Below are 57,671 nucleotides of genomic sequence, written 5' to 3'. Positions count from 1 at the left end.
CCATGTTCGGACCCGAAACCAGCCACAGCCGGTCACGTTCGTTCAAGCTCGCGTCGTTGGCGACGAAGGCCTGACCCTGCTTGCGCAGCGCCGCCTCGACCACCGGATGCCGCCCGGATTCGATCGCGATTTCGGACGCCTCGGTGAGCTCGGGGCAGCAGAAATCGCCCTCCGCCGCCATCTGCGCATGACCGCAGGCGACATCGATCCGCGCGATCGCGGCGGCGGTGCGCGCGATGCCCTCGCGCGCGGCGATGACCTCTTCGCACAACCCCTCGAAATGCGCCTCTTCCGCCGCCTGGGCGTGCGTTCCCGCCTGTGCGATGCGCATTGCCTCTTCGTGCAGCGCGGGCGAATTGAAGCGCACCGCGCCCGCCATGGTCTGGCGATGGGCAAAGCCGCTGTCCGCTTTCATCAGCGCATCGGCGCGGGCGGCGGGTACCTCGATGAAATAGCCGAGCACCGCATTGTGCCGGATCTTCAGCGCCTGCACGCCAGTCTGCGCCTTGTAGGTAGCCTCCAGCGCGGCGATCGCGCGGCGGGCATTGCCCGAGGTATCGCGCAGCGCATCGAGCGCGGCATCATAGCCGCGCGCGATATAGCCGCCCTGCTGGCGCTCAGTGGGAGGGCTTTCGACCAGCGCGCGTGCCAGATGCTCGACCAGTGCGCCATGGCCCTGCATGTCGGGCAGCAGTTGCTTGAGCAGATCGGGAAGGTCCGACGCCTTGCCGAGGCGTTCGCGCAAGGTCCGCGCAGCGCTGAGGCCATCGCGCAGTTGCCCGAGATCGCGGGGGCTGCCCCGTCCGGCGACGACGCGGCCCAGCGCACGGGCAAGATCGGGAATTGCCTTCAGCGCCTCGCGCACGCTGTCGCGCAGCAGCGGATCGGCATGGAACCATTGCACCAGCGCCAGCCGGTCGCGGATCGCAGCCAGATCGGTCAGCGGCGCGCCGAGATCGCTGGCGAGCAGCCGCGCGCCTGCGCCAGTCACCGTGCGGTCGATCGCATGGATGAGCGATCCGACCCGCCCGCCCTGCTGCGAACTCAGGATTTCCAGGCTCTCGCGCGTTGCGGCATCGACCGCCATGTGCTGCGCCACCTCGTGCCTGCGGGGCGGGGCGAGGAATGGCATCGTTCCCCGAGAGACATGCTCCAGATAAGCAAGAAGCCCGCCCGCTGCCGCAAGCTCTGCGCGGCTGAAGCTGCCGAAGCCATCGAGTGTGGCCACCCCGAAATGCGCCTTCAGCCGCCGCTCGCCCTCGATGCTGCTGAAATCATGGCCCGGCCGGAGGATCGCATCCTCGCCAAACGGGTCGGCGCGGTCGGACTGGACAAGTTCGCTGGGGGCAAGCCGCGCGATCTCGGCCGAAAGCTCGGCAGCGCTCGCCTGCATCAGCTCGAACCGACCGGTAGAGATGTCGCACATCGCCAAGCCAAAGCCGCCCTCGGCACTGGCAATTGCGACCAGCCGGTTTTCCGAGCGCGAATCGAGCAGCGCCTCTTCGGTCAGCGTGCCGGCGGTGACGAAGCGGACGATCGCGCGCTGCACCAGCGCTTTCGAGCCCGCGCGCGCCTTGGCCTCGGCGGGCGTCTCGGTCTGCTCGGCAATGGCGACGCGGTGGCCCGCCTTGATCAGCCGCGCGAGATAGCCTTCGGCGCTGTGCACCGGCACCCCGCACATCGGCACCGGATCGCCACCATGCGCCCCGCGCGAGGTCAGCGCGATATCGAGCACCGCCGCCGCCGCCTTGGCATCGTCGAAGAACAGTTCGAAAAAGTCGCCCATCCGATAGAAGAGCAGGCAATCGGGCGCCTCGGCCTTGAGCGCATGATATTGCGCCATCATCGGTGTCGGGGCGTTGTCGGACGAGGCGCTCATCGCTGTTCCGTTACCTGAGCCGGAAGCAGCACGGAAGCGCGAGTTTTCCCCAGGGCGGTGTTCAACGTCCCTCGACTTCGCTCGGGACACACGGAGGTGGATTGGACGACACCAAAATCCTCCCCCATCTCGCTGGGGGAGGGGGACCGCCCGCAAAGCGGGTGGTGGAGGGGCAGCGGGTACGTGCTCCGGATGAAGCAAAGTGCCATCCCGCTTCCCCTCCACCCCCGATCTTCGATCGGCGGTCCCCCTCCCCGAGACAAGCTCGAGGAGGATTTCGGGATACCGCGTCCTCTCTGTCCGTTTGTCCCGAGCGAAGTCGAGGGACGTAATCGCTTACGCCGCCACCAGCAGCTTCGCCTTCACATCCTCAGCGACAAACGCCGCGCAGCGTTCGCCGATCATGATGCTGGGCGCGTTGGTGTTCCCACTGACGATCTTGGGCATGACGCTGGCATCGGCGACATAAAGCCCCTCGACCCCGCGCAGGCGCAGGCGCGGATCGACCACGCTAGCCTCGTCCGACCCCATGCGGCAGGTGCCGACCGGGTGATAGACGGTATCCGCGCGGTTGCGGATCAGCTCGTCGAGCGCAGCGTCATTGTACAGATCGATCGGATGCCGATCGACCGGATCGTAATCCGACATCGGCTGGGTCTCGAAGATGCGGTGCATGAAGCGCACCCCGGCCCGCAGCACCGCCATGTCGCGTTCGTCGGCCAGGAAATTGGGGTCGATGCGCGGCGGGGCGGCGGGATCGGCGCTGTTGAGCGTCACCGTGCCCTTGCTTTCCGGGCGCAGGACGCAAGCGTGGCACGAAAAGCCATGGCCCTTGACCTTCTCGCGCCCGTGATCCTCCAGCACAGCAGGCACGAAATGGAATTGCACATCGGGCGCAGGTGCATCGGGCATCATTTTCCAGAAGCCGCCCGCTTCCGCCCAGCAGGTGGTCAGGATTCCGGTGCGCTTGCGGCGGTGCTCGATCACCGCGCGTGCCATGCGCGACGCGCCCGCGAGCGAACTGCCGAAGCTGTCGGTCGATTTGGTGGCGAAGCCCGAGACGTAATCGATATGGTCCTGCAGGTTCGCGCCGACTTCGCCGCGATCCACCAGCACCGGAATGCCATGCTCCTGCAGCATGCCGCCGGGGCCGATCCCCGAAAGCTGCAGGATCTGCGGCGAGCCGAAGGCACCAGCAGAAAGCACCACCGCAGCGCGCGCGAACACCTGCACCACCTTGCCTGCGCGTTCAAACTCCACGCCGCGCGCCCGGCCATTCTCGATGATGATCCGCCGGACAAGCGCATGGGTGCGCACGTCCAGATTGGCGCGGTCCGCTGCCGGCTCGACATAGGCGCGTGCCGCGCTCCAGCGTTCGCCGTTCTTTTGCGTGGTCTGGTAGATGCCGAAGCCTTCCTGCTTCGCGCCGTTGAAATCGTCGTTCAGCGGCAATTGCAGCCGCCGCGCCGCCTCGACAAAGGCATGGCTGCCGGGATTGGCCCATTTCTGGTCGACCACCGATAGCGGGCCATCGCCGCCGTGATGCGCGTCGAAATCGTGCGACGAGCCATAGCGCGCATTGCCTTCGGAGCGGCGGAACCAGGGCAGCACGTCCTTGTGGCTCCAGCCGGTGGCTCCAAGCGCCTCCCAGTTGTCGTAATCCCAATGGTTGCCGCGAATATAGACCATCGCGTTGATCGCCGAGGAGCCGCCCAGCCCCTTGCCCCGCGGCTGATAGCCGGTACGCCCGTTCAGGCCCGGCTGCGGCACGGTTTCGAACTGCCAGTTGGTGTTCTTCGGGAGGAAAGGCATGAAGCCCGGGGTCTTGACCCGCACGCCATTGTTGCGCCCCCCCGCCTCGATCAGGCAGACCGACAGCGAGGGGTCTTCGCTGAGCCGCCCGGCAACCGCACAGCCTGCGGACCCGCCGCCGATCACGATGATGTCATACTCGCTCATGCTCTCTCCCATTTTGGTTCTTGGTGCCGATCACGGCAGGCTATTCAATCGCCTCCGCTGAATGACCATCAGATGCCCGGCCTCGTCGCTCTCGACCCCGGCAATGTGAAACCCTGCCTTCAGGTTGACGATGATCATGCGGTTGTTGCTGGCGCGGGTGCGCGTTTCGACCCAGTGATAGCCTTGCGCTGCCGCCCAATCATGCTGCGCGTGCATCAGCCGCGTGGCGATGCCCTGGCTACGCGCTTCGGGAACGATGCCGCCGAGCCAGGAATAGAGCAGGCTGGGTCCGCGCCGGTATCCGAGCTTGAAGCCCAAGTCGGCTCCGGTATCGCTGCGCGCAAGATGCAGCACCGGATCGACCAGCACCGGCAGGCGACGCGCGAGATAATCGGGGTCGAAAGTCTCGAATATCCGGCCGCACAGGTCGGCGAGCACGGCCTCCTCGCGCTTAATCTGTGCGCCTTCGAAAAGGGCAATATCCGGCTGGTCGCCCCCGCGCGCCATATGCCTATTCCGCTGGCTCTAGAGTGACGCCGCTGGCTGCGCGCGATGGTGATTGCCGCCCCTGCCGCGCGGCCCAGGCGGCCTTGATGCTGTCGCTGGTCTCTCGGCTGTTGTCATGGCTCCACCCTGGCGGGCGCAGCAGATAGGCCAGCTTATTGCCCAGCCCGGGCGCGGACCACAGGTCGCGCGCGATGCCCACCCATTCGTGAAACGCCGCCCATAGGAGGTTGAAGCTGCCCAGCTGCTTGACGATGCCATAGCGGATCGGTTCGTCGTCGCGCTCGGGCACGAAGGTGCCGAACATCTTGTCCCAGACGATGAACACCCCGGCATAGTTCGAATCGAGATAGCGCGGGTTGATCGCGTGATGGACGCGGTGGTGCGAGGGCGTGTTCATCACCGCCTCGAACCAGCGCGGCAGGCGCTTGACCGCCTCGGTATGGATCCAGAACTGGTAGATCAGGTTGATGCCGCCGCAAAAGGCGATCATGAGCGGGTGAAAGCCCAGCCAGAACAGCGGCAGGCTGACCAGCAGGCCGGGGGTGAAGAAGCCGGTCCAGGTCTGCCTGAGCGCGGTCGAGAGGTTATAATGCTGGCTGGAATGGTGGATGACATGCGCTGCCCACATCCAGCGGACGCGGTGACCCAGCCGGTGCACCCAGTAATAGGCGAAATCATCAAAGACGAAGGCAACCGGCCAGGCCCACCAGGCAAAGCCAATGTCGAAGATCCGATATTGATAGACCCAGAAGGCGATGGCGAGCGCGAGCCCCCCGGTCAGCGCACCGGCGACGGTCGAGCCAAGGCCCAGTGCCAGCGATGTCAGCGTATCGCGCGGTTCATAGGCCTTGCGGTCGCGGCGGCGCACCCACCAGATCTCGGCCAGCATCAACAGCACGAAAGCCGGGATGGCGAGCTCGGTCGGGTTGGGCAGGTCGGGAATCATTATGCAAGCTTGCTTACATCATTGTCAGCAGCCTGTCAGCATCCTGTTTTGACAGAGCGAGTGCAACATGCCCGAAACGCGGATCACCGGTCTCGACCTTCCAGCCTTCGCTGCATCGGTGGGCGCGCAACGGCCTTGGCAGCACGCGGCCAGCGCATTGCGCACCGTGGCGCTTGAGCACGACGACCCGGCCATCCCGCCCCTCGACCAGAGCCGCTTCGCCATCGTTAGACATCAATACCGGCCCGGATTCGAAGCCTGCAATCTGCTCTTCGGCAATGCGCGCGGCATCGGCGGCATCGCCGATCCGGTTCTCGCCCAGTTGCAGCAGCCAGACCAGGCCTGCGACCGCAAGGATCGCGGCGAGCGAAGCGAAAAGCAGCATCAGGTTCATCGGCCATCGTCCCCATTGCAGCCGGGTCTGCGCCCGGTCTGACGGAGAGAATAGCACCCCGGGCGCCCGCATGAAAAGGCCATGAAAATGCGGCAGGGCTTGATTTGTGCAGCCGGGCATGACAGCGGCTCGCGGACATTTTTGCCATTTGTGAAAGAGCAGATCGTGGCCGACGTTGAAACATTGCAGCAGGATTACCTGGCGCAGATCGCCAATGCCGATCTTGCCGCGCTGGAAGAGATCCGCATCGCAGCCCTGGGCAAGCAGGGCGCGATCACCGGGCTGCTCAAGACGCTGGGAAGCATGAGCCCCGAAGAGCGCCAGGAACAAGGTCCGCGCATCAACGGCGCGCGCGAGGCGGTCACGTCGGCGATCGCCGCGCGCAAGGACGCGCTGGAAAGCGCTGCACTCAACGAGCGGCTCGCCGCCGAGGCGATCGATCTCACCCTGCCGGTCGCGCCCAGCCCGCAAGGCTCGGTGCATCCGGTGGCGCAGGTGATGGACGAGCTGGCCGAGATTTTCGCGGACCTGGGATTTGCCGTCGCCACCGGACCCGAGATCGAATCGGGCTGGTACAATTTCACCGCGCTGAACATGCCCGAGACGCACCCTGCGCGCGCGATGCACGACACCTTCTATTTCCCCGATCGCAATGCGGACGGAGAGGAAATGCTGTTGCGCACGCACACCTCGCCGGTGCAGATCCGCACGATGATGGGACAAAAGCCGCCGATCCGCATCATTGCGCCCGGCCGCACCTATCGCAGCGATTCGGATGCGACGCACACGCCGATGTTCCACCAGGTCGAAGGCCTTGTCATCGACAGGGGCATCACCATGGCGCACCTCAAATGGACGCTCGAGACCTTCGTTCGCGCGTTCTTCGAGCGCGACGATATCGTGCTGCGCCTTCGCCCGAGCTATTTTCCGTTCACCGAGCCCTCGGCCGAGGTCGATGTCGGCTTCACGGTGGAAAAGGGCAAGCGCGTCGTCGGTGGCGATCCCACCGGCCCCAATGGCGGCTGGATGGAAATTCTGGGCAGCGGCATGGTCAACCCCAAGGTGATTGAGCATTGCGGTCTGGACCCCGACGAATGGCAGGGCTTTGCCTTCGGCTGCGGCATCGACCGGCTGGCGATGCTCAAATACGGCATGGACGACCTGCGCGCGTTCTTCGACGGCGATTTGCGCTGGCTGAAGCATTACGGCTTCTCGTCGCTCGACGTCCCCACGCTGAGCGGAGGAGTAGGCGCATGAAGTTCACCCTCTCCTGGCTGAAAGAGCATCTCGATACCGATGCTTCGCTGACCGAAATCACCGACCGGCTGACCGCGATCGGGCTGGAGCTCGAAGGGGTGGAAAACCCCGCCGATGCGCTGCGCCCGTTCCGCGTCGCCAAGGTGCTCGAGGCCGGCCCGCATCCCAATGCCGACAAGCTGCGGCTGCTCAAGGTCGACGACGGCTCGGGCACCCCCTGGCAGGTCGTGTGCGGCGCGCCCAATGCAAGGACCGGGCTGGTCGGCGTGTTCGGCCCGCCGGGAACCTATGTCCCCGGCCCCGCCTTCACGCTCAAGCCTGCGAAGATCCGCGATGTCGAGAGCTTCGGCATGATGTGCTCGTATCGCGAGCTCGAGCTCGGCGAGGACCATGACGGCATTATCGAGCTGCCCGAGGACGCGCCGGTCGGCACCAGCTTTGCCGATTATGCCGGGCTCGACGACCCGGTGATCGAGGTCTCCGTCACGCCCAACAAGCAGGACTGCATGGGCGTGCGCGGCATCGCGCGCGATCTCGCCGCATCGGGCATCGGCACGCTGAAGCCCTTGTCCGAAGTCTATCGCTCGGGCGTCGATCCGGTCGAGGGCAGCGGCGACGCGCCGGATGTGCGCACCGACGATAGTGCCGGTTGCCCGGCCTTTTTCGCGCAGAACGTCTCGGGCCTGAAGAACGGCCCCGCGCCCAAATGGATGGCGGACCGGCTGAAGGCAATCGGGCAGAAGCCGATTTCGGTGCTGGTCGATATCACCAATTTCGTGTCGATCGACCTTGGCCGCCCGCTGCACGTTTATGACCGCGCCAGGCTGTCTGGCGGGCTGGTCGCGCGCAAGGCGGCAGATGGCGAAGAGGTGCTTGCGCTCAACGGCAAGACCTATGCGCTTGATGCCAGCATGACGGTGATCGCTGACAGTGCCCAGGTGCACGATATCGGCGGCATCATGGGCGGCGAGGATTCGGGCGTGTCCGACGACACCACCGACGTGCTGATCGAGTGCGCCTATTTCGACCCCGAACATATCGCGCGCACCGGCCAGAAGCTGATACTGACGAGCGACGCGCGCCAGCGCTTCGAGCGCGGCGTCGACCCGGCGTTCCTCGAAACCGGTCTCGCCATCGCGACGCGGCTGGTGCTGGAGCATTGCGGCGGCACGGCGAGCCCGGTCACACGCTCGGGCAAAGCCCCGGTCGAACCGCGCACCGTGGCTTACGACCCCGCCTATTGCACCGCCTTGGGCGGCATCGATGTCGCGGCAGGCGAGCAGCAGGCGATTCTTGAGCGGCTGGGCTTCGGCGTCGACAGCAGCGCCACCCCCTGGACGATCACCGTCCCGACATGGCGGCGCGATGTCGCAGGGAAAGCGGATATCGTCGAGGAAGTGGTGCGCATCACCGGCATCGATGCGATCCCCTCGACCCCGTTGCCGCGCCTGCCCGGTGTCGCCAAGCCGACCGCGAGCCCCGCGCAGCTGCAGGAGCGCCGCGTGCGCCGTCTCGCCGCCGCGCGCGGTCTCAACGAGGCAGTCAACTGGTCGTTCATTTCGGACAGGGAAGCAGCCCCATTTGGCGGCGGCGACTGGGTGCTGGCCAATCCGATCAGCGAGGACCTCAAGGTCATGCGGCCTTCGCTGCTGCCCGGCCTGCTCTCTGCTGCCAAGCGCAATCTCGATCGCGGCGCGGGCTCGGTGCGGCTGTTCGAGGTCGGTCGGCGCTATTTCAAGGCCGAGGACGGCACCAGCCTGGAACGCACCACGCTGGGCATCGTGCTGGCGGGCGACAAGACCCCGCGCGACTGGCGCAGCGGCAAGGCGCAGGGCTTTACCGCGCATGACGTGAAGGCCGAGGTGCTGGCACTGCTCGATGCCGCCGGTGCCCCTGCCGCCAAGCTGATGGACTTCGCCCCCGATGCGGCAGGTCCCGGCGATCACTATCACCCGGGCCAGGCGGCAACGCTGCGGCTGGGTCCGAAGAACGTGCTCGCCGCGTACGGGACGCTGCACCCTTCGACCGCGCGCGCCTTCGGCTTCAAGCCGGTGCACGGGCCTGTGATGGTGGCAGAGCTGTTCCTCGACGCCATCCCACTGAAAGCGCGCGGATCGGCGATGCGCGAAGCCTATGCGCCTCCGGCCCTGCAGGCCGTGACGCGCGACTTCGCCTTCCTGGTCGATGCCAAGCTGCCCGCCGGTGACCTGATGCGCGCGGTAAAAGGCGCCGACAAGAAGCACATCACCGATGCGCGCGTGTTCGACAGCTTTGCAGGCCAGGGCGTACCCGAGGGCAAGCTTTCGCTCGCGATCGAGGTGACGCTGCAGCCCGTGGACAAGAGCTTTGGCGACGATGAGCTCAAGGCCATTGCCGATGCGGTGGTCAAGGCGGCGGCCAAGCTCGGGGCGGAGCTGCGTGGCTGATCTGGTCACGCTGCGCTCCGATGCGCTGACGGCGACCATCCACCCGCTAGGGGCGGAGCTATGGTCGCTCAGGGACGCTGGTGGCCGCGAGCTGATGACCGATGCCGACCCGGCCTTCTGGACTGGTCATGCGCCTTTGCTGTTCCCGATCGTCGGGGCGCTGGCGGATGACCAGTATCGGCTCGGCGATCGGCGCTTTGCAATGGCGAAGCACGGCTTTGCCCGGCGCTCGGAATTCGCGCTGGTCGAGGCGGACTCTGGCCGCGCGCTGTTCCGGCTCAAGGCGAGCGAGGCCAGCCGCGCGGTCTATCCGTTCGAATTCCGGCTCGACATGGGTTTCGCGCTGACGGGCGCGACGCTCGCCATGACCGCAACCATCTGCAACATGGGCGATACGCCGATCCCGTTCAACTTCGGCTATCACCCGGCCTTCGCCTGGCCGCTTCCCTATGGCGGCGCATCAGAGGATCACCGGATCGTGTTCGAACGCGACGAACCCGCCCCGATCCGGCGGCTCGACCCCGCCACCGGCCTCGTCGCGCCCGATCCGCAGCCCAGCCCGGTTGAGGGCAAGGTTTACGCGCCTGCTTATGCCGATTTCGAGGCCGACGCGCTCATCTGGGATGAACTGCAAAGCCGCTCACTCACCTATGGCGTGCCCGGCCAGCCGCGCCTTCGCATCGACTTTCCCGATACGCCGATGCTCGGCATCTGGCAGAAGCCCGGCGCGCGTTTCCTGTGCATCGAGCCTTGGGCCGGGATCGCCGATCCGCTCGGCTTCACCGGCGATTTCACCGAAAAGCCCGGCGTGATGACGCTGGCACCGAACGCACAGCAGCGTTTGCGGATGGATGTGACGCTGCTAGAGAGCTAGCCCATCCGATATCGGTCCCCTGCGAAGGCAGGGGCCCATCATCTACCCGATCCACCAGACGCTAACCTCTGGAGATGGCCCCCTGCCTTCGCAGGGGATCATCGAGCAAGCAAAGCCCCGATATGACCGCCCTCAACCGCCGCACCTTCGCCATCATCTCGCACCCTGACGCAGGGAAGACCACGCTCACCGAAAAGCTGCTGCTCACCGGCGGCGCGATTCATCTGGCGGGCGAGGTCAAGGCGCGCGGTGCGGCGCGGCGGGCGCGGTCGGACTGGATGAAGATCGAGCAGCAGCGCGGCATCTCGGTCACCTCCTCGGTGATGACCTTCGAGCGGCAGGGGATTACCTTCAACCTGCTCGACACGCCGGGGCACGAGGATTTCTCCGAAGACACCTATCGCACGCTGACCGCGGTCGATTCGGCGATCATGGTGATCGATGCGGCCAAGGGGATCGAGCCGCAGACGCGCAAGCTGTTCGAGGTGTGCCGCTTGCGCTCGGTGCCGATCATCACCTTCGTCAACAAGGTCGACCGCGAAGGCCGCGATCCGTTCGAACTGCTCGACGAGGTCGCCGATGCGCTGGCGCTCGACGTGTGCCCGATGAGCTGGCCGGTCGGCATGGGTGGCCAGTTCGAGGGCATTTACGACTTCGCTCGCAACACGCTGATGCAGCCCGAAGGTCCCTCGCGCGAGTTCGAAGGGGCGTTCACGCAGGTCGCCGGCCTCGATGATCCTGTCCTCGCCGAGAAACTGTCGGCCCAGGGGCTGGAACGGCTGACCGAAGAGGCCGAGCTGGCGCAGGGCGGCTATGCCAGCTTCGACCTTGAGGCCTATCGCCATGGCGACCTTACTCCGGTGTTCTTCGGCTCGGCGCTCAAGCAATTCGGTATCGAGGAACTGATCAACGCGATTGCCGACCATGCCCCGCCGCCACGCAGCCAGCCCGCCGAGCCCGAATCGGTCGATCCGACGCGCAAGGACGTGACCGGGTTCATCTTCAAGGTGCAGGCGAACATGGACCCGCAGCACCGCGACCGTATCGCGTTCATGCGGCTGGTCTCGGGCACGTTCAAGCGCGGCATGAAGCTGGTACCGTCGGGTCATGGCAAGCCGATTGCGGTGCATTCGCCGATCCTGTTCTTCGCGCAGGACCGTGAGCTGGCCGACGAGGCGCTGCCAGGCGACATCATCGGCATCCCCAACCACGGCACGCTGCGCGTCGGCGATACGCTGTCCGAGAAGAACGACGTGCGCTTTACCGGCCTGCCGAACTTTGCGCCGGAAATCCTGCGCCGCGTCCAGCTCAAGGACCCGACCAAGACCAAGCAGCTGCGCAAGGCGCTCGACGACCTGTCCGAAGAGGGCGTGATCCAGGTCTTCTACCCCGAAATCGGCAGCCAATGGGTGGTGGGCGTGGTCGGCCAGCTGCAGCTCGAGGTGCTGATCAGCCGGCTCGAGGCCGAGTACAAGGTCGAGGCGGTGCTCGAAATGGCCCCGTTCGACACCGCGCGCTGGCTGAGCGGTCCGGCCGACGCACTGGAAGCGTTCAAGCGCATCTCGATGAACAACCTGGCCAAGGACCGCGACGGCAATCCGGTGTTCATGGCGAGGTCTGCCTGGGATGTCGGCTATCAGCAGGAAAAGAACCCCGAGCTGACCTTCAGCGCAACCCGAGAGCGCTAAACGAGTGTTGCAACCGCCATGACCCGCGCTACAGCGGGGACATGGCGTCGCGCACCAAGGTTTCTCCCGACACGATCAAGCACATCGTCGAAGAGGCGAGCACCATCGCCATGGGCGCGTTCGCGCGCGCCGGGGGTGATTTGCAGGTCTGGGACAAGGTGCCGGGAGAACCGGTGAGCGAGACCGACCTTGCCGTCGACAATTTCCTGCGCGAACGACTGGGCGCTTTGGTCCCAGATGCGGGCTGGCTGTCCGAGGAGACGGCGGACGACACCGCGCGGCTCGATTGCGGGCGTATCTGGCTGGTCGACCCGATCGACGGCACGCGCGATTTCGTGCGCGGGCGCACCGGCTGGGCGATCTCGGTCGCTCTGGTCGAGGATGGGCATGTCGTGATGGGCGTGCTCGCGGCTCCGGCGCGCAAGGAATACTGGATCGGCGCGCGCGGGCGCGGCGCTTTCCTCAACGGCAAGCAATTGAAGGCCAGCCGCCGCACCGATTTTTCCGGGTCGCGCGTGCCGACCGACAGCCTGCCCAAGGCAGATGTCGACCTCACTGTGGTCGAAAAGCCGAACAGCATCGCGCTTCGCATGGCGATGGTGGCCGACGATCGCGCCGATCTGCTCGCGACGCTGCGCTGGGGCTATGAGTGGGATATCGGCGCGGCGGCGATCATCGCCGAAGAGGCAGGCGCGCGCGTTACCGATGCGCTGGGCGGCGAGCTCAGGTTCAACAAGCCGCGCGCCAATGCCTTCGGAGTTTTGTGCTGCGCGCCGGGCATCCACGCCGCCGCGGTCGAGCGGCTGCGCGAACGCGCGGTGCGGCTGTCAGCGGGCGGTGGCTAGCCCTCCGCCGATGCCACCTGCTTCTCCGCATCGGCATAGGGCGTGGTGAGATACAGGCCCGTCGTCCCGATCAGCGTCAGCATGATGAACCCCGCCTGGGCGAGGCTGATCGACTGGCGGAACACCAGCCAGCCGATCACCGCAATCGCGACGACGCCCACGCCCGACCAGATCGCATAGGCAATGCCCATCGGGATGCGGGTAAAGGCGAAGGCGAGCAGCCAGAAGCACAGGCCATAGCAGGCCATCGAGGCCATGCCGAACAGTGGCTTGGCAAACCCCTGCGAGGCCTTGAGCAGGCTGGTGCCTGCAATCTCGCAGATTATGGCCAGCGCCAGCAATACCCATGCATTCATGACCCGTTTCTCCTCATTCCACCTTGGGCATGGCGATCATGTCCCCGGCCAGCATCCGCGCCGCTGTCGCCTCTTTCATGAACGCCCAGACCTCTGCATCGAAGCCGGGATCGGCCTGAACCGGCCAATTGGCCATGTCATCGTACATCTTCATCGTGCCCGTCCACATCGCGGGCGTGGCGACATCAGTGAACGGCTTGAGCAGCGCGTACCAGCGCTGGACGAACGCAGCCGCCGCATCACCGGCGGGGTCCATCGGCAACGCCGCCTTGATCTCGTCGCCCAGCGCCTTCCATTGCGCAGCATAGTCCTGCTGGTCGAATTCGGGGCCGAGGCCCTGCATCTTCTGAACCCATTCGGCCTGCTCTTGCGGAGTGAAATAGCGGTCGGTCACCGCCTTCCATTGGTCCTGTGACATGCTTGTACTCTCCTGCTGTTCGTGCCGGATCAGCGAGCAGAAGGTCTCGGCATCGATGGGCTCGCCGCGATCGATGCGGAACTTGACGGAGATGAGCAGCGCCTGCGCATCGGAAATGCGTCGCGCCTGAGCTTCCAGATGGTCAAGCTGCGCGGTGATAAGGCCATGAAGATCAATCCGCCGATTGGCGGTCAACCGCTGGATCTGCGCCAGCGTCAGCCCCGCCTTCTTGAGCGACAGGATGAGGTTCAGCCGCTCCAGCGCCGCCGCATCAAAATGCCGCCGCCCCGATGCGGTGCGTAACGGCTCCACGAGCCCTCGCGCCTCGTAGAAACGCAGCGCACGCGCAGTGAGACCGGTGAGCCGGGTGACGGCGGCAATGTCGAGCGAATCAGCCATAGCGAGCTTATGCCACTTGACGTTGCGTAAGCTTCAAGAGGTTTTTCTGACACTCGGCTAGCGCTCGTACGCTACGGTCGGACATAGCTCAAAAGCAGGCTGAGAGACGCCAGCATGCCAGTCTTTGCGAAAGCCGGGTAAATTGCCCAAATGTCCGAGCAACGCATCCCAACCGGGCATTTCCTCGTGAAAGTTCAAGGAATTCTCGTCGACCATCACCTGGCAGCAGATCAGGTCGAAGGCGAGTTCGTCACGCTTGTAGAACGTAACTCATCTAATGGCTCCGAGCGGGAGCTGGCCCAGAACAATCGGCTCAATCGAGCTAGCTCCACGCATCGCGCCCTGCCTTCCTAACCCAGCCCCATAGCGCTGGGTAACTGGGGAATGTCCAGACCTGACTATCGGACAGGATCGGTGACCGCAAGCGCGTGCTCGCGGCCACATTCCCAAATGCATTCAGCAATTCAGGTCAGAACTTCACAGTTCCGGTCACGAACACCTGACGCGGGTTGCCGTAGAATGCCGTCGCAACGCCCTCGGTGCCCAGCGTCGGGATGAGATTGCCGGCGGCGTTACGCGTCGGCGTACCATCGGGCGCGGTGGCCAGGAACTGATAGCCCGAGGTGATGTAGCGCTTGTCGAGAATGTTCCTGGCGTTGATGCCGAAGCTGAACCGATCCTCGTCATCCCGCCAGATCAGCGAAGCATCCCACAGCGCGAAGCCCGGCTGGTCGAGAAAGGGGCTGGGTGTTTCGAACTGGAAGGTCTTGCTGCGATAGCTGACCGTCGTGGACGCGGTGATCTGCCCCGAGAAAGCCGGGACCACACCCGAGAAGGTGCCCGACATCGTCCATTTCGGGGTGTTCTGGATGCGGCGCAGATTGGCGACGTCAATGTTGCGCGCATCGATGAAGCGCTTGTACTCGCCATCGATATATCCCAGCGTTGCGTTGAAGCTCAGGAACGAGCCGCTGCCGGCGAACTCCTGCGCAAACACGGCATTGCCCTCGAACTCGATGCCCTTGAACTCGGCCTTGCCCGCATTGGTGGTGACGCCGATGAAGGTATCGTTGACGCCATCACCGTTGGAGTCGAAGCCGGCGGAGCCGGGCACCTGGACATTGGTGTAATCGGCATAGAAGCCGGTCAGGGCCAGGTTGATCGCATTATTGGCAAAGCTGCCCTTCCAGCCCAGTTCGTAGCTGTCGACCGTTTCGGGCTCGAAGCTCAGGAAGTCGAAGATTTCCTGCTGACTGCGCACGCCATCGCGGTTGGTGTCGGGTGCGGCGGTGGAAAGCCCGCGCGGGTCGAAACCGCCGCCCTTGAAGCCCTGCGAATAGCTGGCGAAGAACAGATGATCGGTGTTGGGCTTGAAGCTCAATGACGCGCGCGGATTGAAATCGGTAAAGCGCGCCTGGCCGTTGAAGTTCGAGGTGGTCGCCACGACGATGGGAATGCCGCCGAATTCGGCCGAGCGGCCCAGCTTGGTCTGACGCAGGATGGTCGAGTTGCGCTTGTCGACGGTGTAGCGACCGCCCAGCGACAGCGAGAGCTGATCGGTGAAATCATAGGTGAAATCGCCGAAAACCGACCAGGTATCGGTGCGTACATCACCAGCCGTGAACGCGTTGAGATTGGGGACGGTGGTGAAAAGCAGAACGTCGAAGGCGGTCGAGGCCTTGGCGTCGAGATAGTAGAAGCCGACCAGACCCTTGAGGCGGTCGCCTTCATACAGCAGCTGGAATTCCTGGCTGACCTGCTCGTTGCGATAGACGGCGGGCACATCGACATCGATCGCCGGCAGCGCGTCGAAATCGATCGGGGTGAAGCTGTCATCCTTGCGCCAGGCGCTGATCGAGCGCAGCGTCAGTGTGTTCGTGAGCTCGGCAGAAATGTTCAACGCCAGACCAAAGGCTTCGATATCCTGCCGCGGATTGTTCAGGCCGGCGCGCGTGTCGAAGACATCGCGCAGCACCGGGGTCCCGCTGCGGATTCCAGGGATCAGGCGGTGACCGTTGCGCGGATCCGACTTGTCGCGGGTATAGTCGCCCGACAGGCGGATCAGCACCGGCGCACCATATCCGCCGATCTCCAGAGTGCCGCGGCCAGCCCAGACGTCGCGGTTATAGTTTTCAAGGCCGCGAATGTTGAGATTGTCGCCAAAGCCACCGCGCGACAAGCGCGCAACCGTGCCGCCGACACGAACCAGATCGCCGATCGGCGCAGATGCGGTGATCACCCCTTCGGCCTGGTCATAGGTGCCATAGGTGCCGCGCACCTTCAGGCTGAAGTCCTGCGGCAGCATCTTGGTGACATATTTGACCGCACCACCAATGGTGTTGCGACCATAGAGCGTGCCCTGCGGCCCACGCAGCACCTCGATCCGCTCGACCTCGTAAATGTCGAGCACCGCAGCCTGAGGGCGGTTGAGATAGACATCATCCAGATAGATGCCGACACCGGCTTCAAAACCGGGCACCGGGTCCTGCTGGCCCACACCACGAATGAAGGCGGTGAGCGTCGAGTTGGTGCCGCGCGAGGCTTCCAGCGTGGTATTGGGGGTGATCTGCGAGATATCGGTAATGTCTAGCGCGCCCTGATTTTCCAGCCGTTCGGCAGAAAAGGCGCTGATCGCGATCGGAACGTCCTGCAGGTTTTCGGCCCGGCGGCGCGCCGTGACGACGATCACGCTGCCATCTGCCGCAGTCGTCGCCTCCTCTTCCTGGGTGTCCTGGGCAATGGCCGCAGCAGGAAGAACCGTGATCGCGGCGGCGGCAACGCCCAGCGTCAGCGCGGTGCGCGTCGCGGCGAAACGGGTGAACCCGAAAATGGACATGAACTTCCTCCCTGCATCCTGACCTGCCTGCGGTGTGCCGGTTCCTCTGCTGACCAGCCTTGCGCAAGACGTGTTTGTCCATTAGTGAAAGTTGAACCAGCTTTCAACTCTTATCGGATAAGGGGAGACAGCGACGGCAAAATCGGCCAGATGTGTTGCACGCACGCATCATGTCCGACAGCGGGAGTGGATCATGGCGGCAAGGCCTTCGGCATCGGATGTACCGCTTGCAGCGTCAGGCGGCGAAGGCGCGCGCGCGGACAAGACGCCACGCACGGCCCGGGGCCGGGCCACCTTGCGCAAGCTGCTCGATGCGGCAGCGATCGAGTTCGGCGAACGCGGTTTCCACGAGGCATCGATCAGCGGCATCACCCGCAGGGCGGGGACTGCCCTTGGCAGCTTCTACACCTATTTTGATTCCAAGGACGAAATCTTCCGCGCACTCGTGCAGGACATGTCCGCGCAGGTCGGCAAGCATGCAGCCACAGCAATGCAGGAGGCGAGCGGGTCGCTCGACCGCGAGCGCGCGGCGCTCAAGGGTTTTCTGGAATTCGCGCGTGAGCACAAGGAAATCTACCGGATCATCGACGAGGCCGAGTTCGTCGATTCCGAAAGCTATCGCGCGCATTATCAGGTCACCGCCACGCGCATACTCAGCCGCTTGCAGGCGGGTGCAGACGCAGGCGAAATCCGAGGCGACGTCAGCGAACTGCACGCCTGGGCGGTGATGGGTATGAACGTGTTCCTGGGTCTTCGCTACGGCATCTGGAGCGAAGACATGGATGCCGACGCCGTTGCCAGCGCAGCGAACGACTTCATCACCCGTGGGTTGAAGGCGTGAATATCTGAAACGGTAAAGCACCCACCCCGTTTTCCGGCGAAAGCCGGAATCCAGAAGCGGGATCGCGCCGCATGACTTCTGGACTCCGGCTTTCGCCGGAGAACGGAGATGTTCAATCGCTCGCCATCAGCAGTTCGGGCAGGTCGCCGCTGGTCCCCCGCGCCTCGTCGATGATGAAGCGTCGGATCAGCCCGGTACGCCCAACCAGCTGCATGCCGATACGACGCACCAGCGAGGGTGCCTTGCCGGGCAGCCCGTAGAGCCGGTTCAGCACGTCCGTCGCAGATGCCATCATCGTGTTGTCGAGCATCCGCCATTGCTGATAGCGCTGAAGCTGCGCAAGATCGCCCGGATCGAGCCCCAGTCGCGCGCCTTCACCCAGCACGTCTGCAAGCGCGGCGACGTCGCGAAGACCGAGATTCAGGCCCTGACCGGCGATCGGGTGGATGATATGCGCGCTATCCCCCACCAATGCGATACGCGGTGCGACCATGTCGCTCGCCTGGCAGAGCGTGAGCGGCCAGCTGCTGCGAGGAGCCACCGGTGTGATCTGGCCCAGAAAGCCGCCGCTCGCCTCGGTCAGTGCCGCACCGAATGCGCGGTCGGACAAGGAGGTCCAGGCATCGGCCTTGCCCTCGGGGACAGTCCAGACGATCGAGGCCATCGGCCGTCCCTCATCGTCGTCGTTGAGAGGCAATATGGCGAGCGGCCCATCGGGATAGAAGATCTCGAACGCCGTGTTCTGATGGCCGCGTTCCATCGTCACGGCGGTGACAATCCCGCGCTGGCGATAGGACCATTGGCTCAAGCCGATCCCGGCCAGATCCCGCGTGGGCGATGCACGCCCTTCTGCCCCCACGGTCAGCGATGCCGTGAACTCGCGCCCGTCCGCGAGGATGACCGTCGCCCGGTGCGCATCTACCGATCGATGCGCAATATCGGCCGCCATCACCAGATCGATATCGGCATCGTCGCGTGCGGCCTGATAGAGAGCCGACCGAAGCAGGCTGTTGGGCAGCATCACGCCCATGCCGTCCACCCCGGCATCGAAATCCAGCGAACCCTTGCGAAGGCCATCGCTGACCGCAATCCGGTCGATCGGACAGGCGTCGCGCCAAAGGCTGTCTGCCAGCCCCAGATTCTGCAGCATCTGCCAGCTGGTGGATGCGAGCGCCGACGCGCGGCCATCGAATGCGGTATCGGCGAGCGTGTCGGGCGTGATCCGGTCGATCACCCTGACGCTGAGGCCATGCCGCGCTAGCGCAAGCGCGAGGGATAGTCCCGCCGGTCCTGCGCCCATTATGAGGATGTCGCTGTGGTTACCCTGTGTCATGCCTGCCAATGTAGGCGGTCTGCAGACGACTGAACAGGGGCTAGGTGCGCACAGCCTGCCCCAAGTCCTTGCTTGACGCGGAGTCCATGGTCTGCGCAAAAAGGACAGTATTTACCATATTGCCGGAGAATTCGAGGTCATGGCCAGTCGCGCCGCCACCAGAAACGCGCCCGACTGGCGCGACCTGATGCGTCAGAGCCTGATGCGCAGCGGTAGCCTGATCCTGGCGCTGCTGCTGTTTGCGCTGGTCGCCTTCACCACTATCGCGCTGTTGACCTATCATCAGACCGATCCGTCGTTCAACACCGCAGCAGGCGGCGGAGTCGACAACTGGATGGGAGCAAGCGGCGCATGGATCGCCGATTTCATGCTGTTCGTAGGCGGCCCTGCCAGCGCGCTCCTGCTGCCGATCACCGCAGTGCAGGCGCACCGGCTGTGGATCAACCATCCGCTTGGCCACTGGCGCCGCTCGGTCATCGCGACATTGCTCAGCCTGCTGCTGCTTGCCGTCGCCGCGGCAATATTTTTCGGTGAATCGGCGCCCCATTTCCCGGCCGGCCCTGGCGGACTTCTTGGCATGATGGGTGCTCGCGGCATTCAAGCCCTCGCCAGTCTGCTGCCGCCTGCTGGCGGTGCCTGGGCACTGTACGGCAGCGCATCCGTGCTCGGTCTGATGGGCACGGCATTGGGCTGGAAGGCGCTGGGGCTGGAGCGCGGCCTGCTGCGCATGCCACCGATCAAGGTGAGCATGCCCGAAGCCCTGTTTCGTCGCCCGATTGGTCCGGTGATCGACGAGGACGATGTTGACGCGATTGATGACGTCAGCGAACCTCGTCGCCCAGCCCTGGCGGCGCCACGCAAGGAGGCCGTGCCCGACAACCGCCCGCCGCCGGAAATCACCGAACCTTCGCTGCGCCCGGCAAAGGCGCAACTTGGACCCAAGAGCAAGCAGGGGGACTTTTTCGGACCTTACGAGCTGCCTTCGGTCGATCTGCTCGATCCGCCACCCTCCAGCACGGGCCCCGCGCTCGACAAGATCGCGCTGGAACGCAACGCACGCCTGCTCGAGACGGTGCTCAGCGATTTCAACGTCAAGGGCGAAATCACAGCGGTTCGCCCCGGCCCGGTCGTCACGCGCTACGAGTTACTGCCGGCACCCGGCATCAAGGCCAACCGGGTCATCCAGCTGGCCGATGATATAGCGCGCAACATGTCGGCGCGGTCGGCACGTGTCGCCGCGATCCCCTGCCGCAAGGAACTGGGCATCGAACTGCCGAACCAGCATCGCGACGCTGTGGTGCTGCACGAGATGATCGGCTCGAGCCATTTTGCAGAAAATAGCGGTGAGCTGCCCGTGATCCTCGGCAAGAACATCTCGGGCGATCCGGTGATCGCCGACCTGGCGCCGATGCCGCATCTGCTGATCGCGGGCACCACCGGGTCGGGCAAGTCGGTGGGTCTCAACGCCATGATCCTGTCGCTGCTCTACCGGATGACACCGGAAACGCTGCGCATGATCATGATCGACCCCAAGATGCTCGAATTGTCGATCTATGACGACATTCCGCATTTGCTCTCTCCCGTCGTGACCGAGCCAGCCAAGGCCGTTCGCGCGCTCAAATGGGCGGTGGAGCAGATGGAAGAGCGCTACCGGATGATGAGCGAGCTCAAGGTCCGCAGCCTGGTCAATTTCAACGACAAGGTGCGTGTCGCGAAAGCCAAGGGGCTGCCTTTGGGCGAAGAGGTGCAGACCGGCTGGGATCCGGTCAGCGGTCAGCCACAATATGAAAAGAAGCAGCTCGATTACGAGCCCCTGCCCCAGATCGTGGTGATCGTGGACGAGCTGGCGGACCTCATGATGACTGCGGGCAAGGAAGTGGAATTCCTGATCCAGCGCCTGGCGCAGAAGGCCCGCGCAGCAGGAATCCACCTGATCATGGCGACACAGCGTCCGTCGGTCGACGTCATCACCGGCGTCATCAAGGCCAACCTTCCCACCCGCATCAGCTTCCATGTCACCAGCAAGATCGACTCGCGCACGATTCTGGGCGAACAGGGCGCGGAGCAGCTGCTGGGCAAGGGCGACATGCTCTACATGTCCGGTGGCAAGCAGGTCGAGCGCGTTCACGGCCCGTTTGTTTCGGACGAGGAGGTGCGGCGTGTCGCCGATCATTGGCGTGCACAGGGTTCACCGGATTACATCCAGGCAGTCACCGAGGAGCCCGAGGACGGCGGCTTTGCGCTTGATGGAGCCAGCCTGGATGACAGCCCCGAGGAGCAGATGTACCGCTCCGCCTGCCAGATTGTCTTCGAAAGCCAGAAAGCATCGACCAGCTGGCTACAGCGCCAGTTGCGCATCGGCTATAACAGCGCCGCGAGGCTCGTCGAGCGGATGGAAGAGGATGGGTATATCAGCGCGCCCAACCATGTCGGCAGGCGCGAGGTGTTCCGCGACAAGGACGGCAACCCGCTCTGATCGGATGGAGGCGATCGGGCGGGGTCAGTCCTGCCCGGCGATCCGGATAGGCTTGGCGAGCAGCGTCTTCACGTAAAGCCGCTGAATCATGACATAGGTCACGACGGTCAGGGGTGCCGAAAGCAGCACGCCCATAAACCCGAAGACAAGTCCGGCTGCCACCACGGCGAACAGCAGCACCGCAGGGGGCACATCCACCGCCTGTTTCTGGATCATGGGCTGCAGGAAATTGCCTTGGATCTGCTGGACCAGCAGGAACAGGCCAACGGTCCAGAGTGCCGCGGTGGGGGACACGGTGAACGCCAGCAGCACCGCAGGGATCCCTGCAATGACCGGGCCGACCATCGGAATGACATCCAGCAGGCCTGCAATGATCCCCAAGCCGCCAGAGGCCGGGACGCCCAGAGCCCACAAGCCGCCGCCGGTCAGCAGCGAGACGACGACGGATGATACGGCCTGACCCATCATCCACCCGCGAAGACCACGCGATGCATCGTCAAGCGCCGCGCCCATCGGTGGCTCTGCTCGCGCTGGAAGCAGCAGCAGCAGACCACGACGATACACGTTCGGATCGCTCGCGATGAAGATGGCACCAACAAAGACCAGCACGAAATTTGCAATTCCGTTTGTGGCAGTCATGGCAAAGCCACCCAGACGCGATGCCAGGCTCGAGAGATCGCCGGTGCCTTGCCGCACGACCTGGCGCGCCTGCTCCCCCAGACCGAACTCATCGAGCTGGGCCTCGACACGGTCGATGGCGGGAGGGATGCTCTGCTGGATCGTGTCGAACTCGCTCGAGATCTGCGATCCAAACAGCGTGAATGCCCCTGCGAAAACGGCCAGCAGCAGGAAAACCGATATCGCGAGAGCCGGGCCGCGACGCATGCCTGTCCAGCCACAGACGCGGCGGGCCAGCGACGAGAATACCGCCGCCAGAACCAGTGCCGCAAAGACCAGCAGCAGGAACTGGGTCAATTCGATCAGCAGCCATGCAAGGCCCACAAGCGCAAGGACCGTCAGGGTCATGGCGGCAACCCGGCCAGCCTCCTGCCGGGTCATCGCATGCGGCGCAGGGTGAACATGACCCGGGTCGCATGTCTGATCGGAAAGCTCGTTCTTCGATGCGTCGATCATGACTGCCCCTTCGTCACCACATTCTCCAGCCGGATGCCGCTGGCTGCCAGCCCATCCGCTGTGTTGGGCGTCCTTGTCGTTGGAGGCCGTGATCGCTGCGGGCCTGTCACTGGCACTGGACTACGCGAGCCTATCCGGGAGGTTCCACTGACTGCGGTGATCGTCTCAGACCGAAAAACTCGATCCACAACCACAGCCTGAAGCGGCGTTCGGATTGGTGACCTGAAAAGCTGCGCCGCCAAGAGACTCGACGAAATCCACGGCACTTCCTCGCACCAGGTCGAGGCTCATTTCATCAACGACGAGTGAAACACCATCGGTTTGAGCCAAAGTGTCACCTGGCTCGGGGGCATCGGCCAGACCGAAGCGATACTGGAAGCCGGAGCAGCCCCCTCCTTCGACCGACAGACGCAAAATGGCTGGTTTGCCCTGCCTGGAGGCGATCGCGGCCACGCGCTTGGCAGCGCTCGGCGTCAAAGTGATGGTTTCTGCAGCTTCCAAGTCCATGTCTGCTACATAATCGCTGTCAGAGGTAACCGCAAGCAAGCGCGGTTTTTCATAATTCAAGCAACGGCCAATCCCCACAATGCAAAAAAAAGGGCCGGTCCGAAGACCGACCCTCTTTTTTGCCAAACCATAAGGTCCGGCGATAGGCTTACATGCCCGAACCCGGACCGTAGGTGATTTCCACGCGACGGTTCTGCAGTTCGCGAACGCCGTCGGCGGTCTGAACGCGGTTGCGCGTTTCACCGAATGCCTCGGTGCTGATCGCACTGGCCGGGATGTTCCGCGAGACCAGATAGGCCTTGACGGAGTCGGCACGGCGCTGGGACAGACCCACGTTATAGGTGGCTGCACCCGAACGGTCGGCGTGACCAGCAAGCATGACCGGCACCGAACCGCAGTTGCCATAAGCAGCGACGGCGTTGTCGAGGATGGTCGCAGCTTCCGGAGTGATGTTCGACTTATCGAAGTCGAAGAACACAATGTACGGACCCTTCTCGCAAACCGGCGGCGGCGGAGGAGGGGGCGGCGGAGGCGGCGGGGGCGGCGGGGGCGGCGGCGGCGGCGGGGGCGGGGGCGGGGGAGCCGCTTCTTCACCACCGAAGTTGTAGATGATGCTGCCCAGGATCGAGTGGCTGCGGAAGCGGCCATCGAAATCACGTCCACCAACGTCGAGCAGGCTGACCGAGTCGCTGTTGAAGAAACGGTACTTCAGGCCGACGTCCCAGCTGTCGCTGAGCGGAGCGCGAACGCCCGCGAGAACCTGCCAGGCAAAGCCCGTGTCCGAATCGTTTAGGAATGCGGCGCGACCCGGGCGGGTTGCAGCCGCCGTAATGTCGGTGCGAGCAACGCCGACACCGCCGCCGACAAAGCCCTGCAGGCCATCATCTTCACCAAAGTCGATCAAACCGTTCAGCATGAAAGACAATGCATTGGCCGAGCCGACTGCAGCAGAAAGTCCGGTGAGGGGACCCAGCGGAGCGCCGCGAGCGATCGGAACAGTGGACGTCAGATTGTTGACATCGGATTCGCGGTAGCTGACTTCCGATTCAAGACGAAACGGACCGAAATCGTAACCAACGATCGCACCCAGATCGTAACCGGTCCGGTTGTCAAGCGTCACAGCATTGTTCACCACGCCGACATCGAACTCGATGTCCTCGACGATCATGGCGCCACCTTCGACGCCGACATACCACTGACCGTCGCGGGCGAAAGCCGGCGTCGTCAGGGCGGTAGATGCCAACGCCAGTCCAACGACTAACTTGCGCATGTTTATTCCCCTTATAATTAGGATTTGGAACGACAACTCGGCAACGTTACTAACGCCTAGTCGGTTGCCACGCAAGCGCGGTTTTGGCTGGAGTGTTGCCGAAATGTCGCCATTTCAGGGGGTGTCGCGCAAAAAATGCACCTGCCGTCAGAGCGTGCATGTGTTACCCGCCAGTCAAGGTAACGCCACGAATCATAACCTCATATTACACTTAAGATCAATCATGTAACGGCGAGAAGTCCCGCGTGTCTGAGAGCGGTAAGCAGCGCGACAAGCGACGAGCGCGCTTCAAGATCGACGATGGTTCCACCGCTCGGGCTATCGACTGAGGCGGGAGCCAACCATTGCGTCCCGTCGAAGGTTCGCAATAGACCTGCTGCCCGATCCAGCATCCGCATACCCGCCACGGGACGCGCAAAACGCCAGCCGCCTTCGCTGAAAATGGCAATCTGCGAGGCTCTTCCCGTCCATGCACCCGTAGCGGATTCGTCGATGATCCACGCTTCCCCGTTCGCAGGGGTGAGCATGGAAGGATCGCCGGCGACAGCCATGACCGATCCCACCAGCAGCGCATCGATGATGATCAGCGCCTCGTTATGGGTGATCTCCTTTTGCGACTGCGCGGCATGAAGCAATGGCATCGAGAAGTTTGGAGTGTGGCTCATGGACAGGTTTCCTCCGATAGACAGATCTCACCGCGGCAATGGAACGGTCACGGCTGATGACACGCCCAATGCACCGCGCTGGACGATCAGCGCATCGAGCGACACCGTCGCGGCAGAACGAAAGTGCGCCATTGTTACGGTATCAATCGCAAGGCTCGGTGCCGCGACCTCGATGGCTGCGACCTCGGTGCCATCTGCTAGAATGATGACTCGGTAGGCTTCGAACGCCTCGTCGAGCGGCACCTCAACCTGATCGCGCCAGGCAAATCCGCTTCGACTGCGACGGACCCAGCGCAGGGTGACGCTCCCGTCGGCATCGACATCGCAAACCGGATGCACGGGTGCCAGGGGTCGCATCGCACGACCGATATCGGTCAGACCGGCATGCACAGGCACGGCATCGCCCCTGCCTTGTGCCAGAGCCTGAAAATCCGGGCGAGCACTCACCCGGTCCGGATCGACCAGAACCAGGGCATCATTCACAAGGACAAAGCTCTCGTCGGTCCCGTGAGCGGAGATAGCGTCTTCCGTCCCGCCGCGACCCCGCCACAATCCACTCAACCGGAATGTCCGGTCTCCCATCGGTTCTGCCCGCGCAAACTGCAAGAGCTCGCGGCCCACCATCGCCATATTGGCACCACGCGACAGGGCATCGTCGTCAGCATTGGCGAGCACAAATGGGCCGTCGCGCACCAGCTCGACAGTGATCGTGTTGAGATCGTCGCGGATGAGCGACGACCCCGGACCAGGGCCGACAACCACGTCTCCCAGCGTGGCTCCAATCCGCAGGAAATCGAGTATTTCGCCTGGCAACGCCGCATCGTCGGCTTCATAGACATGGGCACCGCGCCAGCCTGGCTGACGCCCAGCGGCAGCGATGCCGATATGGGGATGGCTCATGGGGCGGTCCATCGGCGAGGGCAGATCGAAAATCGCCAGTCGGGTCTCTCCGATCGGACCATCCGGTGAACTGATGCTGCGTCCCGGATCGCTTACCTCGGTTGAAGCGCCAGAGGCTTTGCCACGGCTTTCCAGTTCGAGATCGACCCCCTCCGCGCCCCACTGCCATCGCCGGACCAGCCACTCGCCCGCCATGCCCTCGATTGCGACCACCTTCCCAGGGAGCAGGTCCATATCAAACAGCGCCAGCCTCAATCGGATGCGTTCTCGTCCGTCGCGATCCAGCCTCAGCAACTCGTTGACCCGCTGCTGCGCGCGTCCGGCCGTCATGACTGCGGGAACGTCGATGTGCTCTACACGGCCATCAGAGCTTGCACCTGCGCGCCTGAGCCCCGGTTGATAGTCGCGCTCAGGCTCGTAATATCGCAGCGCCAGCGCTCCTGTTGCGCGCACCGACCTGCGCCGTTCCAGAAACCCGATCGCTTCCTGCTCACGCGGAAGCAACATCCTGTTGGTGATGGTCATGTCAGGCCCGGCAGCCGCTTCACGCCAGGCCGTTCGCAAAAACCCATCTTCTTCGGAAAGCGCCACGGGAAAGCCTGCGGCGATGGCCTGGATGGCATCGCGCCGGGTGTCTCCGGTCAAGCTCCAACCGGCGACCGCCTGGTCACCCCTCGGAGACGGTAGTGCGTCCACCAGTTCCGCCATCAGCCGGTTCAGCTGGACTTCTCCATCGGTGCCGATGACTTCGAAGGTGAGCGAGGGGATACGGTTACCAAACTCCTCGAGCGCCATGTCCTCGAACACGGCATAAGCGAGACCGCGATAGGCAGGGCATTGTCCGACCCCCTCGGCGGCAGCGATCAGCGGATCGACGGACTGGTCCCCATGCCCGTCATGCAGTCTGAAATCCGTCTCGCTGGTGAATACGCCATCTGCGCCGCGCAACAGGTTGCCCTCGGCCCAAATGCGCCCCACGCTCGCGATCGGTCTGGCGGAAAGGGCGACAGCAAAGGATACGGAATAGCTGTAGCGCGTCGTACCGGGTCGCCCCTTTCCTCCGCCTTCACGGATGCGGCGCTCCTTGAGATCGGTGGCCCAGATCACGGTACCCGCAATCCGCGCGCGGCCATGTACATGCGCAAAGGCGCTGCCATATTGCGAGCTCTGCACGGCGAGATCGACCAGCCTGGGACCTTCGCGATCCCGGGGCCGGAACAGCAAGGTCTGGTCGACCGTCCGCCCTAAAAGTGCCCCCAAGGCCCCGCCCAATGGACCGCCGACCAGAGTGCCGACGGCGCTCAATACCAATGTTGCCATTGCCTGCTCTCCCTACCGGATCTGCCAGCGCCGCCGGATCGGCCACGGCACGGGCAGCGGAGAAGCAACGACCCGGCCAAGCCCGGCATGCGCATGTACCAGCAGACCCATGCCAATGATCATCACATGGAACTGGCCCGAATTCGGCTCGCACAGCAGAATATCCCCCGGCCGATCTGGCCTGACGTCCTCGACTTCCGTCAATCCGCATGACGATGCCCAGTCATCAAAGCGGTCCAGACAGCCACCGCGCAGCCGGTAAGCGATCGGCGCATCGACGCTGCGGCCGACCCGCTCCAGCGCTGCAGCCAGCACCCCGACACAATCCAGCCCGGTGGCCGGATCGCGTCCGTGAAAACGGAAAGTGCAGCCGACCAATCCGTGTGCCGCCTCGGCCAGGCCGATGGACATATCCATGTCAGAATGTCGCAAAACGGGTGAGCAGATCATTGCCGGGCAGGTGCGGCTCACCGCGAAAATTGTGTGCATTTTCGAACCTGTTGGCACAGGTGGCAAAGCTCTTGTCGCACCCCTCGACCAGCAGCGCCCGATCGCCCGGCTGCGCGGGTGACGCCAGCTGCGTTTCCAGAAGAAGCGCTCCGCCTTCCTGCCCCACTATTCGGGCCTGAAGCCCGGCATTGTCTCCGTCGATCCAGCGCAGCAGTCCATGCGCAAGACGTTCCGCTCCGACTTCATCGACGCCGGCAAAGCGCAGACTTTCGTCTTCCACTGCCGACAGCGCGGCGACCTGTTCGAAGCGGGTGCGGCTGAGCCCGCAGCCGGGACCGCAAAAATCCGCGCGGCAGGATGGAGAGGACACCGGTGCAAACGGGCGATCCAGCCTGGCCTTGATTCCACGAAGTTCGGCGGAAAAGCGCTGCCCCTGAACCGATAATGCGCCCAGATGCCCATGCCAGAACCACATGACACCGTCCTGCGGCCTTTCCCAATCGGCAAGACCCATGGCGATTGCCGCCTGATCCCACCGCCCTGCTTCGAGATCGTCCTGACGTATCAGCACATGGCTGAGCGCACCGCCGACATCCATGTCGAGCGGCTCCAGGCCGTCGTCCATCTCGATCGCTGAAGGCAACATCCCGGGCGCTGCATGATAGCGGACGTGATCGATGATCAGATCCCGATCATGCGCTACGAAACCGAGCGCAATTCCGTCAGCACGCTCGATCCGCCACAGCATAGCGATGGTTTCCAGCGGGCGGTCGAACCAGCGCGTTCTCATACCGCCTCGCGAATCTCGACCAGAGGCACCGAGGCCGCAACGCCGGCGGCAAATGTGGCTGCGCCTACCGTCAGTTCGTCGGTGGCGAAGCGAACCGGCACGTCGAAAAGATAGCCGGCTCGAATTTCTGCCCCAGGTGCGGGCGGTGTCGCGAAACGCACCACGCCCCCCTGCTGCAGCGACCATCCGTTCACGGGCGCCCCGTCAATCGACACCAGCAAGGAACCTTCGACGGGCCGGGTGATCCTGCGCTGCTGACCCTCGGTAGGATCCCCGTAATGCTTGATCAATGCAAAGTCGGAGCGAACCCCGTCTCCCTCCCCCAGCAGCTGGTCGGAATGATGCGGGGCTGCGCCATCCTCAGCCGAACTGCAGTCGAGCGGATCGCGCAGGCGAAAGCCGCGCGCTGCGCCCCGCCGCGCGCGGAAGAAGCGGACAAGATCGGCACAATCGGCCTCAGATCGGATACCCGGGCCGACATCGAAGCTCAGGCTCGCATCGGCCCACAGGCTGTTGCGGGTCTCATGGCCGCTCACGGACTGGAAGACCTGGGTGGAAAAGCGGCTGGTGCATTCAGCCTCCCGGCCGATCGCAAGCGGAAACAGCACATCGTCAAAGGCCTGCATCGCTTCTGCTCCTTCTGGCTGAAGATCGAAATAGGTGAACCCGTCGCGCGTCACCTGCGGCAGCGCCCAGATCAACGTTTCGGCGACCCCGCGTCCCTTGGCCATGTCTGCAGACAGCGCGATGTTGGCCCAGACCTGCGCCTGTTCCGGCCGCAGCACGAATCCGCTCATGTAATGCTGCCGGGCGAGCGGGTACCCCAGCCGCTGCTGCATGAGGTCGAGGCCCGCCTGATGGTCGGCAAACCGCCCCTCGATCACCCAGTCATAGTCTTCGAGCTGCAGCACATCGAAAGCCGGCCATGCCCAGCCAAGGGGCACGTTCGCGCGCCGGGCCTCGGGCGCTGCGCTGTCCAGCACTGTCGGAAGATAGACCAGCACCAGCGATTCCACTGGCCGCGGCGCAACGGCAGCGCGGACAGCGCCGACAAGAGCCAGGGTCGAGTCCGCCAGAATAGCACCCGCCTGATCGAGCATCGACGTCTGCGCCGCATTCATCGGTCCACGAATGCTCGGGATCGAGACACTGGCCGTGCCAAAGGCCTCGCTGGCCGCATGGTCGTAGAGGCAGATTCGGCCATCGGGCATGATCCACCACCAGGGCTCGCCCACCTGGAAGCGAACTGGCAGGTCTGCTTGAGCCATGATCTGCGCAAACGCGACCCCGACCGCCTGCAGATAGCCCATGGCATCGGGATTGGCAGGACTGAGCAGGGTCGAGGGCGGCTCCCAGCCCGTCAATGCGGGATCGCCATTTTCGGCGCGCTGCTTCCAGCCGGACGGGCAATGAACATCAAAAAGCTCGTATGACAGCGAGATGATCGGGCTGAGCCCCCAGCGCTTTGCCTCGTGCGCCAGATTGCGATGCCATGCTGCGCAGGGCGGGCAGATCGCCCCGCCGGCCGTCGTCACGAGCAGGTCTTCGCCAACGCGAGCCAGCGAGAAATAATGGCTCATGCCGACATAATGGTTGATCGACCCCCGATACCCCAGGCCGATGATGTTGCGAACGATCCGCGCGGGTGCGAGATTGAAGCTGTCGTCATAGGCGGTCGCCATCGCCAGGCCGTGCGGGGGAACAAGCACATCGCCGATCTCCAGGATCGAACGCGCGCCGTCGCAGGCAATCTCGGTCAGTTCGACCCAGCCATCGGCAGGGCTGGCCAGCGGTCCGGGCGTCGCATCGTAGCCGGGAGGGACCAGCGAAATGAACATCCGGTCGATATCGGCAGGATAGACCGGCTCGGCCTCATCGGGCAGCGCGAAGCCGCCTGACAGAGCGGAAAACGGCAATCGTATCCGGGCATCCTCCGGCGTCCCGCTCGCATAGTTCCAAAGCCGCACATACCAGCTGCGCGGTACGCCTGCGGCATCGCGTCCCTCGACCGTCAGCGTCGGGCCGTGCACCGCATCAAGCGGCTTGATCCCCGACGACCGCCACCGAAAGCTCAAGCTGGTACGACTGTAATCGCGATCGGTCGCATAGGCGAGCAACGGGTGATCGAAGTGATCCTCGCTGTCCCAGATAAGCCCGGCCAGCGCATCGCGATCGTGGAACTGGACATCGACGCGCAGCGCGTCCGGCGCAGGTGTGACCACCGACGCCATCATCGGACGCGGGAAGTTGACCGTCCAGAAGCGCGGATCGAACCGCTGAACATGGCTCCTGGCCTGATCGCGGCCTGCCTTGCACAACCAATAGGGCATGGCCTCAATCCTGCATCAGGGCACGGCGCACGGCGCGCGCGACCTGTCGACTGGATGCCTGGAGCGCAGCAGGCGCGGTCTGCTGGCCGGCGTGAATGCTGATCGACACGCGCACATCGCGCGCGCCTGCGCTGCCCCCGGGTTCGACACGGCCATAGCCTTGCGGAACGAAAAGCTCGGGCCCGCGCTCGCCGACCAGATAGGGGCGACCCGCCGTAACTGGCCCGCCAGTCGCGCGACCTGGCAGACCGAGCAGCGCAGACAGCAGGCCGACCGGCGGGGAGGCACCGCCATCCGCGCCGCCGAGCCCGAGCGCCGCAATGCCTTTCTGGATCGCAGCCGCGGCGATCTCCTCCATCACCGCCAGGGCGATGCGCTTCAGATCCTCAAACCCCAGCGAACCGCGCCGAAGCGCCGTCATCAAGCCACGTTCGAGCACCTGCCCCGCGCGGCCAAGGCCTTCGATCAGTACATTGTCAATCTGGCCGCGCATCACGGCGACATCGCGGCCAAAGCCCTGGGTATCCGCGCGCACACTGACCAGCAGCTGCTCGATTTCTTCATCCATCGGGTGTCTCCGGTTCGTCGGGGAACAGGGTCTGCAGGGCCGCTATCGCTTCAGCCGATGGCGGCGCGGACACCGGATCGCCAGGCAAAGTCAGCGAGGCTGCCAGTTCGTCCGGCGTCGCCTGCCAGAATTCCCGTGGTCGCCAGCCGAGCATTCGCGCTGCGATTCCCGCGAGGACCTTGGCTCCATCGGCAAAACGTGCCCGGGTCATCGGCCCTGCAAAATCTGCCGGAGCAGGATCTTGAGCACGGGTGTCAGCGCCAGGAGCCCGACATCGGCCAGGGCGTGGGCAAACCCTTCGCGGTCGAACGGACAGGTTCCGGCCACGCGGCAGTGCCAGAACAGCGCCACCAGTTCCGCCAGGCCCAGCCGGCCAGCGGCTGCGCGCTCGACCAGATCGAACAGCGGCCCGATTTCCTGCTCTGCCGCCACCAGGGCATTGAAGCTGGGGCGCAACAGCACCTCGTGCCCGGCAAGTTGGAGCATCGCCTCGCCCCGGACATGGTTGGCCACGGCGCTCACAGGCTCTCCACCGCGCCGGAGCTTTCCAGCGCCATCGAGTAGTTGCGTTCGCCATTGAAATCGCCGGCATATTCCAATCGTGCGACGAGAAAGCGGCCGCGCATCCGTGCACCGCTCTCGAAGCTCAGCTCGTAATCGTCGAGCGTCCCGTTCATCGCGTGCACGCGGATCGCGTCTTCCGCATCCGAGCCGAGAAACAATCCGGCGGCGGAGACCGAGACCGATCGCACGCCAGCGCCCGAAAGCAGCTCGCGCCAGCCGCCGCTGCCCTTGTGCGTGATCACGACCGGCTCGCCATTGATCGCCAGCTGCGTGGTGCGCAGCCCCGCAACGGTGCGATAGGCCGGCGGGCTTGCCCCATCGCCGATCTTGAGCAGGAAGGCGCTGCCTTTTTCCGCTGTCATGTCATGTCCTTTCGTCAGAGAGCCAGCAGCCGCGCCCGGTAATCGAGCGTGGCAAGCCAGAGTTCGCCAAACCGCACCGTGCGGCTCCGCAGGGGGTGCAGGCTGACCAGCTGGAAGCTGCTTCCGGTGCGCGGCATGGTCATCAGCCGCAGGTCGAGAGCACCGCCGATCGCTGACACCGGCGCTGCATCGGATGATCCATCGCGGATCGAAAAGGCCAGCCGCACTTCCCGCCCAGGACGGTCCTTGGTGCCCCAGTCGGTCGCCAGCACGTCGTCGAGCAGGACATAGGGCGCCGCGATCCGCGCCGGGCTGCGGTGGAACACGCCATTGACCTGCGTCAGCAGCGCGGCATCGCTGGCGAGCCAGTCGATCACGGACAGCACAAAATCCTGTTCCAGGCTCATCGCCCCAATCTCCCAAGCCATCGCAGTCCGGCATCGAGCCACCGTCGGCGCAGCAGGCCTCGCCCGAAAAGGCGCACACGGCCCCTGTCGCGAACGATGCGGATATCGGGCCACTGGATCTCGATCTGATCACACATCTGCTGGGCGCGACGTTCGGCCCTGCGCTCACCGATCTGCAAGGCACGACGCAGCAGGGCGCTTCCGAAGCGGTGGTTCACAGCCGCATCCTCCGCCAGGGGCGCCAGAGTGCCGCGACCATGGCAGGCGGGGCTGCGTCAGCGGAATCGCGCGCCAGATGGACATGCGCCGCCAGCCGGATGATGCCCTGGCGCAAAGGTTCGGGCAGGTCACCCCATTGCGAGGCCAGACCCGCCATATAGCGGACCTCGATCCGCCCTGCCGATCCCGGGTGCAATACCCGGACCCGGCCCGTCCCATCGGCTGAGATGTCGATTGCATAGGCATCTTGCGCCAGGGCAAAGACCTCGCCGTCGGCGGAAAGGCCCTGCACCCCGGTGATTGCACTGACCGGCTGTGCGCTCAGCATCTGCCAGTTGCGGGCCACCGCCAGCGTCTCGCGATGCTGTCGGACAAGGAGCGCCTGGCCGATGAATTGTTCGCAAAGGTCCGCTGCGCTGCGCAGATGCCCGATCAGCATGGCATCATCATCGTCGCGGGTGATGTGCAGAAAGGCACGCGCTTCGGAAAGGGCGAAAGGCGCGAGCGGGGCGGCATCGCTGGTCACCAGAGCCATCAGCGATGCTCCACCCTGACGGTAATCGAGCGTTCGTCGATCTCACCGTTGGTCAGCGTGACGCGGTTGGTCAGCGCATAGCTTGCTCCCGAGCGCCCGCCGGCAATCGTCACCAGAGCAGATAGTCCGTCATGGCCGGAAGCCAGCACGGTCAGCCCGTCGGGCTCGGCAGGGATCACCTGCCACTGGCTGGCGGAGACGAGGTTCGCACCCAGATAGGCCGCGCCCCAATCGACGCGATAGTCGGTCCGGCTGTCCGGATCCTTCACCAAAAGGCTCATTGTTCTTCCCTCTTCAGGATTTCAGGGGCGGGGGCGGCGTGGCACGAGGGGTGCGGTTCGGCCCGCGGGCGGACGATGGTTTGCGATGCGCGCCGCTTCGGCCAGGGGTCCGGTCGCAGAGCCTGCCCCCCCGCGCAGCACCCCGCCGCACAAGGCTGCGCCGCTCAGTGCATCAGCCTGCAGCATGGTTGCTCTCCGGCTCGATCAGCGCCGCGATGTCGTGCGCGATCACTGCAACGAGGAACAGCGCCAGCTGGTCTGGCCGGATGCCGAAGCGGTCTTGCTCCGCGCCATCATCGTCGATCCAGCGGTCATGGCAGCACCAGGCATAGCGGCGCCAGTCCAGGCCGTGCTCGGTCAGGATCGCAAACGCGCGCTGCGCGCGCAGGCCGAAATGAAGACGCGCTTCATCCGGCCCCTTGGTCGTGCGCGCATCCAGCCACTGGTACAGGCCGAGCTCGCGCATCAGCGCGCGTCCGGCAGCAATCTCCTGCGCTTGCAGCGGCCCCAGCCAATGCTTGTCGCGCGCGTCTGATGTATTGATGGCGCCGGTCGCAGCATAGACCTGCGTCCAGCGCCGACTGGCCGAGCCCGATGCAGAATAATTGTCGAAGGCAGGACGCAGGCCGGTCGATACGATCTGCACGGCAGGGATATGCCCGGCACCGCCCACGCTGATGTTCAGCGTGTCGCCTTCTTCCGTCGCCCACAGACCGACATGCCCGCCCCCGTCCAGCAGTACCAGCCCTCCGCCAAATGCCCCTTCAAGGGTCAGCGCTGCGGATCGGTTTGCAAAGGGATCGAAGCCCAGCCAACGGACGTGGACCGGGCTCGCAGCATTGGGAGTGCCGATACCCAGCCGGCCCGTTGCGCCCAGGCGGGCGCGTTCGATTCCTCCCACAGAAATGGCCAGAGCGCCGGGCTCGGGACGGAACAGACCGGTCGAGATGTCTCCTGCAAAATGGAGCGCTGGCGATGCGGCATTGCCGTCCTGCAGCGCCAGCGTGGCATGATCATGGGCTGCAGCAGCATAGCTGCCTGCTGGCTGCTTGCCATCCAGCACGGATTGAAGGCCTTCCACCTCGGTCAGGTCGTGGCGATGGGTCGGCACGTCCTGCCGATCCGCAAACCAGGCAGAGGCCACTGTCAGGGTCACGATCTTCAGGCCCGGAAGAAAATCCACGAGGCCATTGGCGCTTGATGAGGCAAGCACGCTGTGTCTCACCAGGCTGGTGCCGTCACATTCGCCTTCGCCAACCTCCCATTGCTGCTCGTGAGCGACCCCGGCAATCGCGTAATGAAAGCGCGCGCCAACCGGTACAGCCTCGGCAAATCGGCGGTGGCCTGGCGTTGCGCCGGAAAGTGCCAGCGCGCCGGTACCCGCGCCGGTTGAGGTTTCGCGCACCAGATCGGCAAAGACGAGTTCGGACATGGCTCAATCCCGATGAAAGACATGGAAATGCCCGCGCGGCGGGGGAAACCGCGCGGGCTCGCACCCTCTGGCAGAGAGTGATCGGACAGGATCGGTGGCTTCAGCTGGCCGCGAATTTCATCAGCTTGATCGCTTGCGAATTCATCACCTGCCCGCCGATCCGCTTGGTCGCATAGAAATGCACGAAGGGTTTGTTGGTGAAGGGATCGCGCAGGATGGTCGTCGCGCTGCGTTCGGCGATCAGATAGCCGGCGCGGAAATTGCCGAACGCGATCGAGAGGCTGTTCGCGGCGATGTCAGGCATGTCCTCGGCCTCGACCACCGGATAGCCGAGCAGCGTTGCCGGCTGCCCCGCGGCCAGCGAGGGCTGCCACAGGAACGCGCCGTCATCGCTCTTCATCTTGCGGATGCGCGCCAGCGTCGACGAGTTCATCACGAAGCTCGCCCCCTGGCGATAGGCGGGGCGCAGCGCATGGACCAGATCGACCAGCCGGTCCTCCGGCGACACGCTGGCGAAATTGCCGTCCGCACCCGAGGCGACATATTGCAGCGTGCCGAAGGCGCGCGCGGCATCGTCCTGCGGCGTGGGCGTACCGTTGAGGAACCCGCGCGGCCGGTTGGTGCCATTGCCGTTGATGAACGCCGCCCCTTCGGCCCGCGCGAATTCCTCGGCAATTTCGCCCGCCAGCCAGCTTTCGACGTCGAACGCTGCGTCATCCAGCATCGCCTGGCTCGCCGCCGGATTAGCATAGAGCTCACCCGACGGCGGGGCGACTTCGGCAAAGGCCGGCGTGTCGGTCTCGGGCCGCGCCGCCGTTTCGCTCACCCAGCCCGAGGGCGTCCCGCCGGTGGTGACGAGCTTGCGGTAACCCGCCGTGCCGGTCTGCACGACCTGTGCGATCGCGCGGATCGGGGAGATATCGGCGAGCGTCCGGGCGATCAGCGCGTCGATCTCGCGCGGCACCGCGAAGCCGCCATCGGGACCGGTGGTCGCGGTGAAGCTCTTCACCCCGGTTTCCAGCCCGCGCCGCAGATACTGGTCGACAAAGCTCTTGGTCTCGGGCGCCCGGTCCTCGTCGCTGCCCAGCGAGGGACGCGCGCCGGTACGAGCGATCCGCTCTATCCGCTCGCGCATCGTCGCGCCTTCGGCGCGGATAGCCTCGACATCACTTTTCACGCCATCGAGCCCGGTCTCGAGCGCGGCGATGCGCTCTTCATGCTCCTCGGCAGCGAGCAGGCTGTCAAACGAGGCCTCGAGCGGATCGGCTTCGGCCTTCAGTTCGAGGGGATTTGAGGGGATATCCATCTTTTCTTCCTTCCGTTCAGGGATCGCACGGGGAAAATCCCCGGATTGCGGGCACAAAAAACCCCGCCGAAGCGGGGCAGCTGGGAAAAAGGGAAACGCTCAGCGCGCCATGTGAACCTTCGCCCCCGGCATCATCGGCACGCTGACCAGGCTGATTTCGACGAGATCGAGATCGATCAGTTCACGCGGCGCGCTGCCTTCGGAATGACGCACGCGATAGCCGAAGCTGAGGCCGCGCGCCGCACCGCTCCGCAGGGCGGCCTCAGCTTCGTCGGCATCCGGTACCAGCGCCGCGATGACCCGCAGTCCGCGCCGGTCCTCCTGCGCCAGCGTCACAGCGCCGATGCGCCGATCGGGCCGGTGCTGCCAGAGCAGCGGCAGCGGCTGGCGCAGATCGGCCAGCGACCGCGCGAACGCCCCGCGCCGCACGATATCGCCGCCGCGATCCACCTTGTCGAACAAAGCGGCATAGCCAGCCAGGCGGAACGTCAAAGCACCATCTCGCCCAGGCCCAGTTGCACCGCCAGCGCTGCAAGCAGCAGCGCCATGACGCCGCGAATGAACTTGTCGAAGGTCTGGCCCCAGATGCCCGAACGTGCATCGCGCCAGCCCTGCAGCAGTTCGCGCAGCTCGCGCAGGTCGTCGCCAGCGCGTGCATCGGCGAGGCCGATCCGTGCCAGCGCCCGGGCAGCACCCAGATCGCCTGCCTCCTCCACCACCGCCCGCAGCGTGGCAATGTCCGCGCCTTCCTCTGCCGCCTGAGCCAGAAGGCTGGCGAGCATGTCCTCGCTTTCCATCATCCTGATATCCCCAGCATCGCCCGCTTTTCTTGCGGAGAGAGAAAGTCTGCCGCCCCCACCTGTTGCCAGAGCATCTCGCGATCCTCGGACAGTGCGGGCACCTTGTCCCGGTCGACAGCCAAAGCGGCACCCGGCCACCAATGCTCGAGCCCCTCGGCCAGCGCGGCGGTGATCTTGTCTGCCAGCGGCAGCAGCGTGAGCCGCCACAGTGCGCGATTGGCCTCGCGATAATTGGCATAGGTATTGTCGCCCGGCAGCCCGAGCAGCATCGGCGGCACCCCGAAGGCGAGCGCGATCTCGCGCGCCGCATTCGACTTGAGCGCGACGAAGTCCATGTCCGCTGGTGACAGGGCCATGCTCTGCCAGCTGAGCCCCCCTTCGAGCAGCATCGGCCGCCCGGCATTGGCGTGGCCGGCAAAGCTCGCCTCGAGCTCGGCCTTCAACCGGTCGAACTGTTCGGGCGTCAGCACCCCGCCGGGCTCATCCGGGCGATAGACAAGTGCGCCCGAGGGACGCGCAGCATTGTCGAGCAGCGCCTGGTTCCAGCGCCCGGCGGCATTGTGCACCGCCACCGCCCGCGCCGCTGCGCCCAGGCAGCCGAGACCATAATGGTCATCGCTGGGGTGAAACGCCTTGATATGGACGATCACCGGCGCACCATCGCCCTCTTGCGCCGAGAGCCGGGAAACGCTGTCGCCGACGCGGTACACATAAGCAGCTGGCCAGCCGCGCTCGTCGGGCTCGATGCTCACCCGGTCCGGGCGCAGCGCGAACAGCTCGGCGGGCCTGCCGTCGGCATCGCGCAGGAACTGCACATAGCCATTGCCGTGCAGCAGCAGATGCGCCGCCAGCGTCTCAAGCAGCCCCTGGCCCGCGCTGGTCGCGGACACGAGTGCGGTAATGGCTGGATCGGACCCGAGCAGCGGCGCGCCGCCCACCCCTTCGGCCACCAGTCGCACCGCGCGCTGGGCGATGGGATTGTCGCAATAGGCGGCGCGCACCTGCTCGGCATGGCTGAGCGGCGGATCGGCGAGCGCCAGGCTCCACGGGCCTGTGAACGCGCGCGCCAGCACCGGTCGGTCCCGCGCCGCACCCTTGAGCGCAAGCGCAAGCTGCTTCCAATATCCCATATCATGTCTCCAGCGATCGGATGCGCGGGGTGCCGCGCCGTCCCAGCATCAATTCGGTCAGCGCCCAGACCAGCGCATCGGCCCGGTCGGGGGAGCGGCCCGGCCCCTGATAGGTGCCACCTGCCATCAGGCCGCACATCTCGTCCTCCAGTCTGGCAAAGGTGCCGCAATGGACCACACGGCCCGCTTCGTAGAGCGCGGCCACCGGCTCGGCCCTTGCCGCCTTGCCCCGGCTTGCGTGCACCAGCCGCACCGGCAGCGCGATGTTCGAGGCGCGCAGTACCGCGCCTACCATCTCGCCGCCCTGATTGGCCTCGGCGATGATCCGGTCCGCGCCCCAGGCATCGGACGCGTTCGCCACAGCGCGCGCCCAGCCTTCGGGCGAAGCCCCTTCGACCGAGCAATCCGCCAGCACCGCTGCCCGGCCATCGTCCTGCAGCGCGCAGACAATGATCCCGCACGCATCGCCCGAAGACCCTGCAGGTGGATCGACCCCGATCACGACACGCACACAACCTTCAGCGCTCCAGCGGATACGGCACGCCTCGATCAGGCTGCGGCTCCACAAGGCGCCGTCGATGTCCTCGAGCAGTTCGCCTTCCAGCTCCTGCCGCCCCAGCGCCGTGCCGCCATAATGCCGCTCGACCGCCGCGAGGAACGCGGGCGGCAGGTTCGCGCGATTGGCATGGCTGCTGCCCCGGCTGATGACGAGGCCCGGATCATCGAGCAATCGTCGCACCAGCGGCACGGCACGCGGCGTGGTCGTCGCGCAGATCTGTGGCAGTCGTCCGACCCGCAGGCCGAGCTGCAGATTGTCCCATGCCGCCATCGCGCGACCCGAAGCATTGTCCCATTTGGCAATCTCGTCGCACCAGGCATGGCTGTGCTCGGGTCCGCGCAGGCCTTCCGGCTCGGCAGCAGAGAACAGCACCGCCTGCGCCCCGCCTGGCCAGCGCAAGCGGCGCAGCGAGGGTTCCCATTGCGGTCGCGTCGACTCGGGCGCGATCGCCAGCAGCCCGCTCTGCCCCTCGACCATGACACTGCGCGCCTCGGCCAGGTTTGCTGCGACCAATGCGATGCGCGCATCGGCAATCGATTCGCCGATCTGCCGCACCCATTCCGCTCCGGCGCGCGTCTTGCCAAAGCCCCGGCCTGCGAGGATCAGCCAGGTCCGCCAGTCCCCCGCCGGTGCCAGCTGTTCGGGCCTCGCCCAGAACGGCCAGTGAAACTCAAGCGCCGCAACTGCGCCATCGGAAAGACCGTCCAGATAGAGGCGCGCGGCCTCGCCCGGCATGGCCGCCAGCCTTTCGGCCAGCGACAGATGCTTCATGCGGCACCTGATCCCGGTGCTGCGGAGGCTGTGTCATTCGAGCGCTGGTCGTCTTTCGTGCTGCCATCCAGCCGCTGGCGGATCTGCTCCAGCGTCGCAGCCAGCTGGTCACGCGCTGTTCTTGCAAGTTGCGGCTCGGCAGGTGGATCGCTGCGGGTCTTCTCGGCGCTCTGCTTGTAGGCCATCAGCAGCTTCAAGCCTTGCGCATCGTCAAATTCGGTCGCCCTGCCGATGCTGCCGTCAGGCCGCTTGACCGGCTTGATCGTGCCGAAGCGCGCGGTCTTGAGCATGCGGAATTCCAGCTCGTCATAGCCGGTCGCAATCGCCATCTGCCAGCCCCGGCTGAACGCCGGGCACGTCGCGCGCAGCCGATAGACTGCCGATCGCGAAACTCCGGCACGCCTCGCCGAAACCGAGACGTTCGACGTTTCGGCAAGATGGTCGAGAAAGGCGCACAGGCTTTCCTCCGACAGGCTATCGGACAAGGCATTCTCCGCTGGGTACAGGAAATCCGAGAAAGCCTGTTGCCGGGAAGCTTCCGACTCGCGTTATCTCGATGTTCTTGTTTTGTACCTATTCAGCGTGACGATGTCAAGCAGAAATAACCAGATTGGTTAGTAGGCTTCGTCAGGGGGCGGCGGATCCTGCAGCAGGTTGAGACGGCGCAGTGCCAGGGCAGCCAGGCGCTGCGTCTCGCTCTTCCGCCGGGCCGCCGCCAACGGGCGGGTCGCCGCAGGGCGAACAATCTCGGCATCATAGGCATCGGCGATGATCAGACCGGTTGCATCGGGAAGAAAGGCCTCGCCGGAAACCAGCCCCGCATCGAGCGATGGACACAGTCCCCAATAGAAACGGTCGCAATGGTCCAGATATTCGCCCCATTTTGCATCGCCCAGCAGATCGGCGCGCGCCACCTTGATCTCCACGATGATAATCTGTCCGCGCGCATCAATGCCCATCAGATCGGCGCGCCTGCCATTGGGCAGAGCCACTTCGGGCGCAACCCAGATCTGATTGCGCCGGAACAGCCGCCCAATTCCGCGCGCCACCGCGGCTGCACCCCCCGGAGGGACTGTTGGCGACGAGTCGGACACGGGCAACCGATCCGAGATATGCAGCGCTGGCCGCGCCTGGGGCAGAACATCATCCATGCCCCGGGGCTAATACAAAACAGGAACAAATGAAAGTCCCGACCGCTATGGGTCGGTCAGCGCTCCACGATCGGCAAGGAGAGCGCCGCAGCGAAGGCCTCGGCCGATTCACGCATCAGCATGACGGCTGCCGCATGAGCCCAATGACCGCGCTTGCGTGCGCTTTGCAGGGCAGTGTAACCTGCCTGCAGCACTGCCGAAACGGCATCCATTTCCATGGCCATCCGTTTGATTGTTGCCAGGTCGAGTTCTGCCAGGGCTGCGCGAGTGGCGAGCGTGGGCGCAACATTGTGTCCGCCTGTACCGACCTGGTGATTCAACACGGCCAGAACGGTGTCGATCGCGTCGATTCGCGCAAGCAGCGAATCGATTGCCGCTTGCGATCGCGAGTCGGACTGAATCGGGGCGAGCGGCGAGAACATCGCGTATTACCGTGCCGCAGCCCGGTTAACATTGCGATAAAGGTCCGCAGCGGCCACAATTCGTGGCGCGAAAGACACAATGTTTCTTCATATCTTCTATAGTTGGAATATTTTTCTTGTGCATTGCAGCACGACAGGGCAGCATTGCTGTCGCTGATTGCGAGCACCCCATATCTGGCGCCAAGGGACGCCAGCAAGAACAGAGGGTAGCCGCTGCAGCGCAGGCGGGACGAAACGCATCCAGTTGAAAGGAAAAACATGCGTACGTCCAAATTCCACCGGGGCCTTGCAGGCCTCGTCCTCCTCGCGTCGTCGGCCATTGCCACCCCTGCCTTTGCGCAGGAAGAGGAGTCCAAGCCAGTCACCATCACCGGATCGGTCGGCCTGGTGTCCGACTATCGCTTCCGCGGCGTTTCTCAGTCGGATGAAGGTGTGGCAGTCCAGGGCGGCTTCACCATAAACCACGAATCCGGCTTCTATGCCGGCACCTGGGCATCGAACTTGGCAGGCTGGGGCACGTTCGGCGGCCCCAATCTCGAGCTCGACATCTTTGCCGGCTACACAAAAACCTTTGACTCGACGACCATCGATGTCGGCGTCACCTGGTACATGTATCCCAATGGTGCTGACGAGACCGATTTCTTCGAAGGCTATGCCAAGCTCAGGGGCACTGCGGGTCCCGCCACGCTGACCGCAGCCGTCTATTATGCGCCCAAGCAGAACGCGCTCAGCAATGTGTCGAACACCCCATTCAGTCGCGGCCAGAACGAGGACAACCTGTACCTCGCGGGCGATGCGAGCTTCGCCATTCCTGACACGCCGGTAAGCATCAACGCCCATATCGGCTATTCGGAGGGCAATCCCGGTCTCGGCCCCAACGGCACCAGCGTCACGCCTACCGGCGAATACTGGGATTACTCGATCGGCGCATCGGTCAACGTCTATGGCCCGCTGACACTGGGCGTTGCCTATGTCGATACGGACATCACTCCAGCCGAATCGGCCTATCTGCAGCCGAATTTCAGCCGGGTCCGCGGTGGCGGCGGCCAGATTGCCGATGGCACGGTGGTGGTGAGCCTCACGGCTGCGTTCTGACAGGAGGGATGGTCCCTGACGCAAGCCGTCATGGCCTGAGAAGCGCCAGAGCATTTTTCGAAGCGTTGATCGTCTCCGGCCAACGCTTCGAAAAAGGCGGCAACACTCAGGCTGGAGTGTCTTCGTTCATGGTGAAGACACTCCAGCCTTGCACGGGGACCATCATCCAGAACCACGATCCACCGACCATCGCCGCCCTTCGAAGGGTGCGGCAGTGCACCGCCATCTCGGCTCAGAAAGACATGCCCACCGACATCTTGTAGAAGTCGCCGGCATTGTCGTCATCCAGATCGGTGCCGCCGGTAAACCTCGCAAAAAAGCCCTTGGCCAGCGAGATCTGAACATAACCGCCAAGCCATTCGTAGGTCGTGTTCGCACGACCGCCGGGATAGGTGTTGCGCGCATTGTACAGCAGTTCGTAATGCGGGCCAAAGGATACCGTGCTGCTGACCTTGTATCCGGCATTGATCCACGTATGCAGGAAGTCGAGCGCGGCATTTCCATCGCGTTGACGCAGGGCAGCATAATAGCCGCCATAATATTCGGCTTCGAACTTGTCGTCGCTATAGTTGATGGTCAGGCTGGGAACGATACCATCCAGAAACCGCGAGCCGGCCGTGTTCCCGCCGACAATCGAGCCCCCCGAGAGCAGTGAACCGTTGGTGATGCCGATCTGTGGCTTGACCTTGAGCCGACCGTCGGCGAGGTTGAAATTCACGCCGACACCGAATTCGGTCCAAAGATCATCCCCGGTATTGCCCTGGCCCAGACCGAATGCCGGCTTCGTCCAGAAGATTCCGTAAAAGCTGAAATCCATCTTCTCGTCGACGGGGATCAGTCCGTTGAACGACGGATAGAAGCCGAAAAAGCTGTCCTGGTTCAGGCTGACGGTATAGCTCGGCTCACGCGAGGAACCTCCGCTGCCGGACATGCCACTGTCCTGCGCTGCGAAACTGCCAGCCTCTGCCGAAGTCAGGGCGATAACGCCATCGGACGTTTCGGCCGTGGCCGCAGCGCCGAAACTGTAGGATCCGGCTGTGGGAAGTACCATCGCCGGGCTGGAATGGTTTGCCAGCACCGATGCTGCCAGTATATGGCTCGCCTCGGGCGCAGGGTCACGAGAGATTTGCTGGGGAGACGTGCTGGCAGCGACCGGGACTGCGGCAGCCTCAACCGCGAGAGCCGAGCCCATGTCTTCTGCATAGGCCGCAGCAGAACCCAGCGACATAAATGACACTGAAAGAATGAATGCGACAATATTCTTTTTCATAAGGAACGCTCCATCATCGGGTTCGCGTTCCACCTGCAAGCCGCACCACTCCTCTGTCGGGAGATTCGTCACGGCTGCACATGAATTAATATCAGCAATTCACACATCAATGAAATTTTGTTTTTGAGATTAACTTTGCAATGTTGCGTTGCAGCAATACAACAATTTGGAAATACTCAATATATTACAATATTCAGGTAACGGAAGATATGCAGAGACTTAGACTCGCTACTATTGTTGCCGAAGAGCCGGAAATCTTCCATTCGCTGCAGGGGGAAGGAATCTCGCTGGGCAGGCCTTCGGTGTTCGTTCGCTTGTCGGGCTGCAACCTGGCCTGTCACTGGTGCGACACGCCCTATACCTGGTTTTTCGACGGCCATCCCGGTGCGCACCGCGGCGACCGGCAATATGAGAGACGCTCCAACAGCGTGACGCTGGACGTGGGCGACATCGCCGCGCGAATCCGGGCATTCGATTGCCACCACATAGTCTTTACCGGTGGCGAACCGCTGCTGCAGCAGCCCGCTCTGGCTGGGCTTTGCGCGCTGCTGGGGCCTGACTATCATATCGAGATCGAGAGCAACGGTACCGTGGCGCTGACGCCGGGCTTTGCCTCCCATGTCGATCAACTCAACCTGTCACCCAAGCTTGGTCATTCGGGCAATACCGATACCGCGCGCCTCAACCGGGACGCGCTGGCGATCCATGCCCGCGATCCGCGCGCCTGGTTCAAGTTCGTGATCGCCGATCCAGACGATGCCGAGGAAGTGGCAGCGCTGGCAGAACGCTTCGCCATTGCTGCCGAGCGCATCATTCTGATGCCGGAAGGAACGACACCGGCCGACTTGCGCGCGCGCAGCGCGTGGCTCGCACCATTATGCCTGGATCGCGGCTGGCGCTTTACAGACCGGCTGCATATCCACCTTTACGGCGATACGCGCGGTACCTGACGGCGTGATACGACGCGTGCTCAGCGATTGCCGTTCAGATTGTCCTTGTTGCGCCACCGCGCAATGACCCGGGCGATCATCTCGCTTTCGCCACCATTTTCGCGCCACAGGGCACTGAAAGCCGGGTCGTCCGAAGCCGGGCGGCGCGATTCCGCAAGATCGTCGAACGACACGCGAATGGGGATGGAGACGCCCTCACCACAGATGATGCACTCGCGGTTGCGCAGTGCCGGGATGGAATCGAGAAAACCGCGTGCGCCTTCGGGCATAGCGGAACGGACATGCGCCTGATCGCGATCATTGTTGAGGCGCATCGCGATGATGGTGCCGCATTGCGACAGCACGCCTTCCGAAAGGTCTGACGGACGCTGCGTGATCAGACCCAGCGAGACGCCGTATTTGCGGCCTTCCTTGGCAATGCGGCTCAGAACCTCGCGCACTGCACTATGCTCGTTCACGCGGTCCGAGGGGATGTAGCGATGCGCTTCCTCGCACACCAGCAGCACCGGGCGGACCTTCTCCTTGCGGCTCCAGATCGCGAAATCGAAGATCATGCGGCTGAGGACGGCGACCACCGTTGCGGTGATGTCCGACGGTACGCCCGACACATCGATGATCGAGATCGGCTTGCCCTCGGCAGGCATGCGGAACACCTTGGCGATGAAGTCCAGCATGGTGTCGCCCACGAGCATGCCGGAGAACATGAAGCTGTAGCGGGGATCGGCCTTGATCTCCTCGATCTTCCCCTTGATTCGCAGGAACGGCGCGCTTGATGTCGCCTTGTCCAGCCGGCCCATCTCGTTCTGGATGTTCGCGATCAGATCCGACAGCATATAGGGGATCGGCGTGTCGACGGTGACACGGGCGTTGCCCAGCGCCAGCTTGCTCTTCAACCGTGCGGCCAGGAGGCACTTGGCCAGAATTTCCGCGTCCGTCTGGCGGTCTGCACCGTGCGACGTGAGGAATACCTCGCAATGCTCCTCGAAGTTCATCAGCCAATAGGGCATCGCGAGATTGCCGACGTCGAAGAGCTGGCCATTCTGGGCAAAGGCCTTGGAATATTCGCCGTGCGGATCGACCATCACGATATGCCCGTCAGGCATCATGTCGCAGATCCGGTGAAGGATCAGCGCAGCTGCGGTGGATTTGCCGGTACCGGTCGATCCCAGCAGCGCGAAATGCTTGCCCAGCAGCGCATCGACATAGAGCGCCCCGCGGGTATCGCTGGTGGGATAGACCGTCCCGACCTCGATATGCGGACGCGAATCGGCCGCATAGACCTGTTTCAGGTCGGCACTGGTCATCGCGAAGAGCGGCGTCCCCGGCACCGGATAGCGGGTGACGCCTCGGCGGAAATTGAAAATACGGCCAGTCAGCCGCTCCTCTTCACCCTCACCCAGAAAGTCGATCTGGCAAACGATCAGCCCGGCCTCGCGCTGGTGCATCCGCTGAGTACGGACGTTGGCGACAAGCCAGCGACTGCCCATCCGAATCTTGACCTGGCTACCGACCTGCCCAGCCATGGAGATGCTGGGGTCACTATGATCCACCAGTGCCTGAAGACGGCTGGCATCAAGCAGGACCTGCGAACTGGCCCCGGCAATCTCGACCACCTCGCCGATCCGCAGATGCTCTGCAGGGCGCTGCACGATACGCGGAACTTCCGGCTGATCTGAAGAAGCGGCGGGCATGCGCCCCTGGAAACTGCGAGGGTTGAGATCGACCACGGGCTGTCTTTCCGCCTATTGCTTTGCCAACAAGCCCGCAGTGTTAATCCGATCGGGTAAATTTTCCCTCTATGACAGCAAATTGCGGTGGCAATCAGATCTTGCGGAAAACGACGCCGCCCAGCCAGCCCAGTGCCAGTGATACAAGAACTGCGCACACGCCATAAGTGAAGGGACGGTATTCGGCGACATTCGCGATCAGCAGTTCGAACCCGAACTTGCGCACTTCGATCTCTCGGACGGCTGCGGCGAGAACCTGACCATCGCGGACCAGAAAGGTTTCGGCCGTGTAGGTTCCGGTGGGTACGCTGGCCGGAATTGAAAGGCGTGCCTGATAGAGAACGCCTTCCAGAATCTCGACGCTGCCTTCCTGCTGCTTGTACAGGCCTTCGCGGCGGTTGAGATCGACCAGTCCGGCCAGGAATCGACGCTGCTCCTCGGGATCGATCGTCCCGGCCGGCGAAAGCTGCAGATTGTCGAGGCCGAACTCGTAGATGGCTGCCGTGCGCTTATCCACGATCTTCTCGATCGGGCGCGAGGAGGCGACCGCGTAATAGCCAGGTGCGGAACGGAACTCGCTGCTGGCGGCATTGATCCAGATGCCCGCAATCTTCTGCTTTTCGCGCAGCACGATGGATTGCGGTGGCCCTTTGAGAATAACGACAATATCGCTGTCGCGCGCGGGCGGGGTTCCCCCGGGATAGACGATGGCGCCGAACAGCAACAGTTCTGCGCCCGTGAACCCGTACTGTATCTGGATATCACGCTGGGAAACCTCGGGCACCAGCACCGGCTCGCTCGCCCCGGTCAACAGCACGGCCGCAAGGCAGAGCGCTATCCGCCACGCAGCCTTCATTTGAGCAGCTCGACCGTGTAGATTTCGGCTGGACGGAAGCCCAGCCCGATGGCCAGCCGCGCCGCGACCAGCAGAACCAGGGTCGCCAGCAACAGGCGCAGATATTCCGGCGGCAGCTTCTGGGCAAATCGCGCACCAAGCTGAGCCCCGGTGACGCTGCCAATCAGCAGCAGGACCGCCAGCACGATGTCGACCGCCTTGGTCGTGAGGCTGTGCACCATCGTCGAGACCAGCGTCACGAACAGGATCTGGAACAGCGAGGTGCCCACCACGACCTGCGCGCCCATGCCCAGCAGATAGAGCATGGCAGGCACCATCACGAAGCCGCCCCCCACACCCAGCAGGATGGTGAGGATGCCGGTGACAAAGCCGAGGATCAGCGGTGCGAGAGGCGAAATGTAAAGACCCGAACGATAGAAGCGCCAGCGCAGCGGCAGGTTGGCAACCAGCGGGTGATGGCGGCGTTTCTTGGCGGGGAGCTTTTCTCCCCGGCGCAGCGCACGGACACTCGCCAGGCTTTCCTTTGCCATGAGCCCGCCGATCGAACCCAGCAGCAGAACATAGACGATGTTGATCACCGTATCGATCTGGCCAAGCTGTTGCAGCACCCGGAAGAGCGCAGCGCCCGCCAATGTCCCGAAGATCCCGCCGACGACGAGCACCCCGCCCATCTGATAGTCCACCCCCTTGCGGCGGCTGTGCGCGATGACGCCCGACACGCTGGAGCCGGTCACCTGGGTCGAGGCGGAGGCTGCGGCAACTGTCGGCGGAATGCCGTAGAAGATCAGCAAGGGCGTGGTCAGAAATCCGCCGCCCACGCCGAACATGCCCGACAGGATGCCGACAAGACCGCCCAGCCCGATGATGACGAGCGCGTTGACCGAAAGATTCGCAATGGGAAGATAGACATCCATGAGCCTGCAAACGCTAGCGGCTTTGACCGATCAGCAGAAGGGGCTAGCAATGATTTGGTCGGCTTTTCCTTCAAAAACCCGCGGACAAGGTCAGCGCCGCACCCGATGCCGGGCGCGCATCGCCATCGATCCGTTGCCGCCAGTCGAGCGCAAGGGTGAGCGCGCCTCGGTCTACCGGAAAAGTGAGGGCAGCGCGCGGACCGATATCGACGCGATGCACCCAGGGCTTGCCACCCTGCCCATCGGGATTCTGCTGGCCGCCGGCCCAGAGGCCGCCGCCGAGCGCGAATGCTGTCGTCTTGCGGCGATGGACGGGCTGCATTGCGGTCGCCTGGAGATCGAAGAAAGCCTGTCGCCGTCCGATCCCGACCATTCCGGCCTGGCCATAAGCCTCGATCCGGGTGCCGGTCCGCTCCACGACACTGCCGGCGCCGCCTACCGCCAGCAGTGCCAGCCGATCCCGCTGTCCTTCGACAAGCGCAAACCGTCGTTCGACGGCAAGGTCGATCGGCAGCCCGGCAATCGGCCTTGCCGACAGGCCCAGCGCCAGGGTGCGGTCATCGCTGCGGGCCAGCGCCGACGTGGCTCGCGCATAGAGCGCGGGCCGGTTCCGCGTATCGGCGAGCGTCCATTGCACCACCAGCCCGGCCTGGCTGCCACCATATTGCCCTCCGGGAGCCAGGCTGGCGCTGGCATCGCCCTGCCGCACCAGCGTCCAGCCATAGACCGACCACCGGCCACCCCCCTCACGCATGCCCTGGCCCGGCGGCGGCAGGAAGATGGCCTCCTGCGGTGCGCGGGGCAGTTGCGCGACCGCAGCTTGCACGGCGCGCCCTTCCTTCCATTCCACCGATCGATCGGCGTCCGGCGTCGTCCTGCCAGTCCATGCGCCTGATGACGGCGCTGGCGCCAAAGCGGAAGGCGCTGGCCGTCCGGCCGGGCCGAACGTGCGCGCCCGCAATCGCGGCTGATCCATATCCAGCACCCTATGGCCCTGCCCGGACGTCTCGCCGAACGCTCTGGCGACGACTGGATCGGACCGGGGCATGACGATCGCCAGGCTCCCGTCGGGCCAGTGGTGGATCACGCGAGCGAAGGTCCAGACGATGATCACGGTGCACAGAAAGACCAGCGGCTGACCATGCCATCGCGCCTTGGCGACAGGCGGTGAAGCAAGTTCAGCCATGCCCTTCGTCCCGGGCGGGACCAGGGGCAGGAATTGCGCCCTGTTGCAGATGGGATGCTGATGGAATGCGATGGCGCGTCTTGTCCCACGCCAGGCGCGCCCCCCTCAGGCTGGCAGTATAGGCGACGAGCGCCCGGCGCGCGGCCATCACCGCGATGATATTGCTCACGAACGCACGCGGCAGCGACCAGAGCGCCTCCGTCCAGCCGTGGTTCCATCCGGTGCATGCGGCGCGGACCAGCAGTCGCCAGACCAGGGTACAACCCGTTGCCACCAGCAGCACATGCGCAGCCGGATCGAGCGGCGCTGGCCGATAGATATCGAGCCAGCTCCCCATCGCCACCAGCACCCAGAGCGCCAACCCCAGATAGCCTGCCACCAGAACCAGCGCGGCCAGCGCTGCCCTGCGATCTCGGGCGCGCATCCAGATGTCGGCCATCGATCCGCCCCAGCCAGTCCTGTCCCAGCCGGATAGCGCGATCCCGATCATCCACCGGGTCTTTTGCCGGACTGCGGCCGACAGCTCGCCGGGAAAGAAGGCTCGGGTAGCCACCAGATCGCCGCCGGCATCGCGTTCGCGCACGAACACGCCACGCCCGCCGCGTTCGTGGATGCGGATTCCCAGCTCATAGTCCTCGGTCAGACTGTCGGTGGCAAAGGGCGCATCCTCGCCCGATGCCCTACCCAGCGCCAGCAGCACGTCATGGCGGAAAGCACATCCCACCCCGGCACACGGCATCGCCACACCCAGGCGACTGCGCACCGGCATCTTGCGCAAATGCGCCTCGGCAAACTCATCCGCATAATGACCGCCAATCAGACGCGAGGCAGGATCGATCAGCGGCCATACCGGGATCTGGACGAAATCGTGATCGGCAAGCCAGTGCTGGTAAAGCTCGAACTCGGCAGGATGCACGACATCCTCGGCATCATGCAGCACCACCGCATCAAAGGCCCAGCCCTGCTGCACCTCGTCGGCCCGCATTGCCCGCCACAGATGGTTGAGGCAATCCGCCTTCGAGCTGGGTCCGGCGGCTTCCAGGGTCATCAGGCGCAGGCGCCTGTCGCCCCTCGCACCGCCAAGCGCCGCCGCATGCGTGGCAGGATCATTGGCATAGGCGCCGACATAAAGCCGGAAATTGTCGCCGGACCAGCGCGCCAGGCTATGTGCCACCATGTCGCCGATGACATCGGCCTCATCCCACGCCGGAACAAAGACCGCAAAGCGCATGGACTTGGCAGTCATGCCCGAATTCAGCCGCCGGACCCGCCGCGCAGGACGCAAGTGATTGATCAACCAGACAAAATCGAGCGAAAAATCGTCTATGGCACCGATCAGGAACCAGATCCCGGCGAACAGCAACAGCTCACTCGCCAACAGGTCAGCGCTGGAAAAGAACGCTGAGAGCAGCGCTTCAGCAATTCCAGCTTCTGCGACTGCATCCTGTGCGCCCAAATGCTCGCCCCCCGGCGATCATCATCGCACTTCGGTTTGTAACGCCCATGTCAGGCGAATATCGTCACCGACGTTCGATGATTCGTTGCTTTCGATATCAATGCCTGCTTCTTTGAACCTAGTCAAAACAATTTGCGAAACACTTGCACGTCCAGAAACGATCACCGGAATCCCGGTCCGCCGCGCTGCCCATATTGCCAGCGCCAGATTATCGGCGCCATCGTCGGTCAGTTCATCTCCATCCATGCCAATAACAGGCAAAGGCAGGGGCGGGGGAACCAGCTGCATTTTCCATTGCGGTTCGGCTGCAGCCAGGCGTTGTTCGAGGGCACGATATGTGGCCAGCGTCGCTCCCGGCAATGATGCGGCGCGAACCTGCGCCAGCCGCTTGTCGCGATCGATCAGCACCGCCTCTGGCGCGACCCCAGCCAGAATGGCGAGTTCGCGCCCGACAAGAGCGGCGGTTGCACGCTCCTTGCGGGTCTGTTCGCGCGCCGAGGCCGAAGCAATCTGAGCGGCCTCCGCGTCTCCGGCGGCTGTACCGACACGGAACTGGTCGAGGCTGAGCTTGACCGGGCGGCCCAGCGCCCTGGCCAGCAATGTCTCGCCCTGTGCTGCCGCCTTGGCACGATATTCCGGCGTCAGAACCGTCGCGCGAACCGCCAGCGGCTCTCCGGAAAAATCGATCTCAAGCTGATCGATCTTGGCCTGGCGCGGGAATTGTTCGGCCAGGACATCGCGCGCCTGACGCTGCGCGCGCGCTTCCCATGCGATCTGGCTGAGCGAATAGCCCAGCGGTATCGCAAGCCCCAGCAACACCGCGATGATCACGGCCGCCTGCATGCCGCTCTGCCGGCTCGTCAGCTTGGGACCGAAGCCGTAGAGCCTGGCCATGATCGCAGCGGCAATCGCAATCGTCATCAGGTTGGTGACAAACAGCAGCAGCGACCCAAAGAAGACGGTCCCGTTGAGCGTCGCAAGACCGAAGCCGACCGTGGCCAGCGGCGGCATCAGCGCGGTGGCGATCGCAACACCGACAATCGTGCCCTCGCGGCCCCGGATCATGGCATAGGCCCCGGCCAGCGCCGAGAAGAGCGCAACCAGCAGGTCGAACAGATTGGGCCGCGTTCGCGCGGCAATCTCGGGTGTTATGTCCTTGATCGGCGAAAAGAACACGACAAGTGCGGAGAACAGGATGGCAAGGAGCACCCCGCCCGCAAGTGTCATGGCCGTACGACGAATCTCGTTGCCATCGACCAGCGCCATGCCGAAGCCCAGACCGATGATCGGCCCCATCAACGGCGATATCAGCATCGCACCGATGACCACTGCCGGGGAAGAGAGCAGCAGCCCCAATACGGCAATACCGGCCGACATGAGGATCATGAACGCATAGCGTGGCGTCAGGCTGGCCTCGTCATCGACCTTGGCGATGACCGCGCGATGCTCGATTGACGGAATGACGCTAGCCCGCCACCACCCGCCCAGGGGCCCGGCCACGCGGGCGGCAAAGCGCCCCAGGCTCGTGCCGTTGCCGGGAACCGCCTGCGCTGCGGCATCACTGCTTGTGGATTGAGACATGGAGCTTCACCCTTGCATTACCCGTCCGGGACTGGACCCGCCCGATCTTTGCCGATAGACGTTTGATCATTACCGTGCCAGCCGTCAGCAGCGCTTTTGCTGCTCGTGCGTTGGCGCATCACCGACTGACCTGCCCCGAAACGCGGGGAATTCGCCCTTGCAGGGCCGATCCGGTCAGGCACGTTCGGGCAGCACAAACGGGAGCAGACATGGGCGCACAGGGGCATGCAGGCGACGGGCATCGATCCGCCCTGCGCGAATTTCTCAACAGCGAGGCGGCGGGCGGGATCATCCTCATCCTGTCGGCCGCGATCGCCATGGTGATCGCAAACAGCCCGCTCTACGACCTGTATCATCATGTCCTGCATGACATCCAGGGCCCGGTGCTTACGGCAAAGCTTGGACCGATGACGCCACATCTGTGGATCAACGACGGCCTGATGGTCATCTTCTTCCTGTATGTGGGGCTGGAGATCAAGCGCGAGCTGGTCGACGGGCGCCTCTCGACCTGGGACAAGCGCCGCTTGCCGGTCATCGCCGCGATCGCGGGCATGGCTGCGCCTGCGATCATCTATCTCATCGAAACCGGGGGTGATCCTGCCGTCCTGAACGGCTGGGCCATTCCGGCAGCCACCGACATCGCCTTTGCGATGGGCGTGCTGGCCCTGCTCGGCAAGCGCGCGCCGACCTCGCTCAAGCTCTTTCTGGTCACCGTGGCGATCGTTGACGATATGGGCGCGGTGGCAATCATCGCCCTGTTCTACACGGAAGGTCTCGCACCCTTGTGGCTGGGCGCCGCAGCCGGGGTCATGGCGGTCATGTACGGCCTCAACCGGGCCAGGGTGATGAACCTGATCCCCTATCTGATCCTCACCGTCATACTGTGGTACGCGATCCTGCAATCGGGCGTACACGCGACGATTGCGGGCGTGCTCGCCGCGTTCATGATTCCGATCATCAAGACGCCGGGAACGCCCGACGCCCATGACAGCCCGCTGCATCGGCTGGAACATGCCATTGCCCCGTGGAGCAGTTTCCTCATCATTCCGCTGTTCGGTTTTGCCAATGCGGGCGTCTCGCTCGAAGGCGTAGGGCTGAGCGAGGCCTTCGCACCCGTGCCGCTCGGCATTGCCAGCGGCCTTTTCCTGGGCAAGCAGATCGGCATTTTCGGCAGTGTCTGGCTGGCAGTGAAGCTGGGCATTGCCAGCAAGCTGCGCGGGGCGACCTGGCTCCAGATTTACGCGGTCGCGGCGCTGTGCGGCATCGGCTTCACCATGAGCCTGTTCATCGGCGCACTCGCTTTTCCGGGCAACGCATTGCTGATCGACGAAGCCAAGATCGGGGTCATCATGGGGTCGGTCGTATCTGCGCTGCTGGGCTATACAATCCTGCGCGTCTGTCCGCTTCACCCCTTGCACATCAAGGAGGAACTCGAGCAGGAAGAAGAGGTGCGCACCGACGGCGATGTCGAAAGCTTGGAGTGCGATGACGATGAGGAAGCGGTGCGCGCATGAAGATGATCACCCGATGGGGTCTGCTGGCGCTGGTCCTCGCCTGCGCCGCCTGCGTGCAGAAGCCTGCGCCTGGCAGCAGCAGGACCGCCGATCCGCTGAATGACATCGCGCGCCAGTATGTGATGCTGTCGCTGGAAATCGGCACGCACGAGAATGGCTATATCGATGCCTATTATGGTCCGGCGGATTGGAAGAAGCAGGCCGAGGCCGATCCCCGCGACCTTGCAGCGCTCGCCCTGGCGGTCGACACGCTCGACGCGCAGCTCGCCGCGATCGACGTCTCCGGCCGCGAGATCATGGTCCAGCGCCGCGCAAAGTTCCTGCGCGCCCAACTCAACGCCGCGCGAACGCGCCTCAGGATGCTGCGCGGCGAAAAGCTCTCCTTCCGCCAGGAATCGCTCGGCCTGTTCGGCGCGACGCCCGATATTCAGCCGCTGGCGAGCTATGATCCGGTGCTGGCCGAGATCGAGGCGCTGTTGCCCGGTTCCGGCACGCTGGCCGAGCGCGTCGATGCCTTTCAGGATCGCTTCGTCATCCCCTCCGACCGGCTGAAACCCGTGTTCGACCGTGCGATCGCCGAGTGCCGGGCACGAACCGCCGCGCATATTCCGCTGCCGCAGGGCGAAAGCTTCAGGATGGAGTTCGTCACCGGCAAGCCATGGAGCGGTTACAATTATTATCAGGGCAATCTCGCCAGCCTGATCCAGATCAACACGGATCTGCCGATCCGTATCACCCGTGCGGTCGATCTGGGCTGTCATGAGGGCTATCCCGGCCATCACGCGCTCAACTATCTGCTCGAGCAGCGGCTGATGCGCGCGCGCGGATGGATGGAATACAGCGTCTATCCGCTTTACAGTCCGCAGAGCCTGATTGCCGAGGGCTCGGCCAATTACGGCATCGATCTTGCCTTTCCGGGCGACGAGAAGCTGGCCTTCGAAATGCGCGAGCTCTATCCGCTGGCAGGACTTTCGACCGCCGATGCTGCCCGCCTGGCGCAACTGCAAAAGGCGCTGGCAGGGCTGCGCGGCGCACGCTTTACCATCGCGCAAATGTATCTCGATGGACAGATCGACCGCGCAAAGGCGATTGCGCTGACGCAGAAATACCAGCTGATGAGCGAGGCGCGGGCCAGGCAGTCGATCGGCTTTACCGACACCTATCGCAGCTATGTCATCAACTATGGCCTCGGCCAGGACATGGTACAGGCCCATGTCGAGGCCGCCGGGGCCGATGCCACGGCACGCTGGGCCGCGATGGAGCGTGTGATCAGCGAACCGACGCTGCCGGTGGACCTGACGGTCGACTGAACGGCTCTGCGGCGAGAGCCGGAACAGGTTCAGCTCGCAAACAGCATTGCGTCGTCGGCAAAGGCCTTGAACTCCAGCGCATTGCCCGCCGGGTCGTGGAAGAACATTGTCGCCTGCTCACCGACTTGCCCTGCAAAGCGGATATGCGGCTCGATGACGAAGCGCGTACCCGCCGCCCTCAGCCGATCGGCCAGCGCATCAAAATCGTCCATCGTCAGCACGACCCCGAAATGCGGCACCGGCACATCATGGCCATCGACGGGATTGTGGTGTGTGCGCCGCGCGCTCGCTTCCGGGTCGAGATGCGCAACGATCTGGTGGCCGTAAAGGTCGAAGTCGATCCACTGGTCGGACGATCGCCCCTCGCCACAGCCGAGCAGCTCGCGATAGAAATGGCGCGCAGCGTCCAGATCATCGACCGGAAAGGCGAGATGAAACGGTCGGATGGTCATTGCCCCGGCCTCGTCAGAAGGAGGCAAGCGCCGTTGCGAGACCCGTCGGCACGACGTTGATCACGATGGGCTTGCCTTCAAGGTCGAGAAAGACCAGCTCGAGCTTCTTGGCCTTCTTGAGATGATCGATATCGGTCGCGGCCAGCGGCTTCTCGCCGATGCACCCTTCGGGCAGGCAGCGGCTGAAGATGATCTTGTCGATGGCCTTGGCCTGATCGCCGTCGACCTGCATCAGGGCGCCAGTATCCAGCCGCACGCCCAGCGGCACCTTGACCAGCAACCCGGTCTTGCCCGTTGCCTTCTGGCGGGCAATCGCGACGCGGATCACTTCCTTGCCATTGGCCTCGTCGATCAGCGACTGCACGGCATCGCAGATTTCCTGCTCTCCCGTCCCCTTGCAGCCCGATGCCCAGGGCTTGGCGCCATCGGCGCCCATCTTGGGCGTGATCGCCTGCGGGGCTGTCGGGGTGGCTGCGGACGCTGCAGGCGCTGCGGGCTTTGCCGTCTGCGCCACGAGCGGTGCCGAAACCAGGGCCGCCCCAAGCGCCAGAGCCGCCGAACGGAACACGAAACGCATGCAATTCACTTTCTTCACTGGGCAGGCTGCCATGTCCACAAGGGGGCCGCCGTGCCGTTGCACAGGCTGATATACTCGCAGCCACCGGGCTGTCCATCGCCCTGCGCCGGACTGTTCTGACCGGCCTCAGCCGCCGGGCTGAGCTCGGGCGCCAGCAGCACGGGGAGCGGATTGGACAAGCCCTGCAGCACCTGCAGCGGGGTCGTTTCCTGGGGGGATGCCGGCAGAACGACCGTCCCCTGAGATGGCAGGGTGACGACAGGAGAGATGGTGCCGCTGGGGGGTTGGCTGGGTGTCGTGCCGCCTGCTGGCGGAGCAGCGTCGGTCGCAGGCGGCGGATTGCCGCCGGCAATGGGCAACGTCACCGGAGGCACGGTCACGATGATCGGCGGGCGGACGACATCGGGCGGGGTCGGTGTTCCACCTGTTCCCGGCGGATCCTGCGGCGGCGGCGCAATATTCGGCAGCACGATCAGAACGCCGGGGCGATAGGTGATCCGGTAGTTGCGAGCGCTGCCACGCGAGGCGTTGATGATATACTGGCCAGGCGCTGCATCGCCAGCGCCCGAGGACCGCAGGACCAGCCCGGTCACCACATCGGCCGTGTCGCCATTGCGCAGGCCGGAATAGCTAACGGTCAGCGTCGGCAAGCCGCTGCCCTGGGTCATGGTCTTGTTGTCGGCGGTGATCAACAACTGTGCCTGGCTGATCGTCAGGCGCCCGGGGATATAGCTGAAGTCATAATTGAGCGCGGAGGCGTCCGACGCAGTGATCGCATAGCTGCCGACATCCGAGCCGATGGTGGCCGAAGTGCCGAACGTCAGCCCGCTGATGACGCTTGCATTGTCACCGTTGCGCAGACCCGTGAAAACGGCGCTGAAGGCAGGGTTGGCGAGGCCATATTCGCGGCTGGCATTGTTGACGCGCACCTGCACCATAGCCTTGGTGATGGTCAGCGCACCGGGAACGTAATCGAACCGGTAATTGGCTGCCGAGGCGCCCGAACCGGTGATGACGTAGCTGCCGACATCGCTGCGAACATTGGCCGCGGTGCTGAGCCTGAGACCCGAGACGACGGCATCGTCATCGCCATTGCGGAAGCCCGCGATGCTGGCGGTCAGGGCCGGATTGGGCGCACCATAGGGCCGCGTTCGGCTGTCGACCGTCACCGTCAGCGTTGCCGGGTTGATGACAAGCGTGCCGGGGACATAGTTGAAGTCGTAATTCAATGCGCTGCCGCCCGATGCGGTAATCGCGTAACTGCCAACGCCAGAGGCTTGTGTGGCCGTTGTAGCGAGTATGAGCCCGCTGACCACCGCCTGACTGTCGCCATTGCGCAAGCCAGAAATCGTACTGGAAAGCGCAGGGTTGGCGATGCCATATTCGCGGGTCGCATCATTGGCCGTGACCGTCAGCAGCGCCTTGGTGATCGTCAGCGTTCCGGGAACATAGCTGAAGTCATAATTGGTCGCGCTC

The 57,671-nt window shown here is 64.2% G+C and carries 54 protein-coding genes (1 of these 54 running past the window's edge); 11 read left to right on the top strand and 43 right to left on the bottom strand.

What is annotated here, in order from left to right; translation table 11 throughout:
• The 5 genes from mutS to C7451_RS05535 all read right to left on the bottom strand — a co-directional run.
• Positions 1-1,846 carry the 5' portion of a DNA mismatch repair protein MutS gene (gene mutS, locus C7451_RS05555; protein ID WP_110298020.1) on the bottom strand. It extends 740 nt beyond the left edge of the window, so the window shows 1,846 of its 2,586 coding nt (coding positions 1-1,846); it begins with the start codon at positions 1,844-1,846; its stop codon lies beyond the left edge, outside the window.
• Positions 1,847-2,215: 369 nt separating this feature from the next.
• Complete coding sequence (locus tag C7451_RS05550; RefSeq protein ID WP_110298019.1) at positions 2,216-3,838, bottom strand: GMC family oxidoreductase; 1,623 nt, start codon at positions 3,836-3,838, stop codon at positions 2,216-2,218.
• A gap of 30 nt (positions 3,839-3,868) precedes the next feature.
• Positions 3,869-4,345: a GNAT family N-acetyltransferase gene (locus C7451_RS05545; RefSeq protein WP_110297952.1), complete on the bottom strand. Its 477-nt coding sequence runs from the start codon at positions 4,343-4,345 to the stop codon at positions 3,869-3,871.
• A gap of 4 nt (positions 4,346-4,349) precedes the next feature.
• On the bottom strand, positions 4,350-5,288 hold the full coding sequence (locus tag C7451_RS05540; protein ID WP_110298018.1) for a sterol desaturase family protein: 939 nt from the start codon (positions 5,286-5,288) through the stop codon (positions 4,350-4,352).
• Positions 5,289-5,304: 16 nt separating this feature from the next.
• On the bottom strand, positions 5,305-5,685 hold the full coding sequence (locus C7451_RS05535) for a hypothetical protein (RefSeq protein WP_110297951.1): 381 nt from the start codon (positions 5,683-5,685) through the stop codon (positions 5,305-5,307).
• A 162-nt stretch (positions 5,686-5,847) separates the two neighbouring features.
• On the opposite strand from C7451_RS05535, the gene pheS reads away from it, so the two are divergent.
• From pheS to C7451_RS05510, 5 genes are all read left to right on the top strand, one after another.
• Positions 5,848-6,942, top strand: a complete 1,095-nt coding sequence (gene pheS / locus C7451_RS05530; protein ID WP_110298017.1) for a phenylalanine--tRNA ligase subunit alpha — start codon at positions 5,848-5,850, stop codon at positions 6,940-6,942.
• Complete coding sequence (pheT, locus tag C7451_RS05525; protein WP_110297950.1) at positions 6,939-9,368, top strand: phenylalanine--tRNA ligase subunit beta; 2,430 nt, start codon at positions 6,939-6,941, stop codon at positions 9,366-9,368. The genes pheS and pheT overlap by 4 nt, the downstream gene beginning before the upstream one ends.
• A complete protein-coding gene (locus tag C7451_RS05520; RefSeq protein ID WP_244181620.1) occupies positions 9,361-10,242 on the top strand; it encodes an aldose 1-epimerase family protein in 882 nt (293 codons plus the stop codon). The genes pheT and C7451_RS05520 overlap by 8 nt, the downstream gene beginning before the upstream one ends.
• Positions 10,243-10,364: 122 nt before the next feature.
• A complete protein-coding gene (locus tag C7451_RS05515; RefSeq protein ID WP_110297948.1) occupies positions 10,365-11,930 on the top strand; it encodes a peptide chain release factor 3 in 1,566 nt (521 codons plus the stop codon).
• A 41-nt stretch (positions 11,931-11,971) separates the two neighbouring features.
• Positions 11,972-12,775: a 3'(2'),5'-bisphosphate nucleotidase CysQ gene (locus tag C7451_RS05510; protein ID WP_110297947.1), complete on the top strand. Its 804-nt coding sequence runs from the start codon at positions 11,972-11,974 to the stop codon at positions 12,773-12,775.
• Here the strand turns inward: C7451_RS05510 and C7451_RS05505 are convergent.
• The 3 genes from C7451_RS05505 to C7451_RS05490 all read right to left on the bottom strand — a co-directional run bounded on the left by C7451_RS05505 (position 12,772) and on the right by C7451_RS05490 (position 16,784).
• On the bottom strand, positions 12,772-13,131 hold the full coding sequence (locus C7451_RS05505; protein WP_110297946.1) for a DMT family transporter: 360 nt from the start codon (positions 13,129-13,131) through the stop codon (positions 12,772-12,774). The genes C7451_RS05510 and C7451_RS05505 overlap by 4 nt on opposite strands.
• 13 nt (positions 13,132-13,144) lie before the next feature.
• Positions 13,145-13,948, bottom strand: coding sequence for a MerR family transcriptional regulator (locus C7451_RS05500; RefSeq protein ID WP_110297945.1), 804 nt, complete (start codon positions 13,946-13,948; stop codon positions 13,145-13,147).
• Positions 13,949-14,417: 469 nt separating this feature from the next.
• Positions 14,418-16,784 carry a TonB-dependent receptor gene (locus C7451_RS05490; RefSeq protein WP_110297944.1) on the bottom strand — a complete coding sequence of 789 codons (2,367 nt, stop codon included), beginning with the start codon at positions 16,782-16,784 and terminating at the stop codon, positions 14,418-14,420.
• Positions 16,785-16,977: 193 nt separating this feature from the next.
• On the opposite strand from C7451_RS05490, the gene C7451_RS05485 reads away from it, so the two are divergent.
• Positions 16,978-17,625 (top strand): TetR/AcrR family transcriptional regulator, encoded by a 648-nt coding sequence (locus tag C7451_RS05485; protein ID WP_110297943.1) that lies wholly within the window; start codon positions 16,978-16,980, stop codon positions 17,623-17,625.
• A 112-nt stretch (positions 17,626-17,737) separates the two neighbouring features.
• On the opposite strand, the gene C7451_RS05480 is transcribed toward C7451_RS05485, so the two are convergent.
• Positions 17,738-18,958, bottom strand: a complete 1,221-nt coding sequence (locus C7451_RS05480; protein ID WP_110297942.1) for an FAD-dependent monooxygenase — start codon at positions 18,956-18,958, stop codon at positions 17,738-17,740.
• Between the two features lie 139 nt (positions 18,959-19,097).
• Here C7451_RS05480 and C7451_RS05475 point away from each other — a divergent pair, with 139 nt between their 5' ends.
• The gene (locus C7451_RS05475; RefSeq protein ID WP_110297941.1) at positions 19,098-21,434 is read left to right on the top strand and encodes an FtsK/SpoIIIE family DNA translocase; all 2,337 of its coding nucleotides are present in this window, start codon (positions 19,098-19,100) and stop codon (positions 21,432-21,434) included.
• 24 nt (positions 21,435-21,458) lie between these two features.
• Here C7451_RS05475 and C7451_RS05470 read toward each other — a convergent pair whose 3' ends face one another.
• From C7451_RS05470 to C7451_RS05355, 24 genes are all read right to left on the bottom strand, one after another.
• A complete protein-coding gene (locus C7451_RS05470) occupies positions 21,459-22,568 on the bottom strand; it encodes an AI-2E family transporter (protein ID WP_110297940.1) in 1,110 nt (369 codons plus the stop codon).
• A gap of 165 nt (positions 22,569-22,733) precedes the next feature.
• Positions 22,734-23,075, bottom strand: coding sequence for an iron-sulfur cluster insertion protein ErpA (erpA, locus tag C7451_RS05465; protein ID WP_110297939.1), 342 nt, complete (start codon positions 23,073-23,075; stop codon positions 22,734-22,736).
• Between the two features lie 148 nt (positions 23,076-23,223).
• Entirely contained in the window at positions 23,224-24,345 is a 1,122-nt protein-coding gene (locus C7451_RS05460; protein WP_110297938.1) for an OmpA family protein, read from the bottom strand.
• Positions 24,346-24,566: 221 nt separating this feature from the next.
• Positions 24,567-25,010: a DUF2793 domain-containing protein gene (locus tag C7451_RS05455; RefSeq protein WP_110297937.1), complete on the bottom strand. Its 444-nt coding sequence runs from the start codon at positions 25,008-25,010 to the stop codon at positions 24,567-24,569.
• 27 nt (positions 25,011-25,037) lie between these two features.
• Entirely contained in the window at positions 25,038-27,230 is a 2,193-nt protein-coding gene (locus C7451_RS05450; protein ID WP_110297936.1) for a phage tail protein, read from the bottom strand.
• Between the two features lie 12 nt (positions 27,231-27,242).
• The gene (locus C7451_RS05445; protein ID WP_244181619.1) at positions 27,243-27,647 is read right to left on the bottom strand and encodes a peptidoglycan endopeptidase; all 405 of its coding nucleotides are present in this window, start codon (positions 27,645-27,647) and stop codon (positions 27,243-27,245) included.
• 1 nt (position 27,648) lies between these two features.
• Positions 27,649-28,470 carry a DUF2163 domain-containing protein gene (locus C7451_RS05440; protein WP_110297935.1) on the bottom strand — a complete coding sequence of 274 codons (822 nt, stop codon included), beginning with the start codon at positions 28,468-28,470 and terminating at the stop codon, positions 27,649-27,651.
• Positions 28,467-30,800 (bottom strand): DUF2460 domain-containing protein, encoded by a 2,334-nt coding sequence (locus tag C7451_RS05435; protein ID WP_110297934.1) that lies wholly within the window; start codon positions 30,798-30,800, stop codon positions 28,467-28,469. The genes C7451_RS05440 and C7451_RS05435 overlap by 4 nt, the downstream gene beginning before the upstream one ends.
• A gap of 4 nt (positions 30,801-30,804) precedes the next feature.
• Positions 30,805-31,368 (bottom strand): tail tape measure protein, encoded by a 564-nt coding sequence (locus C7451_RS05430; protein ID WP_110297933.1) that lies wholly within the window; start codon positions 31,366-31,368, stop codon positions 30,805-30,807.
• Positions 31,361-31,579: a phage tail assembly chaperone gene (locus C7451_RS05425; protein ID WP_110297932.1), complete on the bottom strand. Its 219-nt coding sequence runs from the start codon at positions 31,577-31,579 to the stop codon at positions 31,361-31,363. The genes C7451_RS05430 and C7451_RS05425 overlap by 8 nt, the downstream gene beginning before the upstream one ends.
• Positions 31,576-31,890: a gene transfer agent family protein gene (locus C7451_RS05420; RefSeq protein WP_244181618.1), complete on the bottom strand. Its 315-nt coding sequence runs from the start codon at positions 31,888-31,890 to the stop codon at positions 31,576-31,578. Before C7451_RS05420 ends, C7451_RS05425 begins: the two co-directional genes overlap by 4 nt.
• Entirely contained in the window at positions 31,887-32,294 is a 408-nt protein-coding gene (locus C7451_RS05415; protein WP_110297931.1) for a phage tail tube protein, read from the bottom strand. Before C7451_RS05415 ends, C7451_RS05420 begins: the two co-directional genes overlap by 4 nt.
• A gap of 14 nt (positions 32,295-32,308) precedes the next feature.
• Entirely contained in the window at positions 32,309-32,701 is a 393-nt protein-coding gene (gene gp17, locus C7451_RS05410; RefSeq protein WP_167398427.1) for a tail completion protein gp17, read from the bottom strand.
• A gap of 214 nt (positions 32,702-32,915) precedes the next feature.
• Positions 32,916-33,455, bottom strand: a complete 540-nt coding sequence (locus tag C7451_RS05405; protein WP_110297929.1) for a head-tail connector protein — start codon at positions 33,453-33,455, stop codon at positions 32,916-32,918.
• Positions 33,455-33,736 carry a phage fiber-tail adaptor protein gene (locus C7451_RS05400; RefSeq protein ID WP_110297928.1) on the bottom strand — a complete coding sequence of 94 codons (282 nt, stop codon included), beginning with the start codon at positions 33,734-33,736 and terminating at the stop codon, positions 33,455-33,457. Before C7451_RS05400 ends, C7451_RS05405 begins: the two co-directional genes overlap by 1 nt.
• A gap of 172 nt (positions 33,737-33,908) precedes the next feature.
• Positions 33,909-35,168 (bottom strand): tail fiber domain-containing protein, encoded by a 1,260-nt coding sequence (locus tag C7451_RS05395; RefSeq protein ID WP_110297927.1) that lies wholly within the window; start codon positions 35,166-35,168, stop codon positions 33,909-33,911.
• A 100-nt stretch (positions 35,169-35,268) separates the two neighbouring features.
• Positions 35,269-36,474, bottom strand: coding sequence for a phage major capsid protein (locus tag C7451_RS05390; RefSeq protein ID WP_110297926.1), 1,206 nt, complete (start codon positions 36,472-36,474; stop codon positions 35,269-35,271).
• Positions 36,475-36,573: 99 nt separating this feature from the next.
• Complete coding sequence (locus C7451_RS05385; protein WP_110297925.1) at positions 36,574-36,966, bottom strand: HK97 family phage prohead protease; 393 nt, start codon at positions 36,964-36,966, stop codon at positions 36,574-36,576.
• On the bottom strand, positions 36,963-37,274 hold the full coding sequence (locus C7451_RS05380; RefSeq protein ID WP_341866616.1) for a DUF6127 family protein: 312 nt from the start codon (positions 37,272-37,274) through the stop codon (positions 36,963-36,965). The genes C7451_RS05385 and C7451_RS05380 overlap by 4 nt, the downstream gene beginning before the upstream one ends.
• Complete coding sequence (locus tag C7451_RS05375; protein WP_110297923.1) at positions 37,271-38,404, bottom strand: phage portal protein; 1,134 nt, start codon at positions 38,402-38,404, stop codon at positions 37,271-37,273. The genes C7451_RS05380 and C7451_RS05375 overlap by 4 nt, the downstream gene beginning before the upstream one ends.
• A 1-nt stretch (position 38,405) precedes the next feature.
• A complete protein-coding gene (locus C7451_RS05370; protein ID WP_110297922.1) occupies positions 38,406-39,734 on the bottom strand; it encodes a DNA-packaging protein in 1,329 nt (442 codons plus the stop codon).
• Entirely contained in the window at positions 39,731-40,219 is a 489-nt protein-coding gene (locus C7451_RS05365; RefSeq protein WP_110297921.1) for a hypothetical protein, read from the bottom strand. The genes C7451_RS05370 and C7451_RS05365 overlap by 4 nt, the downstream gene beginning before the upstream one ends.
• A gap of 129 nt (positions 40,220-40,348) precedes the next feature.
• Positions 40,349-40,783 carry an MmcB family DNA repair protein gene (locus tag C7451_RS05360; protein WP_425266459.1) on the bottom strand — a complete coding sequence of 145 codons (435 nt, stop codon included), beginning with the start codon at positions 40,781-40,783 and terminating at the stop codon, positions 40,349-40,351.
• A 158-nt stretch (positions 40,784-40,941) separates the two neighbouring features.
• Positions 40,942-41,307 (bottom strand): hypothetical protein, encoded by a 366-nt coding sequence (locus C7451_RS05355; protein WP_110297919.1) that lies wholly within the window; start codon positions 41,305-41,307, stop codon positions 40,942-40,944.
• A gap of 258 nt (positions 41,308-41,565) precedes the next feature.
• Here C7451_RS05355 and C7451_RS05350 point away from each other — a divergent pair, with 258 nt between their 5' ends.
• On the top strand, positions 41,566-42,402 hold the full coding sequence (locus C7451_RS05350) for a TorF family putative porin (protein WP_110297918.1): 837 nt from the start codon (positions 41,566-41,568) through the stop codon (positions 42,400-42,402).
• Between the two features lie 232 nt (positions 42,403-42,634).
• Here C7451_RS05350 and C7451_RS05345 read toward each other — a convergent pair whose 3' ends face one another.
• A complete protein-coding gene (locus C7451_RS05345; RefSeq protein ID WP_146215287.1) occupies positions 42,635-43,672 on the bottom strand; it encodes a DUF6733 family protein in 1,038 nt (345 codons plus the stop codon).
• A 209-nt stretch (positions 43,673-43,881) separates the two neighbouring features.
• On the opposite strand from C7451_RS05345, the gene C7451_RS05340 reads away from it, so the two are divergent.
• Entirely contained in the window at positions 43,882-44,622 is a 741-nt protein-coding gene (locus C7451_RS05340) for a 7-carboxy-7-deazaguanine synthase QueE (RefSeq protein ID WP_110297916.1), read from the top strand.
• Positions 44,623-44,642: 20 nt separating this feature from the next.
• Here C7451_RS05340 and C7451_RS05335 read toward each other — a convergent pair whose 3' ends face one another.
• The 6 genes from C7451_RS05335 to C7451_RS05310 form a co-directional block, all read right to left on the bottom strand.
• Entirely contained in the window at positions 44,643-46,313 is a 1,671-nt protein-coding gene (locus C7451_RS05335) for an ATP-binding protein (protein WP_110297915.1), read from the bottom strand.
• Positions 46,314-46,443: 130 nt separating this feature from the next.
• On the bottom strand, positions 46,444-47,205 hold the full coding sequence (locus C7451_RS05330) for a TIGR02186 family protein (RefSeq protein WP_110297914.1): 762 nt from the start codon (positions 47,203-47,205) through the stop codon (positions 46,444-46,446).
• On the bottom strand, positions 47,202-48,119 hold the full coding sequence (locus C7451_RS05325; RefSeq protein ID WP_110297913.1) for a sulfite exporter TauE/SafE family protein: 918 nt from the start codon (positions 48,117-48,119) through the stop codon (positions 47,202-47,204). The genes C7451_RS05330 and C7451_RS05325 overlap by 4 nt, the downstream gene beginning before the upstream one ends.
• 70 nt (positions 48,120-48,189) lie before the next feature.
• Positions 48,190-49,305: a hypothetical protein gene (locus C7451_RS05320; protein WP_110297912.1), complete on the bottom strand. Its 1,116-nt coding sequence runs from the start codon at positions 49,303-49,305 to the stop codon at positions 48,190-48,192.
• Positions 49,298-50,761, bottom strand: coding sequence for a glycosyl transferase family protein (locus C7451_RS05315; protein WP_425266458.1), 1,464 nt, complete (start codon positions 50,759-50,761; stop codon positions 49,298-49,300). Before C7451_RS05315 ends, C7451_RS05320 begins: the two co-directional genes overlap by 8 nt.
• 21 nt (positions 50,762-50,782) lie before the next feature.
• A complete protein-coding gene (locus tag C7451_RS05310) occupies positions 50,783-52,342 on the bottom strand; it encodes a DUF389 domain-containing protein (protein ID WP_110297911.1) in 1,560 nt (519 codons plus the stop codon).
• A 209-nt stretch (positions 52,343-52,551) separates the two neighbouring features.
• On the opposite strand from C7451_RS05310, the gene nhaA reads away from it, so the two are divergent.
• Both nhaA and C7451_RS05300 read left to right on the top strand, forming a co-directional pair.
• A complete protein-coding gene (nhaA, locus tag C7451_RS05305) occupies positions 52,552-53,856 on the top strand; it encodes a Na+/H+ antiporter NhaA (protein WP_110297910.1) in 1,305 nt (434 codons plus the stop codon).
• On the top strand, positions 53,853-55,166 hold the full coding sequence (locus C7451_RS05300; protein ID WP_208625146.1) for a hypothetical protein: 1,314 nt from the start codon (positions 53,853-53,855) through the stop codon (positions 55,164-55,166). Before nhaA ends, C7451_RS05300 begins: the two co-directional genes overlap by 4 nt.
• A 29-nt stretch (positions 55,167-55,195) precedes the next feature.
• Here the strand turns inward: C7451_RS05300 and C7451_RS05295 are convergent, their stop codons facing one another.
• From C7451_RS05295 to C7451_RS19910, 3 genes are all read right to left on the bottom strand, one after another.
• Positions 55,196-55,618, bottom strand: a complete 423-nt coding sequence (locus C7451_RS05295; protein WP_110297909.1) for a VOC family protein — start codon at positions 55,616-55,618, stop codon at positions 55,196-55,198.
• Positions 55,619-55,631: 13 nt separating this feature from the next.
• A complete protein-coding gene (locus tag C7451_RS05290; RefSeq protein ID WP_167398426.1) occupies positions 55,632-56,195 on the bottom strand; it encodes an invasion associated locus B family protein in 564 nt (187 codons plus the stop codon).
• A gap of 14 nt (positions 56,196-56,209) precedes the next feature.
• On the bottom strand, positions 56,210-57,671 hold a 1,462-nt coding region (locus C7451_RS19910; RefSeq protein ID WP_279629489.1), incomplete at its 5' end, for an MBG domain-containing protein.

The sequence above is a fragment of the Blastomonas natatoria genome, from assembly GCF_003201955.1.
Classification (GTDB): domain Bacteria; phylum Pseudomonadota; class Alphaproteobacteria; order Sphingomonadales; family Sphingomonadaceae; genus Blastomonas; species Blastomonas natatoria.
Note: the sequence above shows the minus strand (reverse complement) of the source record. Positions and strands in the feature narration are given on the sequence as shown.

Coding starts and splice junctions, on each gene's coding strand:
- C7451_RS05550 (WP_110298019.1), bottom strand. CDS start 3,838: ATGAGCGAGTATGACATCATCGTGATCGGCGGCGGGTCCGCAGGCTGT.
- C7451_RS05545 (WP_110297952.1), bottom strand. CDS start 4,345: ATGGCGCGCGGGGGCGACCAGCCGGATATTGCCCTTTTCGAAGGCGCA.
- C7451_RS05535 (WP_110297951.1), bottom strand. CDS start 5,685: ATGAACCTGATGCTGCTTTTCGCTTCGCTCGCCGCGATCCTTGCGGTC.
- pheT (WP_110297950.1), top strand. CDS start 6,939: ATGAAGTTCACCCTCTCCTGGCTGAAAGAGCATCTCGATACCGATGCT.
- C7451_RS05515 (WP_110297948.1), top strand. CDS start 10,365: ATGACCGCCCTCAACCGCCGCACCTTCGCCATCATCTCGCACCCTGAC.
- C7451_RS05510 (WP_110297947.1), top strand. CDS start 11,972: ATGGCGTCGCGCACCAAGGTTTCTCCCGACACGATCAAGCACATCGTC.
- C7451_RS05505 (WP_110297946.1), bottom strand. CDS start 13,131: ATGAATGCATGGGTATTGCTGGCGCTGGCCATAATCTGCGAGATTGCA.
- C7451_RS05500 (WP_110297945.1), bottom strand. CDS start 13,948: ATGGCTGATTCGCTCGACATTGCCGCCGTCACCCGGCTCACCGGTCTC.
- C7451_RS05490 (WP_110297944.1), bottom strand. CDS start 16,784: ATGTCCATTTTCGGGTTCACCCGTTTCGCCGCGACGCGCACCGCGCTG.
- C7451_RS05485 (WP_110297943.1), top strand. CDS start 16,978: ATGGCGGCAAGGCCTTCGGCATCGGATGTACCGCTTGCAGCGTCAGGC.
- C7451_RS05480 (WP_110297942.1), bottom strand. CDS start 18,958: ATGACACAGGGTAACCACAGCGACATCCTCATAATGGGCGCAGGACCG.
- C7451_RS05475 (WP_110297941.1), top strand. CDS start 19,098: ATGGCCAGTCGCGCCGCCACCAGAAACGCGCCCGACTGGCGCGACCTG.
- C7451_RS05470 (WP_110297940.1), bottom strand. CDS start 22,568: ATGATCGACGCATCGAAGAACGAGCTTTCCGATCAGACATGCGACCCG.
- erpA (WP_110297939.1), bottom strand. CDS start 23,075: ATGGACTTGGAAGCTGCAGAAACCATCACTTTGACGCCGAGCGCTGCC.
- C7451_RS05460 (WP_110297938.1), bottom strand. CDS start 24,345: ATGCGCAAGTTAGTCGTTGGACTGGCGTTGGCATCTACCGCCCTGACG.
- C7451_RS05455 (WP_110297937.1), bottom strand. CDS start 25,010: ATGAGCCACACTCCAAACTTCTCGATGCCATTGCTTCATGCCGCGCAG.
- C7451_RS05450 (WP_110297936.1), bottom strand. CDS start 27,230: ATGGCAACATTGGTATTGAGCGCCGTCGGCACTCTGGTCGGCGGTCCA.
- C7451_RS05445 (WP_244181619.1), bottom strand. CDS start 27,647: ATGGATATGTCCATCGGCCTGGCCGAGGCGGCACACGGATTGGTCGGC.
- C7451_RS05440 (WP_110297935.1), bottom strand. CDS start 28,470: ATGAGAACGCGCTGGTTCGACCGCCCGCTGGAAACCATCGCTATGCTG.
- C7451_RS05435 (WP_110297934.1), bottom strand. CDS start 30,800: ATGCCCTATTGGTTGTGCAAGGCAGGCCGCGATCAGGCCAGGAGCCAT.
- C7451_RS05430 (WP_110297933.1), bottom strand. CDS start 31,368: ATGGATGAAGAAATCGAGCAGCTGCTGGTCAGTGTGCGCGCGGATACC.
- C7451_RS05425 (WP_110297932.1), bottom strand. CDS start 31,579: ATGACCCGGGCACGTTTTGCCGATGGAGCCAAGGTCCTCGCGGGAATC.
- C7451_RS05415 (WP_110297931.1), bottom strand. CDS start 32,294: ATGACAGCGGAAAAAGGCAGCGCCTTCCTGCTCAAGATCGGCGATGGG.
- gp17 (WP_167398427.1), bottom strand. CDS start 32,701: ATGAGCCTGGAACAGGATTTTGTGCTGTCCGTGATCGACTGGCTCGCC.
- C7451_RS05405 (WP_110297929.1), bottom strand. CDS start 33,455: ATGGCTCTGGTGACCAGCGATGCCGCCCCGCTCGCGCCTTTCGCCCTT.
- C7451_RS05400 (WP_110297928.1), bottom strand. CDS start 33,736: ATGAGCCTTTTGGTGAAGGATCCGGACAGCCGGACCGACTATCGCGTC.
- C7451_RS05395 (WP_110297927.1), bottom strand. CDS start 35,168: ATGTCCGAACTCGTCTTTGCCGATCTGGTGCGCGAAACCTCAACCGGC.
- C7451_RS05390 (WP_110297926.1), bottom strand. CDS start 36,474: ATGGATATCCCCTCAAATCCCCTCGAACTGAAGGCCGAAGCCGATCCG.
- C7451_RS05380 (WP_341866616.1), bottom strand. CDS start 37,274: ATGATGGAAAGCGAGGACATGCTCGCCAGCCTTCTGGCTCAGGCGGCA.
- C7451_RS05375 (WP_110297923.1), bottom strand. CDS start 38,404: ATGGGATATTGGAAGCAGCTTGCGCTTGCGCTCAAGGGTGCGGCGCGG.
- C7451_RS05370 (WP_110297922.1), bottom strand. CDS start 39,734: ATGAAGCATCTGTCGCTGGCCGAAAGGCTGGCGGCCATGCCGGGCGAG.
- C7451_RS05355 (WP_110297919.1), bottom strand. CDS start 41,307: ATGTTCTCGCCGCTCGCCCCGATTCAGTCCGACTCGCGATCGCAAGCG.
- C7451_RS05350 (WP_110297918.1), top strand. CDS start 41,566: ATGCGTACGTCCAAATTCCACCGGGGCCTTGCAGGCCTCGTCCTCCTC.
- C7451_RS05345 (WP_146215287.1), bottom strand. CDS start 43,672: ATGAAAAAGAATATTGTCGCATTCATTCTTTCAGTGTCATTTATGTCG.
- C7451_RS05340 (WP_110297916.1), top strand. CDS start 43,882: ATGCAGAGACTTAGACTCGCTACTATTGTTGCCGAAGAGCCGGAAATC.
- C7451_RS05335 (WP_110297915.1), bottom strand. CDS start 46,313: ATGCCCGCCGCTTCTTCAGATCAGCCGGAAGTTCCGCGTATCGTGCAG.
- C7451_RS05330 (WP_110297914.1), bottom strand. CDS start 47,205: ATGAAGGCTGCGTGGCGGATAGCGCTCTGCCTTGCGGCCGTGCTGTTG.
- C7451_RS05325 (WP_110297913.1), bottom strand. CDS start 48,119: ATGGATGTCTATCTTCCCATTGCGAATCTTTCGGTCAACGCGCTCGTC.
- C7451_RS05320 (WP_110297912.1), bottom strand. CDS start 49,305: ATGGCTGAACTTGCTTCACCGCCTGTCGCCAAGGCGCGATGGCATGGT.
- C7451_RS05310 (WP_110297911.1), bottom strand. CDS start 52,342: ATGTCTCAATCCACAAGCAGTGATGCCGCAGCGCAGGCGGTTCCCGGC.
- nhaA (WP_110297910.1), top strand. CDS start 52,552: ATGGGCGCACAGGGGCATGCAGGCGACGGGCATCGATCCGCCCTGCGC.
- C7451_RS05300 (WP_208625146.1), top strand. CDS start 53,853: ATGAAGATGATCACCCGATGGGGTCTGCTGGCGCTGGTCCTCGCCTGC.
- C7451_RS05295 (WP_110297909.1), bottom strand. CDS start 55,618: ATGACCATCCGACCGTTTCATCTCGCCTTTCCGGTCGATGATCTGGAC.
- C7451_RS05290 (WP_167398426.1), bottom strand. CDS start 56,195: ATGCGTTTCGTGTTCCGTTCGGCGGCTCTGGCGCTTGGGGCGGCCCTG.